The organism is Enterobacter cloacae complex sp. IR53041 (assembly GCF_049238285.1).
Classification (GTDB): Bacteria; Pseudomonadota; Gammaproteobacteria; order Enterobacterales; family Enterobacteriaceae; genus Enterobacter; species Enterobacter roggenkampii.
This window is the reverse complement of record NZ_JBMKHB010000024.1, coordinates 1-56,763: the sequence shown is the minus strand read 5'-3', so window position 1 is coordinate 56,763 and position 56,763 is coordinate 1. Positions and strand designations below refer to the sequence as shown.

The 56,763-nt window shown below is 57.2% G+C and carries 53 protein-coding genes and 1 pseudogene (1 of these 54 only partly in view); 27 read left to right on the top strand and 27 right to left on the bottom strand.

From position 1 onward, the window contains the following. The 4 genes in view from ACOTXF_RS16955 to yihU are tightly spaced (at most 17 nt apart) and all read right to left on the bottom strand, a layout consistent with a single transcriptional unit that may run on beyond the window. On the bottom strand, positions 1-575 hold the 5' portion of the coding sequence (locus tag ACOTXF_RS16955; RefSeq protein ID WP_232927038.1) for an alpha-glucosidase. Its footprint begins 1,450 nt before the window's first position; only the first 575 of its 2,025 coding nucleotides appear in the window; it begins with the start codon at positions 573-575; its stop codon lies beyond the left edge, outside the window. 16 nt (positions 576-591) lie between these two features. Then, the gene (gene yihS, locus ACOTXF_RS16950; RefSeq protein ID WP_421635288.1) at positions 592-1,833 is read right to left on the bottom strand and encodes a sulfoquinovose isomerase; all 1,242 of its coding nucleotides are present in this window, start codon (positions 1,831-1,833) and stop codon (positions 592-594) included. 14 nt (positions 1,834-1,847) lie between these two features. Next, positions 1,848-2,723, bottom strand: coding sequence for a sulfofructosephosphate aldolase (yihT, locus tag ACOTXF_RS16945; protein ID WP_047745785.1), 876 nt, complete (start codon positions 2,721-2,723; stop codon positions 1,848-1,850). 17 nt (positions 2,724-2,740) lie between these two features. After that, positions 2,741-3,631: a sulfolactaldehyde 3-reductase gene (gene yihU, locus ACOTXF_RS16940; RefSeq protein ID WP_047745783.1), complete on the bottom strand. Its 891-nt coding sequence runs from the start codon at positions 3,629-3,631 to the stop codon at positions 2,741-2,743. A 155-nt stretch (positions 3,632-3,786) separates the two neighbouring features. Between yihU and ACOTXF_RS16935 the strand changes: the two genes are divergently transcribed. The 6 genes from ACOTXF_RS16935 (at position 3,787) to fabY (ending at position 8,533) form a co-directional block, all read left to right on the top strand. Continuing rightward, positions 3,787-4,683 (top strand): sugar kinase, encoded by an 897-nt coding sequence (locus tag ACOTXF_RS16935; RefSeq protein ID WP_047745781.1) that lies wholly within the window; start codon positions 3,787-3,789, stop codon positions 4,681-4,683. A 34-nt stretch (positions 4,684-4,717) separates the two neighbouring features. Then, the gene (locus ACOTXF_RS16930; protein ID WP_047745780.1) at positions 4,718-5,518 is read left to right on the top strand and encodes a DeoR/GlpR family DNA-binding transcription regulator; all 801 of its coding nucleotides are present in this window, start codon (positions 4,718-4,720) and stop codon (positions 5,516-5,518) included. Positions 5,519-5,638: 120 nt separating this feature from the next. After that, the gene (gene yihX / locus ACOTXF_RS16925) at positions 5,639-6,238 is read left to right on the top strand and encodes a glucose-1-phosphatase (protein WP_047745778.1); all 600 of its coding nucleotides are present in this window, start codon (positions 5,639-5,641) and stop codon (positions 6,236-6,238) included. Continuing rightward, entirely contained in the window at positions 6,232-7,113 is an 882-nt protein-coding gene (locus ACOTXF_RS16920) for a virulence factor BrkB family protein (protein ID WP_047745777.1), read from the top strand. Before yihX ends, ACOTXF_RS16920 begins: the two co-directional genes overlap by 7 nt. Then, positions 7,110-7,547, top strand: a complete 438-nt coding sequence (gene dtd, locus ACOTXF_RS16915; RefSeq protein ID WP_008501836.1) for a D-aminoacyl-tRNA deacylase — start codon at positions 7,110-7,112, stop codon at positions 7,545-7,547. Before ACOTXF_RS16920 ends, dtd begins: the two co-directional genes overlap by 4 nt. A 44-nt stretch (positions 7,548-7,591) precedes the next feature. After that, on the top strand, positions 7,592-8,533 hold the full coding sequence (gene fabY, locus ACOTXF_RS16910) for a fatty acid biosynthesis protein FabY (RefSeq protein ID WP_008501835.1): 942 nt from the start codon (positions 7,592-7,594) through the stop codon (positions 8,531-8,533). An 8-nt stretch (positions 8,534-8,541) separates the two neighbouring features. Here the strand turns inward: fabY and ACOTXF_RS16905 are convergent. The 5 genes and pseudogenes from ACOTXF_RS16905 to fdnG form a co-directional block, all read right to left on the bottom strand. After that, positions 8,542-9,462: pseudogene (locus ACOTXF_RS16905) on the bottom strand (alpha/beta hydrolase). A 219-nt stretch (positions 9,463-9,681) separates the two neighbouring features. Continuing rightward, positions 9,682-10,611 carry a formate dehydrogenase accessory protein FdhE gene (gene fdhE / locus ACOTXF_RS16900; protein ID WP_047745775.1) on the bottom strand — a complete coding sequence of 310 codons (930 nt, stop codon included), beginning with the start codon at positions 10,609-10,611 and terminating at the stop codon, positions 9,682-9,684. Beyond that, positions 10,608-11,243: a formate dehydrogenase cytochrome b556 subunit gene (gene fdoI, locus ACOTXF_RS16895; RefSeq protein WP_008501832.1), complete on the bottom strand. Its 636-nt coding sequence runs from the start codon at positions 11,241-11,243 to the stop codon at positions 10,608-10,610. Before fdoI ends, fdhE begins: the two co-directional genes overlap by 4 nt. Continuing rightward, positions 11,240-12,142: a formate dehydrogenase subunit beta gene (gene fdxH, locus ACOTXF_RS16890; RefSeq protein WP_008501831.1), complete on the bottom strand. Its 903-nt coding sequence runs from the start codon at positions 12,140-12,142 to the stop codon at positions 11,240-11,242. Before fdxH ends, fdoI begins: the two co-directional genes overlap by 4 nt. A gap of 12 nt (positions 12,143-12,154) precedes the next feature. Continuing rightward, the gene (gene fdnG / locus ACOTXF_RS16885; protein ID WP_088728449.1) at positions 12,155-15,205 is read right to left on the bottom strand and encodes a formate dehydrogenase-N subunit alpha; all 3,051 of its coding nucleotides are present in this window, start codon (positions 15,203-15,205) and stop codon (positions 12,155-12,157) included. Positions 15,206-15,576: 371 nt separating this feature from the next. On the opposite strand from fdnG, the gene fdhD reads away from it, so the two are divergent. Both fdhD and ACOTXF_RS16875 read left to right on the top strand, forming a co-directional pair. Further along, entirely contained in the window at positions 15,577-16,413 is an 837-nt protein-coding gene (gene fdhD / locus ACOTXF_RS16880) for a formate dehydrogenase accessory sulfurtransferase FdhD (RefSeq protein WP_047745773.1), read from the top strand. A gap of 114 nt (positions 16,414-16,527) precedes the next feature. Beyond that, the gene (locus ACOTXF_RS16875) at positions 16,528-16,740 is read left to right on the top strand and encodes a DUF1471 domain-containing protein (protein WP_232927042.1); all 213 of its coding nucleotides are present in this window, start codon (positions 16,528-16,530) and stop codon (positions 16,738-16,740) included. Between the two features lie 40 nt (positions 16,741-16,780). Here ACOTXF_RS16875 and ACOTXF_RS16870 read toward each other — a convergent pair whose 3' ends face one another. After that, on the bottom strand, positions 16,781-17,104 hold the full coding sequence (locus tag ACOTXF_RS16870) for an AzlD domain-containing protein (RefSeq protein ID WP_045408705.1): 324 nt from the start codon (positions 17,102-17,104) through the stop codon (positions 16,781-16,783). Continuing rightward, positions 17,104-17,763, bottom strand: coding sequence for an AzlC family ABC transporter permease (locus ACOTXF_RS16865; RefSeq protein WP_023293608.1), 660 nt, complete (start codon positions 17,761-17,763; stop codon positions 17,104-17,106). Before ACOTXF_RS16865 ends, ACOTXF_RS16870 begins: the two co-directional genes overlap by 1 nt. A 102-nt stretch (positions 17,764-17,865) precedes the next feature. Here ACOTXF_RS16865 and ACOTXF_RS16860 point away from each other — a divergent pair, with 102 nt between their 5' ends. The 6 genes from ACOTXF_RS16860 (at position 17,866) to yiiM (ending at position 24,493) form a co-directional block, all read left to right on the top strand. Then, positions 17,866-18,414: a helix-turn-helix domain-containing protein gene (locus tag ACOTXF_RS16860; protein WP_021242797.1), complete on the top strand. Its 549-nt coding sequence runs from the start codon at positions 17,866-17,868 to the stop codon at positions 18,412-18,414. 17 nt (positions 18,415-18,431) lie between these two features. Then, positions 18,432-19,427 (top strand): LacI family DNA-binding transcriptional regulator, encoded by a 996-nt coding sequence (locus ACOTXF_RS16855; protein WP_023293607.1) that lies wholly within the window; start codon positions 18,432-18,434, stop codon positions 19,425-19,427. A 103-nt stretch (positions 19,428-19,530) separates the two neighbouring features. Next, positions 19,531-21,654, top strand: a complete 2,124-nt coding sequence (locus ACOTXF_RS16850) for an alpha-galactosidase (RefSeq protein ID WP_048962887.1) — start codon at positions 19,531-19,533, stop codon at positions 21,652-21,654. 44 nt (positions 21,655-21,698) lie between these two features. Then, positions 21,699-22,964, top strand: coding sequence for an MFS transporter (locus tag ACOTXF_RS16845; protein ID WP_126324927.1), 1,266 nt, complete (start codon positions 21,699-21,701; stop codon positions 22,962-22,964). A 162-nt stretch (positions 22,965-23,126) separates the two neighbouring features. Continuing rightward, positions 23,127-23,747: a superoxide dismutase [Mn] gene (sodA, locus tag ACOTXF_RS16840; protein WP_003861999.1), complete on the top strand. Its 621-nt coding sequence runs from the start codon at positions 23,127-23,129 to the stop codon at positions 23,745-23,747. A 71-nt stretch (positions 23,748-23,818) separates the two neighbouring features. Then, positions 23,819-24,493, top strand: a complete 675-nt coding sequence (gene yiiM, locus ACOTXF_RS16835; protein ID WP_008501820.1) for a 6-hydroxyaminopurine reductase — start codon at positions 23,819-23,821, stop codon at positions 24,491-24,493. 53 nt (positions 24,494-24,546) lie between these two features. On the opposite strand, the gene cpxA is transcribed toward yiiM, so the two are convergent. Then, the gene (gene cpxA, locus ACOTXF_RS16830) at positions 24,547-25,920 is read right to left on the bottom strand and encodes an envelope stress sensor histidine kinase CpxA (RefSeq protein ID WP_003862003.1); all 1,374 of its coding nucleotides are present in this window, start codon (positions 25,918-25,920) and stop codon (positions 24,547-24,549) included. Continuing rightward, a complete protein-coding gene (gene cpxR, locus ACOTXF_RS16825) occupies positions 25,917-26,615 on the bottom strand; it encodes an envelope stress response regulator transcription factor CpxR (protein ID WP_006179159.1) in 699 nt (232 codons plus the stop codon). The genes cpxA and cpxR overlap by 4 nt, the downstream gene beginning before the upstream one ends. Before the next feature lie 150 nt (positions 26,616-26,765). On the opposite strand from cpxR, the gene cpxP reads away from it, so the two are divergent. From cpxP to ACOTXF_RS16795, 6 genes are all read left to right on the top strand, one after another. Beyond that, entirely contained in the window at positions 26,766-27,272 is a 507-nt protein-coding gene (gene cpxP, locus ACOTXF_RS16820; RefSeq protein WP_047745768.1) for a cell-envelope stress modulator CpxP, read from the top strand. 152 nt (positions 27,273-27,424) lie between these two features. Next, positions 27,425-28,318, top strand: coding sequence for a CDF family cation-efflux transporter FieF (gene fieF, locus ACOTXF_RS16815; RefSeq protein WP_008501817.1), 894 nt, complete (start codon positions 27,425-27,427; stop codon positions 28,316-28,318). A gap of 174 nt (positions 28,319-28,492) precedes the next feature. Further along, entirely contained in the window at positions 28,493-29,455 is a 963-nt protein-coding gene (pfkA, locus tag ACOTXF_RS16810; protein ID WP_008501816.1) for a 6-phosphofructokinase, read from the top strand. A gap of 209 nt (positions 29,456-29,664) precedes the next feature. Next, on the top strand, positions 29,665-30,654 hold the full coding sequence (locus tag ACOTXF_RS16805) for a sulfate ABC transporter substrate-binding protein (protein WP_021242803.1): 990 nt from the start codon (positions 29,665-29,667) through the stop codon (positions 30,652-30,654). 107 nt (positions 30,655-30,761) lie between these two features. Beyond that, positions 30,762-31,505 carry a CDP-diacylglycerol diphosphatase gene (locus tag ACOTXF_RS16800; protein WP_047745765.1) on the top strand — a complete coding sequence of 248 codons (744 nt, stop codon included), beginning with the start codon at positions 30,762-30,764 and terminating at the stop codon, positions 31,503-31,505. Between the two features lie 73 nt (positions 31,506-31,578). Further along, the gene (locus tag ACOTXF_RS16795) at positions 31,579-32,883 is read left to right on the top strand and encodes an SLC13 family permease (RefSeq protein WP_047745763.1); all 1,305 of its coding nucleotides are present in this window, start codon (positions 31,579-31,581) and stop codon (positions 32,881-32,883) included. Between the two features lie 81 nt (positions 32,884-32,964). Here ACOTXF_RS16795 and tpiA read toward each other — a convergent pair whose 3' ends face one another. Both tpiA and ACOTXF_RS16785 read right to left on the bottom strand, forming a co-directional pair. Continuing rightward, complete coding sequence (gene tpiA, locus ACOTXF_RS16790; RefSeq protein WP_003862019.1) at positions 32,965-33,732, bottom strand: triose-phosphate isomerase; 768 nt, start codon at positions 33,730-33,732, stop codon at positions 32,965-32,967. 111 nt (positions 33,733-33,843) lie between these two features. Continuing rightward, a complete protein-coding gene (locus ACOTXF_RS16785; RefSeq protein WP_232927045.1) occupies positions 33,844-34,440 on the bottom strand; it encodes a DUF1454 family protein in 597 nt (198 codons plus the stop codon). Between the two features lie 112 nt (positions 34,441-34,552). Between ACOTXF_RS16785 and ACOTXF_RS16780 the strand changes: the two genes are divergently transcribed. Beyond that, positions 34,553-34,972 carry a DUF805 domain-containing protein gene (locus ACOTXF_RS16780; RefSeq protein WP_008501811.1) on the top strand — a complete coding sequence of 140 codons (420 nt, stop codon included), beginning with the start codon at positions 34,553-34,555 and terminating at the stop codon, positions 34,970-34,972. Here the strand turns inward: ACOTXF_RS16780 and fpr are convergent, their stop codons facing one another. The 4 genes from fpr to ACOTXF_RS16760 form a co-directional block, all read right to left on the bottom strand. Next, positions 34,973-35,719: a ferredoxin--NADP(+) reductase gene (gene fpr, locus ACOTXF_RS16775; RefSeq protein WP_021242807.1), complete on the bottom strand. Its 747-nt coding sequence runs from the start codon at positions 35,717-35,719 to the stop codon at positions 34,973-34,975. 96 nt (positions 35,720-35,815) lie between these two features. Next, complete coding sequence (gene glpX, locus ACOTXF_RS16770; protein ID WP_023293599.1) at positions 35,816-36,826, bottom strand: class II fructose-bisphosphatase; 1,011 nt, start codon at positions 36,824-36,826, stop codon at positions 35,816-35,818. A 118-nt stretch (positions 36,827-36,944) separates the two neighbouring features. After that, positions 36,945-38,453, bottom strand: a complete 1,509-nt coding sequence (glpK, locus tag ACOTXF_RS16765) for a glycerol kinase GlpK (RefSeq protein WP_032654106.1) — start codon at positions 38,451-38,453, stop codon at positions 36,945-36,947. A 21-nt stretch (positions 38,454-38,474) separates the two neighbouring features. Next, positions 38,475-39,320, bottom strand: a complete 846-nt coding sequence (locus tag ACOTXF_RS16760; RefSeq protein WP_014885705.1) for an MIP/aquaporin family protein — start codon at positions 39,318-39,320, stop codon at positions 38,475-38,477. A 410-nt stretch (positions 39,321-39,730) separates the two neighbouring features. On the opposite strand from ACOTXF_RS16760, the gene zapB reads away from it, so the two are divergent. Next, entirely contained in the window at positions 39,731-39,970 is a 240-nt protein-coding gene (zapB, locus tag ACOTXF_RS16755) for a septal ring assembly protein ZapB (RefSeq protein ID WP_023326318.1), read from the top strand. A 583-nt stretch (positions 39,971-40,553) separates the two neighbouring features. Here the strand turns inward: zapB and rraA are convergent. The 7 genes from rraA to priA all read right to left on the bottom strand — a co-directional run bounded on the left by rraA (position 40,554) and on the right by priA (position 48,513). Then, positions 40,554-41,039, bottom strand: coding sequence for a ribonuclease E activity regulator RraA (rraA, locus tag ACOTXF_RS16750; RefSeq protein ID WP_008501805.1), 486 nt, complete (start codon positions 41,037-41,039; stop codon positions 40,554-40,556). A gap of 92 nt (positions 41,040-41,131) precedes the next feature. Then, positions 41,132-42,052, bottom strand: a complete 921-nt coding sequence (gene menA / locus ACOTXF_RS16745; protein WP_008501804.1) for a 1,4-dihydroxy-2-naphthoate polyprenyltransferase — start codon at positions 42,050-42,052, stop codon at positions 41,132-41,134. A gap of 68 nt (positions 42,053-42,120) precedes the next feature. Beyond that, the gene (gene hslU, locus ACOTXF_RS16740) at positions 42,121-43,455 is read right to left on the bottom strand and encodes an HslU--HslV peptidase ATPase subunit (RefSeq protein WP_008501803.1); all 1,335 of its coding nucleotides are present in this window, start codon (positions 43,453-43,455) and stop codon (positions 42,121-42,123) included. A 9-nt stretch (positions 43,456-43,464) separates the two neighbouring features. Continuing rightward, positions 43,465-43,995, bottom strand: coding sequence for an ATP-dependent protease subunit HslV (gene hslV / locus ACOTXF_RS16735; protein ID WP_008501802.1), 531 nt, complete (start codon positions 43,993-43,995; stop codon positions 43,465-43,467). 94 nt (positions 43,996-44,089) lie between these two features. Then, positions 44,090-45,079, bottom strand: coding sequence for a cell division protein FtsN (ftsN, locus tag ACOTXF_RS16730; RefSeq protein ID WP_047745757.1), 990 nt, complete (start codon positions 45,077-45,079; stop codon positions 44,090-44,092). 93 nt (positions 45,080-45,172) lie between these two features. Beyond that, entirely contained in the window at positions 45,173-46,198 is a 1,026-nt protein-coding gene (gene cytR, locus ACOTXF_RS16725; RefSeq protein WP_047745756.1) for a DNA-binding transcriptional regulator CytR, read from the bottom strand. A 119-nt stretch (positions 46,199-46,317) separates the two neighbouring features. Continuing rightward, positions 46,318-48,513, bottom strand: a complete 2,196-nt coding sequence (gene priA / locus ACOTXF_RS16720; RefSeq protein WP_025912299.1) for a primosomal protein N' — start codon at positions 48,511-48,513, stop codon at positions 46,318-46,320. 200 nt (positions 48,514-48,713) lie between these two features. Here priA and rpmE point away from each other — a divergent pair, with 200 nt between their 5' ends. Continuing rightward, entirely contained in the window at positions 48,714-48,926 is a 213-nt protein-coding gene (gene rpmE, locus ACOTXF_RS16715) for a 50S ribosomal protein L31 (protein ID WP_003862040.1), read from the top strand. A gap of 48 nt (positions 48,927-48,974) precedes the next feature. Here the strand turns inward: rpmE and metJ are convergent, their stop codons facing one another. After that, entirely contained in the window at positions 48,975-49,292 is a 318-nt protein-coding gene (gene metJ / locus ACOTXF_RS16710) for a met regulon transcriptional regulator MetJ (protein ID WP_003862042.1), read from the bottom strand. A 276-nt stretch (positions 49,293-49,568) separates the two neighbouring features. Here metJ and metB point away from each other — a divergent pair, with 276 nt between their 5' ends. From metB to katG, 4 genes are all read left to right on the top strand, one after another. Continuing rightward, complete coding sequence (metB, locus tag ACOTXF_RS16705) at positions 49,569-50,729, top strand: cystathionine gamma-synthase (protein ID WP_021242813.1); 1,161 nt, start codon at positions 49,569-49,571, stop codon at positions 50,727-50,729. Positions 50,730-50,731: 2 nt separating this feature from the next. Next, positions 50,732-53,164, top strand: a complete 2,433-nt coding sequence (locus ACOTXF_RS16700; RefSeq protein ID WP_047745754.1) for a bifunctional aspartate kinase/homoserine dehydrogenase II — start codon at positions 50,732-50,734, stop codon at positions 53,162-53,164. Positions 53,165-53,390: 226 nt separating this feature from the next. Further along, on the top strand, positions 53,391-54,278 hold the full coding sequence (metF, locus tag ACOTXF_RS16695; RefSeq protein ID WP_047745752.1) for a methylenetetrahydrofolate reductase: 888 nt from the start codon (positions 53,391-53,393) through the stop codon (positions 54,276-54,278). A gap of 147 nt (positions 54,279-54,425) precedes the next feature. Further along, positions 54,426-56,606 carry a catalase/peroxidase HPI gene (katG, locus tag ACOTXF_RS16690; protein WP_232927049.1) on the top strand — a complete coding sequence of 727 codons (2,181 nt, stop codon included), beginning with the start codon at positions 54,426-54,428 and terminating at the stop codon, positions 56,604-56,606. The last annotated feature ends 157 nt before the right edge of the window (positions 56,607-56,763 follow it).

Below are 56,763 nucleotides of genomic sequence, written 5' to 3'. Positions count from 1 at the left end.
TGGCAGTAGTACTTCTGGGTGCTCACGAAGGTAGGCTGCGGGAAGAAGGTCCAGTAGTAGTCGCCGCCCGCGTTCTCTTTGCAGTCGGCCTGCCAGGTGACGTAGGTTTGCTTATTGCGGCCCACGCCCTGCTCGCTGGTCCACAGCGGGAACGGCTTGCCGCGCAAATCGAAATACGAGAACTGCTCGCCGCAGCCGTAAATATGATCGTCTGGCTGCGCCGCCAGCCGCAGCCAGATGCGGTTATGGCTGGCGGCGTCATTTTTCAGCTTCAGCTCCAGACGGCCTTCCGCATCCCCGCCCACCAGCAGCGTCGCGCTTACCGCATCGCCGCGGGTAAAGCGGATCGCCCAGCCCGCGTTTTGCTGCGTGACGGTCGCGTCCGTCAGGGCAATCTTTTCGTTGAGCTTGTCTTTGATGCTGAAGTTGCCGCGAAACATCTCGATATCCGCCTCGCCTGCGCCAATCCACAGGCAAGGGGCATCCGCGGCGTGGGATAAAATCAGACGGTCCTGCCAGCGCAGGGTGAAGCCACTTTCGTTATTTTTCAGGTCAATATTGTGTAGGGTACGCATAAAAACTCCGTCTTAATTATTTGGCCTGGCTATCCAGTAATCCGGCGGCGACGGCAGGCGCTAGGCCCGGCGCCAGCGGCAGGCGGGGGATCACCAGGCAGTGCAGCAGATGATAAATATCCTGCTTGCCGTCCCAGACTTTGGTGGTTACTTCGTTATTGGTGTCCAGCTCCTGCCACCAGGAACCGTTTTCGTAATCCATCAGGTACTTGATGCAGTAATCCCACCACTTCTGATACCAGGCTTCGTACTGCGCTTCGCCGGTCACGGTATATAGGGCATAGGCCGTACCCATCGCCTCGACGATTGGCCAGCGCACGCGTTCGCGGACGATTGGCTTGCCGTCCCAGCCCACGGAATAGACAAACCCGTCGGCGCCGTCGGGTGCCCAGGCGTCGCGGATGGTGGCGTGGAACAGGCCTTTCGCATCTTCCAGCAGCCATTCCGGCGGGGTTTCAAAGCGCGCTTCCAGGGCGGCGCGCAGGTGCAGCATCAGGCGGCCCCATTCAATCCAGTGTCCCGGCGTGCCGCCGTAGGCGCGGAAGCGGTGAGCAGGGTTATCGATGTTGTAATCGCGGATCGGGTTCCAGCTGGTGTCGAAATGCTCGTTAACGCGATACTCCCCTTTGCGCGCCACGTCATGAATAATTACCGACGCGATGCGCAGGGCGCGGTCGAGCCATTTACGGTCGTGGGTCACGTCATAGACGATCAGGAAGGCTTCCACGGCGTGCATGTTGGCGTTACCGCCGCGATAGTCTTCCGTTTTGCTGAAGGCTTCATCCCAGGACTCCAGGCACATCTGCTCCTGTTCGCTCCAGAAGTAGCGCTCAATCACCTCGATGGCATCGTCCAGCAGCTTACGTGCCTGCGGGTGACCCGTGGTCACGGCGCTCGCCGCGCCCAGCAGGACGAAGAAGTGCTGATAGCCCTGCTTGGACGCATCAATCACGCCTTCATCGTTAACGCAGGCGTACCAGCCGCCGTGCTGTTTGTCGCGCAGCGGGCCGTTCAGGGCGTTAATGCCGTGCTCAACCAGGGCATACGCGCCGGGGCGTCCCATGTTCGCCGCCACCGCGTAAACGTGCAGTATGCGGGCGGTGATCCACAGATGCGTGCCCATATCGCTACGCACCTGGCCGTTATTGCCCAGCCAGCCAAAGCCGGTCGGCACGGCGGCATTTTTGCCGAAATCGAGAATGCGGTCGGTCTCTTGTTCGAGCCAGCGGTTATGGCTCAGGGTGTTAAACCATTTCATGTTCGGGTCCTTTGTTAACGGCGAGCCATCATTTCGTCGACGATCTCACCCAGACGCTGAAGTTTGGGGACGGAAATATCACGCAGCATCAGCTCGGTGTCCGGCAGGCCAATCACAGAGGACCAGACGGCGCGACCGGCTAAAAAGCCCGATGCCCCCGCCTGCATCGCCACGCTCACCGCGCGCGGGAATAACTTATCGTCAACGCCGGACGAGAGGATCACCCACGGCATGGCGATGTTCTCGTTAAGCTTTTGCGAGGCCGCCAGCAGCGCCTGCTGCGTGCCCTTGCCAAACAGCGGCATCTCCACTTTGTAGAGGTCGGCACCGCTGTCGCCCAGCTCTTTGGCCGCGTCGATAATCGCCTGTTCGCGGTTAAACGCGGCACCGCGACGTGGCGGACGCACCACCGGCTCGATAATGCTCAGCAGCCCGTTGTCGTGGCAGAGCGTATTGAACGCTTTCACCATCTCCAGGCGCTGCTGCGGATCTTCATCGCTGCGCCACAGCACCAGCAGCTTCAGAGCCTTGCCGCCGTCGCGTTTGACCGCCTGCGCGTCGATGCTTTTGTCGATCACCACGCTGTCGACCGGAATACCGTTCCCAGGAATAAACTCGTCGGCGGCCACAATCATCGCGCAGCTGTTGGCTACGGCCTGCTGCTCCACAATCTGGCGATAGCAGAACTGCTGGTCGACGAGAATGGCCGAGGCGTACGGCGACAGAATCTTCGCCGCGTTGACCTTAAAATCCGTCAGGTGCTGGTCGGTTACCGGCACCGGCGCGCCTGCGGCGGCAAACATCAGGCGCATCGCTTCGCGCTGGTCCACGGCCAGCATCGCAAAACCGCCGGAAGGTCGGGTGATATCTTTCAGGGTGTACATCGTCATTCCTCAGTCCTTTCGTATCAGTGTGTTTTTTTCAGCCCGGCAGATGCGCGAACCTGTTCAAGAATGGCCGTCCAGTCTTCGCGCCCGCGCCCGGCGGCGCGTGCCTGGTTGTAAACTTCGCGGGAGGCCGCGCCCAGCGGCATCGGAACGTGGAGCTGGTTGGCCACGTCGAGGGCGATCCCCAGATCTTTATGCGCGAGGTCGATCATGAAGGCGGGTGAAAGATCCCCTTTCAGCACCTTGTTCGGCCATGAGGTGGTGAAGTGGCCTTTACCCGCTGGCGTGCCGTTCATCACCTTCAGCGCCACGTCAAAGGAGAGGCCAAGCGCTTCACACAGCACCGCCGCCTCGGCGGAAAGCGCGTTCAGGGCGATGCTCATGTAGTTATTGATGAGCTTTACGCGGATGCCCATGCCCGGCCCGCCGGCGTTAATCAGCTCATTGCCCATCGCCATTAAGACGGGGGTGGCACGTTCCACCTGCTGCGCCGTGCCGCCTGCCAGCAGAAGCAGCGTGCCGGCGATGGCATGGTCAGACGTGCGTCCCACGGGCACGTCCATCAGGCTGAAGCCGCGCTCAGCCATGTCGCGGATCAGCGCGTCGGTTTGCAGCGGGTGGATGGTGGACATATCAATCACCAGCGCGTCGCGGGATAACCCTTCGCACACGCCGTGCTCGCCGAACAGGACGCTGCGCACCAGGTCGCCGTTTGGCAGCATGGTGATGACGAATTCGGCGTCCGTGGCAGCCTGAGCGGGCGTAGCCGCCGCCCGTGCGCCGCTCTCCACCAGCGCCTGCACCGCCTGCGGGTTCACGTCAAAGACGTTAAGCTGGTGACCTTGCTTCAACAGATTCTTCGCCATTGGCGCGCCCATCTGCCCTAAACCGATAAATGCGATTGCTGACATGCCTCTCTCCTGTCACATCGTGTCAATTTCTGCGCGTTTGTGTTGTCTGTTTTTGATCGTATTTGTAATTTATAGTCAAAAAATTGACACGGGTCACTTTTTAAACATTTGGTGAAATTAAAATGAAGGCATCAGAAAACGCAGAAGGAATCACCATGACTCGCATCGTTTGTGTCGGCATTACCGTGCTGGATCGCATCTGGTATCTCGATGATTTACCGAAAGAAGGTGGGAAATATGTCGCAAAGGACTATACGGAAGTGGGGGGCGGCCCGGCGGCAACTGCGGCTGTGGCGGCGGCGAAACTGGGCGCGGAAGTGGATTTTATTGGCCGGGTGGGCGACGACGATACCGGCAGACGTCTGCTCGCGGAGCTGGAATCCCTGGGAGTGAAGACCCGTTACACCCGCGTATTTAAGGGTGCCCGATCGTCACAATCCGCGGTGCTGGTGGACGGCTGCGGGGAGCGCATTATAGCGAATTACCCCAGCCCCGATCTCCCCGCTTCGGCAGAGTGGCTGCACGAAATCGACTTCTCTCAGTGGGACATTGTCCTGGCCGACGTGCGCTGGCATGACGGAGCAAAACAGGCATTTACCCTGGCCCGTAAGCAAGGTGTGCCGACGTTGCTGGATGCGGATGTTACCCCGCAGGATATCGCGGAGCTGATTACCTTAAGCGATCACGCGGCCTTCTCCGCGCCGGGATTGCGGCGTTTAACGCAGCTGGATGAAACCGAAGACGCGCTGAGAAAAGCACAAACGCTCACAAATGGACATGTGTATGTCACGCAGGGGCGAGAGGGCTGCTTCTGGCTGGAAAACGGTGCATTGTGTCAACAGCCCGGCTTTGAGGTGAACGTGGTGGATACCACCGGCGCGGGCGACGTTTTCCACGGCGCGCTGGCGTTCAGCCTGGGGCAGCAATCCACCGCTGCAGACGCCGTGCGTTTTGCCAGCGCCGTCGCAGCCCTGAAATGCACAAAGCCCGGCGGGCGCGCGGGTATACCCGACTGTGATCAAACCCGCTCTTTTTTGTCACTTTTTGTATAAAATGCGGGGCGTGATGGTTTTCAGAGGACAGCCCATGAGCCTTACCGAACTGACCGGCAACCCGCGTCACGATCAGCTGCTGACGCTGATTGCCGATCGCGGCTATATGAACATTGATGAGCTGGCACAGCTGCTGGATGTCTCCACGCAAACGGTGCGCCGGGATATCCGTAAGCTCAGCGAGCAGGGGCTGATCACGCGTCATCACGGCGGCGCGGGCAGGGCATCCAGCGTGGTGAACACGGCCTTCGAACAGCGCGAAGTGTCGCTTACCGAAGAGAAGCGGGCGATTGCCGAGGCGATTGCGGACTATATTCCAGATGGCTCCACCATCTTCATCACCATCGGCACGACCGTGGAGCACGTTGCCCGGGCGCTGCTAAACCATAACCACCTGCGCATTATCACCAACAGCCTGCGGGTGGCGCATATTTTGTATAAGAACCCGCGCTTTGAAGTGATGGTGCCGGGCGGCACGCTGCGCCCGCACAACGGCGGCATTATCGGGCCTGCGGCGACGGCGTTTGTGTCTGGTTTTCGGGCGGACTATCTCGTGACCAGCGTCGGTGCGATTGAGCACGACGGCGCGATGATGGAGTTTGACGTGAATGAAGCCAGCGTGGTGAAAACCATGATGGCCCACTCTCGCCACATTTTGCTGGCGGCCGATCATACGAAATTTACTGCATCCGCCGCGGTGGAAATTGGCAACGTGGCGCAGGCCACGGCGCTCTTCACCGATCAGGTACCCGGCCCGGCGCTGCAAAATCATCTGAAATCCAGTCAGGTTGAAATTGTCGAAGTGAATTCAAACGACGAACAGCAGGCAGGTTAACCCTTCTTCTGGCCCGACGTTCACGTTCGGGCTATTCCTTTCTTGAAGCTGAATCTGGCGCATAGCCAAACCTTATCTTTCCCGCTAAAGTTAATTTTCCACGGCGAGCAGGAGATAAACATGCTTTATATCTTTGACTTAGGAAACGTAATCGTCGATATCGATTTTAACCGGGTGCTGGGTGCCTGGAGCGACTTTAGCCGTGTGCCGCTGGCGACGTTAAAGCAGGATTTCGCGATGGGTGAGACCTTCCATCAGCATGAACGCGGCGAGATTAGCGATGAAGAGTTTGCTGAACGCTTCTGCCAGGAGATGGGGCTTTCGTTAAGCTATGAACAATTTTCTCACGGCTGGCAGGCGGTATTCGTCGCGATCCGTCCGGAAGTGATCGACATTATGCACAAACTGCGCGAGCAGGGGCACCGGGTGGTCGTGCTGTCTAACACCAACCGTCTGCACACGACCTTCTGGCCAGAGGAATACCCCGAAGTTAAGGCGGCGGCAGATAAGATCTATCTTTCGCAAGAGATGGGTATGCGTAAGCCTGAAGCGCGAATTTATCAGGCTGTTTTGCAGGCAGAGGGATGCACCGCGGCCGATGCGGTCTTTTTCGATGACAACGCCGATAATATAGAGGGAGCTAACCAGTTGGGTATCACGTCAATTCTGGTGACCGGAAAAGAGACGATACCGAACTACTTTGCGAAGCAGTTATGCTAAAAACCGTTCATCAAAAAGCCACGCATCATACTCGCCCGCTGAGGGCCTGGCTGAAGTTGCTCTGGCACCGCATTGATGAGGACAACATGACCACGCTGGCGGGTAACCTCGCCTACGTGTCGTTGCTCTCATTAGTGCCGCTGGTGGCGGTTATCTTTGCGCTCTTTTCCGCTTTCCCGATGTTCGCGGACGTTAGCCTCCAGCTTCGCCATTTCGTCTTCGCGAACTTCATCCCGGCCACCGGGGATGTTATCCAGAACTACATCGAGCAGTTTGTTGCCAACTCCAGCAAAATGACGGCGGTGGGGGCGTGCGGCCTTATCGTCACCGCGCTGCTGCTGATGTACTCCATCGACAGCGCGCTTAACACCATCTGGCGAAGCAAAAAAATCCGTCCTAAGGTCTATTCCTTTGCCGTCTACTGGATGATTTTAACGCTGGGGCCGTTGCTGGCTGGGGCGAGTCTGGCAATCAGTTCGTATCTTCTCTCCTTGCGCTGGGCGAGTGATTTAAACAGCGTGATTGATAACGTGCTGCGTATTTTTCCGCTGATCCTGTCCTGGCTCTCGTTCTGGCTGCTCTATAGCGTTGTACCGACCACGCGCGTGCCTAACCGCGATGCGGTAGTTGGGGCGCTGGTGGCGGCAGTTCTTTTTGAACTGGGTAAAAAAGGGTTTGCCCTTTACATCACCATGTTCCCGTCTTATCAGCTGATTTACGGCGTGCTGGCGGTGATCCCCATTTTGTTTGTCTGGGTTTACTGGACCTGGTGTATCGTCTTGCTTGGTGCCGAAATAACTGTCACTCTCGGTGTATACCGCGAACTTAAAAAAGCAGCAGAAGCTGAAAAACAACAAGAAGCAGACCAACCATGATTGCATTGATACAGCGCGTAACCCGTGCCAGCGTCACCGTGGAGGGAGAGGTGACGGGTGAAATTGGCCCAGGACTTTTGGTGTTGTTAGGTGTCGAAAAGGATGATGACGAACAAAAAGCCAACCGCTTGTGTGAGCGCGTGCTGGGCTACCGTATTTTCAGCGATGCGGAAGGCAAGATGAACCTGAACGTCCAGCAGGCGGGCGGCAGCGTGCTGGTGGTTTCCCAGTTTACGCTGGCAGCGGATACCGAGCGCGGCATGCGCCCGAGTTTCTCGAAAGGCGCCGCGCCGGATCGTGCAGAAGCACTTTACGAGTACTTTGTTGAGCGTTGTCGCCAGCAGGAAATGAATACGCAAACCGGACGATTCGCTGCAGATATGCAGGTATCGCTGGTGAACGATGGCCCCGTCACATTCTGGCTCCAGGTATGAGCATACTTACGGCGTGGCCGCGGGTAACAAGAGAGAGTACAGCTATGTATCACCTTCGAGTACCGCAAACGGAAGAAGAGTTAGACGCTTATTACCAGTTCCGCTGGGAAATGCTACGCAAGCCATTACATCAGCCAAAAGGCTCTGAGCGCGACGCCTGGGACGCGATGGCCCACCATCAGATGGTGATGGACGAAGAGGGCAACCTTGTGGCCGTCGGGCGTTTGTATATCAACGCCGATAACGAAGCGTCTATTCGCTTTATGGCGGTTCATCCCTCCGTGCAGGACAAAGGTCTGGGGACGCTAATGGCGATGACCCTGGAATCCGTCGCTCGCCAGGAAGGCGTTAAGCGCGTCACCTGTAGCGCCCGCGAAGATGCCGTAGAATTCTTCGCTAAACTCGGTTTTGTGAATCAGGGTGAAATCACAACCCCGCAAACCACCCCGATTCGTCATTTTTTGATGATCAAACCCATCGCCACGCTGGACGATATTCTGCATCGCGCCGACTGGTGCGGACAGCTGCAGCAGGCCTGGTATCAGCACATTCCGCTCAGCGAAAAAATGGGCGTACGCATTCAGCAGTACACCGGACAAAAATTTATTACCACCATGCCGGAAACCGGCAACCAGAATCCGCACCACACCCTGTTTGCCGGAAGTCTTTTCTCACTGGCCACGCTCACCGGCTGGGGGCTTATCTGGCTGATGCTGCGCGAGCGCCATCTGGGCGGGACCATCATTCTGGCCGATGCCCACATTCGCTATAGCGCGCCGATAAGCGGCAAGCCGACCGCCGTGGCCGATCTGGGATCACTGGGTGGCGATCTTGACCGTCTGGCACGCGGTCGCAAGGCGCGCGTACAAATGCAGGTCGAACTGTTTGGCGATAAAACGCCGGGCGCGGTGTTTGAAGGCACCTACATTGTTCTTCCGGCGAAGCCTTTTGGCGCGTATGAAGAGGGCGGGAACGAGGAGGAGTAATCTCCTGTTTACGCTCCCCGGGCGTGCTGAATCCGCCCGGCGATATCCCGCATAACATCTCGCGCTGATTGGCTAATTCCACCAAGCTGGAAGAAGCCATGTATTACTCCCAGCCATCGCTGAGCGGTACACGTCACTCCTTGCTCCGTGAGGCGTTGAAACAGCGCCTCTCCTTCATCGCATAACGGATCGTACTCAGCGGTAACGATATGGACAGCTGGCAGGCCGCTGAAGTCTTCTCGCCACAGCGGGCTAACCTCAGGATGCTTACGGTCGGCTCCAGCCAGATATATTTCATAGCCGCTCAGCAGGGTATCGCGAGTAATTACGTAATCCATGCCGTTGAGGGTATAGCTTTCAAAACTGGCCGTGGCGTCGAGCATGGGGTAGATAAGAATAAGCTGTACAGGCTGCCAGAGCCCTTTAGCCTTAAGCCGCAGCGCCGTTACCAGCGCCAGATGTCCCCCCGCGCTGTCTCCGCAAAAGGTGATCCGGTTTTTATCCACGCCCAGTTTGTCCGCATATTGCCAGACCAGATCTGCACCTCTTTCCGCATCGTCATGTGCGGCGGGGAAGGTATGCTCCGGCGCCAGCCTGTATTGAATCGCAACCACCCGGCAATTGCCGTAGCAGGCTAACTGACGGAGCTGGTTGTCATGGGTATCAAAGCCGCCGCTGATAAAGCATCCGCCGTGGTAGTAGATGGCAGCAGGCAATAGTTAAGGCGCATTGAGAGGTGAAAATACCCGAATGGTAAGACCCTCAAGAACAAGCGTCTCCACCTGAACGCGCGTTTCGGTCTCCCCGGCAAGCCCTGTGCTGGCAATATAGCCTGCTCGTCGCACCTCAATGCTCTGGCGACGTGACGAGGGCCGCCCTGCAGCGATAAATCCCTGAACCAGCTGTGCAATACCCTTTTCCAGCGCCATGAATAATCCCTTTTACTGTATGGATAAACAGTTTTATAGCCTGGTTTGATTCAAAAGAAAACAAGAATAGTGTTGAGGGCAACAACCTGGAAAGCGGCTCGCAAAGGCGATAACGCGTCTCTCAACGAGAATGGAGAGTATCTGGCATGAAAGGCGGCGGGTATTGCTGTCGAATTACAGGCCGGGCAAGCACGCGCCGCCCGGCACTGTCACAGGGAATTACTCCCCTTCACCCGGGAACAGGAACGGGTTGATCGAGCTGCGGGCAAAGCCCTCCTGCTCCATCTTCGCGTCCAGAATCAGCGAGGCGAGATCGTCGGCCACCGCTTCGACTTTCGGGTCCTTTTCCTGATAGAGAATCTTCAGGTAGGTGCCGCAGTCGCCGCAGCTTTCGGCTTTCACCGCCGCGTCTTCATTTTCCAGCGACCAGTAGTTGAGATCGCGGGTCTGCTCGCAGTTGCTGCACTTGATGCGCACCACGTGCCACTCGGTTTCACACAGGTTGCAGTGCAGGTAGCGCAGCCCCTGAGTGGTGCCGATTTGCACCATGCTGGAGACCGGCATAGAGCCGCATACCGGGCAGAACTGGCGCGCCTCGCCGTATTCGGCGCGAGCTTTGCCCGGGATCAGGCTTGCCATTTGTGCCCAGTAGAGCGACAGGGCTGCCCAGATAAACGGCGCCTTATCGCTGCTGACCAGCGAGAAGTCGGACGCAAACAGCGCGCTCGCCATCTCTTCTAGCTCCAGATCGGACGCTTTTTCCAGATTCTCAATGACCGCCAGCGCGGTTCCGCTCATTTCCGGCTTCAGCTCGGCAATCAGCGAATGCAGCAGCTTTTGCCAGTGCTTGTCGCGCGGCAGGACGTGAATGTCCAGCGGCGGCTTACCCTGCGCGTTGGCTTCTTTGATGCGCGTGGTCAGGTCCATTTGCAGCGGGTGGTCGTACAGCACCACTTCCTGCGCGTGGGCGACCAGCGCGGCAAAGCGCAGAAAATCACCCAGCGGGTTGTTCTCTGCCAGCTCGCGCAGACGCTCTGCGCGGCGGTTGTAGAGGTTCTTGAGTCTGGGGAATAACAACGGCGGAATATAATCCGCCGTGCGTTTCTCGCTCGACCCCAGCTCATCTTGCGGGATTATGCGAATACTCATTCAGATGACTTTTCCTGTTTCTGGCGGACTTCACGGTACCAGCGCGGGTGATGTTTCTTCGCCCACGTGCTGGTGACCCATCCCTCCACCATCGCGGTAATGGTGCCTTTCACCCAGAGGGCGGCGTAGATATGCACCATGATAACCACAATTAACGCCACTGCGGCAAATGAATGCAGCATCAGCGCGAATCGGATCACCGGGATTGAGAAAGCAGGCGCAAAGTACGGACGCCAGATGATCACGCCGCTCACCAGCAACAGGACCAGGAAGATAATCGCCGCCCAGAATACGCATTTCTGGCCGAAGTTATAACGCCCGGTGTCACCCACTTCCTCGTTGACGACGATCTTACGAATATTCTTCGCCCAAAAGATATCATCCCGATTGATTAGGTTATGGTGCCAGTAGCGGAAAAACATGATGATGAACGACGCGAACATGATGACGCCCACAAACGGGTGCAGGATGCGCGCCAGCTGTGGTGTCCCCATGATCTGCATCAGCCAGTTGAAGGACGGGAAGAAGAACCCCAGCCCGCTTATCGCCGCCAGCATGAAGCAGAAGGCGGTGACCCAGTGGTTGATGCGTTCCGGCGCGGTGTAGCGCACGATGGTGTCACGTTTTCTCATTTGCGCACCTCGTCTTTCTCTTCATGCAGGTTGTCGTCTTCCTCTTCCGCGCGGTTCGGACCGACGCCGACGTAGTGGAAGATGCTCGCTGCGAAGGTGGCAGCAAAGCCCACCGCTGCCAGCGGTTTCCAGATGCCTTTCCAGAACTTCACGGTAGCGCTGATTTCCGGGTTCTCCGGCAGGCCGTGATACAGGTTCGGCTTGTCGGCGTGGTGCAGCACGTACATTACGTGCGTACCGCCTACCCCGGCCGGATCGTACAGGCCCGCGTTGTCGTAACCACGGGTTTTCAGCTCGCCCACGCGCTCTGCCGCCAGCGTTTTCATATCCTCTTTAGAACCAAAGTGGATGGCGCCGGTTGGGCAGGTCTTCACGCACGCTGGCTCCTGGCCGACGGTAACGCGGTCCACGCACAGGGTGCATTTGTAGACGCGGTTGTCTTCCGGGTTCAGGCGCGGTACGTCGAACGGACAGCCCGCGATGCAGTAGCCGCAGCCAATGCACTGCTCGGACTGGAAGTCGACGATGCCGTTGGCATACTGAATGATAGCCCCTTCTGACGGACATGCCTTCAGGCAGCCCGGATCCGCACAGTGCATACAGCCGTCTTTGCGGATAAGCCATTCCAGCTTGTCGTTCTGCTCCACTTCCGAGAAACGCATCACCGTCCAGGACTTGGCGGTCAGGTCCGCCGGGTTGTCGTACACCCCGACGTTGTGGCCCACTTCGTCACGCAGATCGTTCCACTCAGAGCAGGCCACCTGACAGGCTTTACAGCCGATACAGGTGGTCACGTCGATAAGCTTCGCCACTTCCTGCTGGTGGTCCCGCGCCTGAGGCGCGGGCGTGAAACCGTTAGTCGCGGAACGACGGATGATGTCTTGAGATTGATAAGCCATAAGTCGTCTCCGTTACACCTTTTCCACGTTCACGAGGAAGGCCTTAAACTCCGGCGTCTGCGTGTTCGCATCACCGACGAACGGCGTCAGGGTGTTCGCAATGAACCCTTTCTTCGCCACGCCCTCATAGCCCCAGTGAATTGGAATGCCGATGGTATCCACCTGCTGACCGTGAACGTTCAGCGTGCGAATACGCTTGGTCACCACCGCCTTGGCCTTGATGTAGCCGCGGTTAGAGGAGACCTTCACGGTATCGCCATGGGCAATGCCGAGCTTGTTCGCCAGCTTCTCGCCGATCTCCACAAACTGTTCCGGCTGCGCGATGGCGTTAAGCAGCGCGTGCTTGGTCCAGTAGTGGAAGTGCTCGGTCAGACGGTAAGTGGTGCCCACGTACGGGAACTTGTCCTTTTTACCCAGCGCTTCAAAATCGCTCTTGAAGATACGGGCTGCCGGGTTAGAAACCACGTTCGGGTGCAGCGGGTTGGTGCCCAGCGGCGTCTCAAACGGCTCATAGTGTTCCGGGAACGGACCTTCCGCCATCTTATCGATAGCGAACAGACGCCCCATCCCTTCAGGCTGCATGATAAACGGCCCGACGTCGCTGCCTGGTGCGGCAGTGCTGTAGTCCGGAATATCCACGCCGCCCCATTTCGCACCGTCCCACTTCAGCAGCTGACGCTTCGGATCCCACGGGTTGCCCTGCGGGTCAGCGGACGCGCGGTTATAGAGGATACGGCGGTTGAGCGGCCATGCCCATGCCCAACCCAGCGTATTGCCCAGACCCGACGGGTCGGCGTTATCGCGGTTGGCCATCTGGTTGCCTTTCGGCGTCCAGCTACCGGCAAAGATCCAGCAGCCGCTGGAGGTGGTGCCGTCGTCACGCAGGTGCGCGAAGGTACTGAGCTGATCGCCTTTCTTCGCCAGCACGGTGCCGGTGGCCGGGTCGATAACGTCCGCCAGCGCCTTACCGTTGCTCTCCATCGCCACTTCTTCCGGCGCTGGGTTTTCCGGCGTCGAGTAGTTCCAGGTCATGTTCAGCACAGGCTCAGGGTTCGCGCCGCCTTCAGCCGCATACATCTTACGCAGGCGTAAGAAGATACCGGCCAGGATCTCGCCGTCGTTCATGGCGATGCCCGGGGCGTCCGCGCCTTTCCAGTGCCACTGCAGCCAGCGCCCGGAGTTGACGATAGAGCCGTTCTCTTCCGCAAAGCAGGTCGATGGCAGACGGAACACTTCGGTCTGAATCTTCGACGGATCGACGTCGTTCGATTCACCGTGGTTCTGCCAGAAGGTTGAGGTTTCGGTATTGAGCGGGTCAATCGTCACCAGGAACTTCAGTTTCGACAGCGACTCAACAACCTTGTTCTTGTTCGGGAACGAGGCAACCGGGTTAAAGCCCTGGCACAGATAGCCGTTCACTTTGCCCTGATGCATCATCTCGAAATATTGCAGAACGTCGTAGCCTTTGTCCCACTTCGGCAGCCAGTCAAAGCCCCAGCTGTTTTCCGCCGTCGCTTTATCCCCGAAGAACGCTTTCATCATCGAGACGAAGAACTTCGGATAGTTGCCCCAGTAGTTCACCTGGCCTTCAAGCAGCGGTTTAGGCGTGCTGGCCGTCAGGTAGGTTTGCAGGTCGGTCTGTTTCTCGCTTGGCAGGTTCATATAGCCCGGCAGGCTCTGAGACAGCAGGCCGAGGTCGGTCAGACCCTGAATGTTGGAGTGACCGCGCAGGGCGTTCACGCCGCCGCCTGCCATCCCCATGTTGCCGAGCAGCAGCTGCACCATCGCCATGGTGCGGATGTTCTGCGCGCCGATGGAGTGTTGCGTCCAGCCGAGGGCGTACAGGAACGACGCGGTTTTGTCTTTCGCGCTGGTTTCGGCGATCAGCTCGCACACCTTCAGGAAGTCCGCCTTCGGCGTACCGCAGATGTTTTCGACAACCTCCGGCGTGTAGCGGGAGACGTGCTCTTTCAGCAGGTTCCACACGCAGCGCGGGTGTTGCAACGTGGTGTCACGCTTCGCAAAACCTTTCTCATCCAGCTCGTAGTTCCAGCTGGTTTTGTCGTACTTGCGTTTTTCGGCGTCGTAACCGCTAAACAGACCATCTTCGAAGTGGTAATCCTCACGCACGATCAGGCTGGCGTTGGTATAGGCTTCGGTGTATTCGCGGTTGTATTTTTCGTTGGTCATCAGGTACAGCAGTACGCCTGACAGGAAAGTAATGTCAGTACCTGAACGAATAGGGGTGTAGAAATCCGCCACTGACGCAGTACGCGTGAAGCGGGGATCGATCACAATCAGTTTCGCACCGTTGTGGATTTTGGCTTCCATCGCCCAGCGGAACCCGACCGGGTGCGCTTCAGCGGCGTTACCGCCCATCACCACAATGAGGTTGGCGTTCTTGATGTCGACCCAGTGGTTGGTCATCGCACCGCGACCAAATGTTGGAGCAAGACTTGCTACCGTTGGTCCGTGTCAGACACGCGCCTGGTTGTCGACCGCGAGCATACCGAGTGCGCGCGTAAATTTCTGGGTTAAATAACCGGTTTCGTTGCTGGAGGCAGAGGCACACAGCATCCCGGTGGAGAGCCAGCGGTTGACCGTGACGCCGTCGGCGTTTTTCTCAACAAAGTTGGCATCGCGGTCTTCTTTAATCAGTTTAGCGATGCGGTCAAACGCCTCTTCCCAGCTGATTTGCTGCCATTTGTCGGAACCCGGCGCGCGGTATTCAGGGAATTTCAGGCGGCTTTCGGAGTGGATAAAGTCCACCAGACCGGCCCCTTTCGGGCACAATGCGCCGCGGTTAACCGGGTGATCCGGGTCGCCTTCGATATGGAAAATAGACGCTTTGGCGTTTTTAGCACCGTCGCCGAGGCTATACATCAACAGCCCGCAACCGACAGAGCAGTACGTACAGGTATTACGGGTTTCACGGGTGCGCAGCAGTTTATACTGCCGCGTTTCCGCCAGCGCTACGCCGGGCGCAAAGCCCAGTGCCGCTGCCGTGGTGCCTGCCATACCGCCAGCGCAGATCTTAAAGAACTGCCTTCTGCTGACCTGCATGGGTCACTCCTTGTTTCGACATTGCTTATATATGTAGTTTTGACTTCGCGGTTGAAGAATGACCGCAAAGGAAAAAATTTGCGTTAATCCCTCAGTTCCACGAGGGATATCATCAGAATACCACATTGTCGGTACAGCTGTTCTAATGGTGTTAATACAAAGTGAACGTATTATCACCATGTTGATTATAAAGTGTGATATTGATCACGTTAACAGCTCTGCATGTTAAAGCGGTGTAGCCGGTGGCAGGTTGCACCCCTGCTAAATGAGTAGGAGAATGGTTGTCGAAAAGTTGATCCATACTATGCGTACAGCCTGTGGTTTATGCTGCAATAGCACGCTCGCTTCCGTGGTTGTTCAGGAATACCGCTGTGTCTAAACAAAACCGTGATCCCCACTCGTCACCCCTGCCTGCCGGCATTGTGGAACTGTCGGTACACCGACCGCCCCACATAACCGATGCCACGCCCGATTTTCTGGCCGAAGAAGTGCCCGTTGCGCTCGTTTACAACGGCATATCGCATGTGGTGATGATGGCGTCTCCGAAAGATCTTGAGCTGTTCGCCATCGGTTTTTCCCTCTCGGAAGGCATCATTGAGCATCCGCAAGATATCTATGGCATGGACGTGGTGCAGGCCTGCAACGGCCTGGAAGTGCAAATCGAGCTCTCCAGCCGCCGCTTTATGGGGCTGAAAGAGCGTCGTCGCGCGCTGGCCGGGCGTACCGGCTGCGGCGTGTGCGGCGTTGAGCAGCTCAACGATATTGGCAAACCTGTTTCACCACTGCCGTTTACTCAGACCTTTAATCTGGCGCACCTCGATCCTGCGCTTGAGCACCTCAACGATGTACAGCCTATCGGCCAGCTCAGCGGCTGCACGCACGCGGCGGCGTGGGTATTGCCGTCGGGAGAGATTGCCGGTGGGCATGAAGACGTGGGCCGCCACGTGGCGCTGGATAAGCTGCTCGGTCGTCGTGCACGTGAAAGTGAGGTTTGGCAGCAGGGCGCCGCGCTCGTTTCCAGCCGCGCCAGCTATGAGATGGTGCAAAAATCGGCGATGTGCGGGGTGGAGATCCTGTTTGCCGTGTCGGCGGCAACGACGCTGGCGGTGGAGGTGGCCGAGCGCTGCAACCTGACGCTGGTGGGCTTTTGCAAGCCGGGAAGGGCAACCATTTATACCCATCCACAGCGATTAATAGTTAATCAGTAATTTTGAATGATAATAGCAAATCCTTCCGCTTTTAGTTGTTCGCGATGAGGTCTAGTATTTATCTCATCAAGGCACGGTGCCTTACCTAAACAACTTAATGAAAGGGTTTATATTATGAAAAGCATCAAAACTTTTGTCGCTGTAATCGCTCTGGCTACTTCTTTTGGTTCTTTCGCTGCGCAGACCGTAACCGCAACCGCCTCTACCATTGATGGTGCAGAAGCGAAAATCGCGGCTCAGGCTCAGGAAGCGGGCGCGTCATCGTACAAAATTACCCAGGCATTCACCGGTAACCGCGTACACATGACTACTGAACTGAACAAATAAGCGAGTCACACCGTCGAAAGAGCGCCCCCGGGGCGCTTTTTTAGTTTATGCCCGCCACGCGCAGCAATGCCGTCACCACTGCCGCGGCCACAATGACCACGATTAACGGCATTTTCCGCCAGGCCAAAAACACCGCAAACGCCACGCCCAGCACGCGCGCCATGCCCGCGAAGTGGTCTCCCTCATAAAAGGTGGTCGCCAGCGCCACGGAGAACAGCAATACCGTTGCCGCATCTGACAGCAGCGCCTGAGAACGCTCCGACAGCGCCAGCCGGTTGCCGAGTTTGGCGCCGCCAAGGCGCATTAAATAGGTTCCGGCAGAAAGAATGGCGATGCCGAGAATAAAGATCGTCATGTTTTCCATTATTTTTTCCTCGCGGCAAGACCGAGTAAAGAGAGCAGTACCGGTAATCCCACCGGGGCAAACGGTACGGCGGCCAGAGATAACACGGCGCCGCTGCAGGCGCGGATCAGCGTGGTACGGTTTTTAAATGCGGGAACCACTAATGCCAGCAGAATGGCCGGAAATACCGCATCCAGCCCGATGGTCTCCGGGTCGGGCAACAGTTTGCCGACCATGGCCCCCAGCAGTGCGCCAAGCGGCCAGACGAGGGCGACGCCTAAGCCGCACAGCCAGTAGGCGGCTTTACGCTGCTCGGCGGTTTTTTGCGACAGGCCAAACACCACGCTTTCATCGTTCATGATGTGGCAGCCCAGCAGGCTCAGACCGCGCTTGCCCACCAGCTCTCGCACCGTCACGCCAAACGGCACGTGGCGCGCGTTGACCAGCAAACCTGCCGCCGCGGCCGCCAGCGGATTGCCGCCGCTCGCCACGATGCCGATAAACATGAACTCAGACGCGCCCGCCAGCACGGTAATGGAGAGCACAAACGGCACCCAGACCGGGAAACCGTAGGCCATCGCCAGCGAGCCGTAGGACATCCCGACCACGCCCACCGCGAGGCAGACCAGAATGATTGCTTTTATGGTGTCGCCTTTCAGACAAGAGAGATGATGCTTCATACAATTTTAGCCATATCGAACGTGTATCCATTATAATGAACGCAACGAAACTGATTTTCAAGACGAACGATTCGTTCGTTTTATAGAACAAGAGGCCGTTATATGACGCAGCCGATCAGCCTGATCGCCAAAAGTCTGGTGCGAGAACGCCTGCGAACCGGGCTTTCACTGGCGGAAATTGCCCGCCGTGCCGGGATCGCAAAATCCACGCTTTCCCAGCTGGAGTCCGGCAACGGTAACCCTAGCCTGGAAACGCTGTGGTCGCTCTGCGTGGCGCTGGATATTCCTTTCGCCCGCTTGCTTGAGCCGCAGCTACCGACCACGCAGGTGATCCGCCGTGGAGAAGGGACAAAAGTGGTGGCTGGAGAGGCTAACTATGAAGCCATTTTACTGGCAGCATGCCCTCCCGGCGCACGCCGCGATGTCTATCTTCTGATGACCCAACCGGGCGCAGACCGTCTTTCTCAGCCGCATCCACCGGGCTCGGTTGAACATATTATTGTGACGCAGGGGCGGGCGCTGGTCGGCCTGCTCGACGCGGCGGAAGAGCTCGGCGCAGGGGATTACATTTGTTATCCCGCCGACCAGCCGCACATCTTTAAGGCCCTGGAGCCAGACACTTACGCGCTGCTGGTGGCGGAACAAAACTAACAGAGATACGGAAACTCATGTCGCTTAAAGCCATTGCCAAAGAACTGGGGCTGTCGGTCACCACCGTCAGCCGCGCCCTCAACGGATATGACGACGTCTCCGCCGAGACGCGCGCTCGCGTAGAAGCGGAAGCCCAGCGACGCGGCTATCGGCCTAACACCTTCGCCCGCCGCCTGAAGATGGGCAAAATTGACGCCGTTGGGCTGGTGTTCCCGGTCCATCCTGTTCCGCTCAATAACAGCGTATTTATGGACATGGTCGGCGAAATTAGCCACGAACTGGCGCGACATGAAATCGATTTGTTGCTGATTGCCGATGACGATCTGGCCGATAAACACAGCTATATGCGCATGGTGCAAAGCCGCCGCGTGGATGCGCTGATTGTCGCACACACGCTGGATCGCGATCCGCGACTTGAGCAGCTGCAGGCCGCCGGATTCCCCTTTCTGGCGCTTGGTCGCAGCCAGCTGCCGCAGCCGTACGCGTGGTTCGACTTCGACAACTATGCCGGTACGTACAATGCGACCCGCTGGCTGATCGGGAAAGGCCATCAGCGCATTGCCCTGCTGGGCGAAAGCAACAATCAGGCATTCATCACCCAGCGCCGTCAGGGCTATCTGGACGCGTTGCGGGAAGCCGGGCTTTCCAGCGAATGGCTGCGCGCCATGCCCCCTTCACGCCGGGTGGGGTATGCCACCACGAAAGAGCTTCTCTCGCTGTCGCAGCCGCCCACGGCCATCATTACCGACTGCAACACTCACGGCGACGGCGCGGCGATGGCGCTGGCGGAGCTGGGCCGCCTGACCGGCGAGAACGCCGTTGCGCTGGTGGTTTATGACGGGCTTCCGCAGGACAGCATCGTCGATGCTGACGTGGCGGCAGTGATCCAGTCCACCCGTCAGGGCGTCGGGAAACAGATTGCCGATATGGTTCGCCAGCTGATCAACGGCGAGGCGATTGAGCAGCTCCAGGTACTCTGGCAGCCCGAATTCTCTCCCGGCCAGACGGCCTGAATCTCTCCATTTTCTAAACCCGATCACAAATCCGAAACGTTTTGGTTTGTATCCGAAACGTTTCGGATCAAAACTCAAGGCATCCCATGACAGGAGATGTCTGATGCAAGATTCCATTTTACGACTCGAAAGCGCGACGGTAGATGTGGTGATAAAAACGCACCCGTTCGCCGAAATTATCTACTGGGGGCCGCATCTTCAGAACTTTTCGCCGCAGAATGCTGAAACCCTTTCCCGGCCAGTTGCCAACGGCAGGCTGGATGTTGATTCTCCGGTCACGCTGATGGCCGAGCTGGGGCACGGCCTGTTTGGGTCACCCGGTATTGAAGGGCATCGTCTGGGCCTGGACGGTTCACCTGTCTTTGGCACCACAGACGTCCATCAGCAGGGGCAAACCCTGACGATTACGGCAGAAGATGAACATGCGGGCCTGCGGCTGACCAGCGAGCTGGCGCTGGACGCCAGCGGCGTGCTGGCGGTGCGTCACGGCTTAACCAACCTGAAAGCGCAGGCGTGGCAGGTGGACCGTTTTGCCATAACGCTACCCGTGGCCGAACGCGCGCGGGAGGTCCTCGCCTTCCACGGACGCTGGATCCGGGAATTTCAGCCGCACCGCGTGACGCTTGAGCACGACAGCTTTGTGATTGAAAACCGCCGGGGTAAAACCTCCCACGAGCACTTCCCGGCGCTGATTGCCGGTACGCCGTCATTCAGCGAAATGCACGGCGACGTCTGGGGCGTGCATCTGGGCTGGAGCGGCAACCACCGCCTGCGTGCGGAAGCCAAAACCGACGGCCGCCGCTATCTGCAGGCTGAAGCCCTCTACCTGCCGGGCGAAATGGCGATTGAGGTGGGCGACACGCTCTGGACGCCGCGCCTGTATGCAAGCTACTCCGCGCAGGGCCTGAACGGCATGAGCCAGCAGTTTCACCATTACCTTCGCGACAACGTTATCCGCTTCCCCGAAAACAAACCGCGCCCGGTCCACCTCAATACCTGGGAAGGCATCTACTTTAATCACGACCCGGACTACATCATGCGCATGGCCGACGAGGCGGCCGCGCTGGGCGTGGAGCGCTTTATCATCGACGACGGCTGGTTCAAAGGTCGCAACGACGACTACGCCGCGCTGGGTGACTGGTATCTGGACGAGAAGAAGTACCCGAACGGCCTCACGCCGGTCATCAGCCATGTGAAACAGCTCGGCATGGCGTTTGGCATCTGGGTTGAGCCGGAGATGATTAACCCGGATTCCGATCTTTATCGTGCGCATCCCGACTGGGTGCTGGCGTTGCCCGGCTACAGGCTACATACCGGGCGGCACCAGCTGGTGCTTAACCTGAACATTCCGCAGGCGTTTGATTACCTGGTGGAGCGCATGAGCTGGCTTCTGGGTGAACATGAGGTCGACTACGTGAAGTGGGACATGAACCGTGAGCTGGTGCAGCCGGGTCACGACGGGAAGGCCGCCGCTGACGCGCAAACCCGCCAGTTTTATCGTCTGCTGGACGTGCTGGGCAAGCGTTTCCCGCACGTCGAATTTGAATCCTGCTCCTCCGGTGGGGGGCGAATTGATTATGAGGTGCTGACGCGCTGCCACCGCTTCTGGGCCTCGGACAACAACGATGCGCTGGAGCGCAACGCTATCCAGCGCGGCATGAGCTACTTCTTCCCGCCGGAGGTGATGGGGGCGCATATCGGTCATCATAAATGCCACGCCACCTTCCGCCAGCACAGCATTGAATTCCGCGGTCTGACGGCCCTGTTTGGCCATATGGGGCTGGAACTGGATCCCCTCACCGTTGATGAGCAGGAGCGCGAAGGTTATCGCCGTTACGCCGCGCTGTATAAGCAGTGGCGCGAGGTTATCCATCAGGGCACCCACTGGCGCGTGGATATGCCGGATGCCACTACGCTGGCACAGGGTATTGTGAGCGAAGATAAAACGCAGGGACTGTTTATCGTCAGCCAGCTCGCCATGCCGGACTACACGTTGATGATGCCGCTGCGCATGCCGGGGCTTGAGGCCAGCGCGCAGTATCGTATTTCGCTGCTCGATCACCCTGAGATTCGCATCACCGGTGAGGGAGGCCATACCATGCGCAAGCTGCCGGCATGGATGGAAACGCCGCAAACGGCGAGCGGTGAGTGGCTGATGCAGGCGGGCATTGCGCTGCCGATTCTCGATCCGGAAAGCGCCATCCTGATTGGCGTGGAACGCGTGTAAAGGTGACGGGCCGGGAAACTGGCCCTCCGTTGAGGATAAAAATAATGAACACAACAACCTGTACCCACAAAGACAACCCTAATTTCTGGATTTTCGGGCTGTTCTTCTTTCTCTACTTTTTCATCATGGCCACCTGCTTTCCGTTCCTGCCGATCTGGCTGTCGGATATCATCGGCCTCAATAAAACCCATACCGGCATCGTCTTCTCCTGCATCTCACTCTCGGCCATTGCCTTCCAGCCGGTGCTTGGGGTGATCTCGGATAAACTGGGGCTGAAAAAACACCTGCTGTGGATCATCTCCGTGCTGCTGTTCCTGTTTGCCCCTTTCTTCCTCTACGTCTTTGCGCCGTTACTGAAAGCCAACATCTGGCTGGGCGCGCTGAGCGGCGGCATTTATATCGGCTTTGTCTTTTCGGCGGGCTCAGGAGCCATTGAGGCCTACATTGAACGCGTGAGCCGTAAAAGTTTCTTTGAGTACGGCAAGGCGCGCATGTTTGGCTGCCTCGGCTGGGGGCTGTGCGCCTCCACGGGCGGGATCCTGTTCGGCATCGATCCGTCGTATGTTTTCTGGATGGGTTCGGCGGCGGCGCTGCTGTTGATGCTGTTGCTGGTGGTCGCAAAGCCAAGACCCAATCAGACGGCGCAGGTGATGAATGCGCTGGGTGCCAACCAGCCGCAGATCACCGCGAAAACGGTCTTTAGCCTGTTCCGTCAGCGCAGAATGTGGATGTTTATTCTGTACGTGATTGGCGTGGCCTGCGTCTACGACGTCTTCGACCAGCAGTTTGCTACCTTCTTCAAAACGTTCTTCGCCACGCCGCAGGAGGGCACTCGCGCCTTTGGTTTTGCGACCACTGCCGGGGAAATCTGCAATGCGATCATCATGTTTTGTTCACCGTGGATCATTAACCGCATCGGCGCGAAAAACACGCTGCTCATCGCCGGGGTGATTATGGCGACGCGCATTATCGGCTCGTCGTTTGCCACCACCGCCGTAGAAGTGATTGCCCTGAAGATGCTGCACGCGCTGGAGGTGCCGTTCCTGCTGGTGGGGGCCTTCAAGTACATCACCGGGGTGTTTGATACGCGACTTTCGGCGACTATCTATCTGATTGGCTTCCAGTTCGCGAAACAGTCGGCGGCGATTTTTCTCTCCGCGTTTGCCGGAAATATGTATGACCGGATCGGTTTCCAGGAGACGTACCTGATGCTGGGCTGTTTCGTGCTGGCGATTACGGTGGTGTCGGCGTTTACGCTCAGCAGCAGGGAGGAGATAGCGGCGGGCAATAAGGCGCTAGAAGTCCATTAACACCCTGAACCCATTCACTATTCCGGCGTTGGTCAAAAAATGAATAACCTTATAAAAACTACGGCATTGATAATCATTTTCAATATCATTTAATTAACTATAATGAACCAACTGCTTACGCGGCATTAACAGCTGTGCCGCCCGACAATAATGGAGAGGATTATGAGTTATACACTGCCATCCCTGCCGTATGCCTACGACGCACTGGAACCGCATTTCGACAAGCAGACGATGGAAATCCATCACACTAAACACCACCAGACCTACGTGAACAACGCGAACGCCGCGCTGGAAAGCCTGCCTGAGTTCGCTAACCTGCCTGTTGAAGAGCTGATCACCAAGCTGGACCAGCTGCCAGCGGACAAGAAAACCGTGCTGCGCAACAACGCGGGCGGTCACGCTAACCACAGCCTGTTCTGGAAAGGCCTGAAAACCGGTACTACCCTGCAGGGCGACCTGAAAGCGGCTATCGAGCGCGACTTCGGTTCCGTTGACAACTTCAAAGCGGAATTCGAGAAAGCCGCTGCAACCCGCTTCGGCTCTGGCTGGGCGTGGCTGGTACTGAAAGGTGACAAACTGGCCGTGGTTTCTACCGCGAACCAGGACTCCCCGCTGATGGGTGAAGCGATCTCTGGCGCATCCGGCTTCCCAATCCTGGGTCTGGACGTGTGGGAACACGCTTACTACCTGAAATTCCAGAACCGTCGCCCGGACTACATCAAAGCCTTCTGGGACGTGGTGAACTGGGACGAAGCAGCAGCGCGTTTCGCCGCTAAAAAATAAGGTTGCATTGACGCCTGTGAGAAGCGAGTCTGATGGCTCGCTTTTTTTGTATCTGCGTAATGGAGGCAGCGATGCATTATCCGGTGAATGTATTTACAGGCAAGGTAAGGGAGTACGACGGCAGCCGCCCGAGCGCCATCGCCAAAATTCAGGTCGACGGTGAGCTGACGTTAACCGACCTCGGGCTTGCGGGCGACGAGCAGGCCGAAAAGAAGATCCACGGCGGGCCGGAGCGCGCGCTGTGCCACTATCCGCGCGAGCACTATCAGCACTGGAAGGCGGAGTTCCCCGAGCAGGCGGATCTCTTCGTTGCTCCCGCGTTTGGTGAAAACCTCTCCACCGAAGGGCTCACCGAAAAGAACGTGTTTATTGGTGATATCTACCGCTGGGGCGATGCCCTGATTCAGGTGACGCAGCCGCGCTCGCCGTGCTTCAAGCTCAACTACCATTTCGGCATTCATGACATGTCGGCTCAGATGCAAAGCGCGGGTAAAACCGGCTGGCTGTACCGGGTGGTGCTGGCTGGGCAGGTTTCAGCGGATGCGCCGCTTGAGCTGGTATCACGCCTGAGTGAGGTGTCTGTTTACGACGCCTGCGCCATTGCGTGGCATATGCCGTTTGATGACGAGCAGTATCATCGCCTGCTGTCGGCGGCGGGGCTGTCGACCAGCTGGACAAGAACGATGCAGAAACGGCGTTTAAGCAGCAAGATCGAGGATAATTCCCGGAGATTGTGGGGTAAATAGCCCTCCGTAAAAAGTAGGCCGGGTAAGGCGAAGCCGCCACCCGGCACTAACAGCTACGAACGCTTATACAACGGTAGCCACAGCGTTAACCGCAGCCCACCCAGCGGGCTGTCGTCGGCTTTCACCCAGCCGCGGTGCTGCTGCATGGCGGTTTCCACAATCGCCAGCCCCAGTCCCGTACCGCCCGATTCCCGGTCGCGCGCCTCGTCGGTGCGGTAGAACGGACGGAAGATCTGCTCGCGGTCTTCCGGGCTGACGCCAGGACCGTCGTCGTCGACGATGACGGTGATCCCGTCTTTATCCACCGAGAACGCCACCTCAATCTTCGTGTGCGAGTAGCGCAGGGCGTTACGCACGATATTTTCCAGCGCGCTTTCCAGCGCGTTGGGGTTACCGTACAGCGGCCATGGACCCGGCGGGAAGTTAACGGTGAAGGATTTGCCCATCTGCTCCGCTTCGAACGCCGCGTTATCCAGCACTTCATGCCACAGATGATTGGCTTTCACCGTTTCGCTCACCAGCGCGTTTTTCTGCTGATTGCGCGACATGACCAGCAGGTCGTTGATCATGCTGTCCAGACGATGCGCTTCGGTTTCGATGCGCTCCAGCTCTTTGCTTTCTCCGCTGCGGCGGCGCAGCAGGGCGGTGCCAAGCTGTAAGCGCGTGAGCGGGGTACGCAGTTCGTGCGAGATATCCGACAGCAGGCGCTGCTGGGCCGTCATCATGCGATCGAGCGCGCTCACCATCTGGTTAAAACTGGTCCCGGCGGCCAGGAACTCCTGCGGTCCGGACTCCAGTTCCGGGTGCTGCCTCAGGTTGCCCTGCGCCACTTCGTCGGCGGCGTTTTTCAGCTTACGTGCGGGTTTTGCCAGGCTCCACGCCAGCCATAACAGCAGCGGCGAGCTGACCAGCATCGTGACAATCAGCAGCAGGAGAGGGCGGTCAAACAGCAGGTTGATAAAATCGGACTGGGAGCTGCTCGCGGGGCGAATCAGGTAGAGCTGATAGTTATCCTCGCCATCTCTGACGGAGAACGGCCCCACCATCTCTACGCGGCCATATTTTTTCTTCTGGGGGTGATCGGCATTATCTGCCTGGCCAATGAAGTTGCGGATGATCTGCATTTCATTGCGATCGGCGCCAATCACGCGGCCTTCGCTGGTCACCAGCAGCAGGCGTTGTCCGGGCGGCGCCCACTTGTCGATAGCGCGAAATAGCCTGCGCCACCACATCAAATCGTTTGGCGGATCGTTTGCCAGCTCGGCTTCCACGTGCTGCTCGATCATCACGCCCTGACGTTGCTCGCTGTCGAGCAGCTCCGTCATCTGGCGTGAGTCGAGTTTTGGCAACATCAGTACGAGCATTAAAACCAGTGCCAGCGTCAACCAGAAGATGGCGAAGATGCGGGCGGTTAAGCTTCCTATCATGAAGCGGAAACCATCAGATAACCGCGACCACGCAGGGTTTTAAACCATGGGTGACCGTCTTTACGCTCCGGCAGCTTACGGCGCAGGTTAGAGATGTGCATGTCGATGGCGCGGTCAAACGGGGTAAGACGCTTGCCCAGCACTTCCTGACTTAAATGTTCACGCGATACCACTTGGCCGAGGTGCTGTGCCAGCAGATACAGCAGGGTGAACTCGGTGCCGGTGAGTTCGAGCGTCTGGCCATCAAAGCTCGCTTCCTGGCGGCCCGGGTTCAGGCTCAGGGAGTCCACTTCCAGCGTTGGCGAGCTGTTGTCGGTATTCTGCTGCTGCTCGCTCCAGTGGGAACGACGCAGGATCGCGCGAATACGGGCGACCAGTTCGCGGTCGTTAAACGGCTTCGGTAAATAGTCATCCGCGCCCAGCTCAAGGCCGAGTACGCGGTCGAGTTCGCTGCCGCGTGCGGTCAGCATGATAACGGGGGTCTGGTGTGTCTGGCGAAGCTCTTTCAGCGTATCAATGCCGTTTTTCTTCGGCATCATCACGTCGAGCAAAAGTAAATCGATGCTGTCGTCAAGGAGACTCAGCGCCTGCTCGCCATCATGGGCAACCAGGACGTTGAAACCTTCCATGTCGAGCAACTCCTTTAAAAGGGATGTGAGCTCTCGGTCATCATCAACTAACAGGATTTTATTCATTGTTTAAATACCTCCGAGGCAGAAATTACGACATCAAGGCTGTCTAATCCATGACTTTACGTTGTTTTACACCCCCTGACGCATGTTTGCAGCCTGAATCGTAGACTGTCTCTCGTTGAATCGCGACACGAAAGATTTTGGGAGCAAGTGATGCGCAAAGTTACCGCTGCCGTCATGGCCTCAACGCTGGCGTTCAGTGCGTTTAGCCAGGCTGCTGTAGCTATCATCAGCGATAACGGTTCCTCACAAGAGGGCGCAACGCAGCACAGTAGCCAAAGCCATATGTTTGACGGCATAAGTTTAACCGAACATCAGCGTCAACAGATGCGAGATCTGATGCAGAGGGCGAGACACGACCAGCCCCCTGTTAATGTTAGCGAAATGGAGACAATGCATCGCCTTGTCACCGCAGAAAATTTTGACGAAAGCGCTGTGCGCGCTCAGGCCGAAAAAATGGTACAGGAACAGGTTGCTCGCCAGGTAGAGATGGCGAAGGTCCGCAACCAGATGTTCCACCTGCTAACGCCGGAGCAGCAAGCGGTTTTGAACACCAAACATCAGCAGCGTATGGATCAGCTGCGTGAGGTTGCACGGATGCAGCGAAGCTCAGAAACCTCGTTTTTCAGTAGCAATAGCAGTACCCGTAGTAACCAGTAAACCCTGTTTTCCTTGCCATAGACACCATCCCTGTCTTCCCCCACATGATGTGGGGGTTTTTTTTGCCCCACATTCTGTTTGTTAACCGTTTATTCATCCTTCGACTCCACATGCTTCCGTTATACTAGCGGCATGACATGACAGGAGCGTTTATGAATCAATCCTATGGAAGACTGGTCAGCCGGGCCGCCATCGCGGCGACCGTCATGGCATCCAGCCTGTTACTGATTAAAATCTTTGCCTGGTGGTATACCGGCTCGGTCAGTATTCTGGCGGCGCTGGTGGATTCGCTGATGGACATTGCCGCCTCATTGACCAACCTGCTGGTCGTCCGTTACTCGCTGCAGCCAGCGGATGAAGAGCACACCTTTGGGCACGGTAAAGCGGAGTCGCTGGCCGCACTGGCGCAAAGCATGTTTATATCCGGTTCTGCGCTGTTCCTGTTTCTCACCGGCATTCAGCATCTCGTCTCGCCGACACCAATGAACGATCCCGGCGTCGGCGTCGTTGTAACGGTCGTTGCACTTATTTGCACACTTGTTCTGGTAACGTTCCAGCGCTGGGTGGTACGCAAAACGCAAAGTCAGGCCGTACGGGCGGATATGCTTCATTATCAATCTGATGTTATGATGAATGGGGCTATTCTTATTGCGCTCGGTCTGGCCTGGTATGGCTGGCATCGGGCCGATGCGTTGTTTGCGTTAGGGATTGGTATCTATATTTTATATAGCGCCCTGCGGATGGGGTATGAAGCAGTGCAATCGCTGCTTGACCGCGCCCTCCCGGACTCAGAACGTAATGAAATTTTTTCTATCGTGACCGCCTGGCCCGGCGTCAGCGGTGCACACGATCTTCGAACGCGGCAGTCAGGGCCGACCCGCTTTATTCAGATTCATATTGAAATGGAAGACAACCTGCCACTGGTTCAGGCTCACGTGATTGCTGAGCAGGTCGAGCAGGCGATTTTGCAGCGTTTTCCTGGTTCAGACGTCATCATTCACCAGGATCCCTGCTCGGTTGTACCCGGACATGTTGGGCTTTCGTAATTCGTTGTAAAAAAGTGAGCCAGGCCAGCATTTTGTGTATAAATTACCGCCATTTGGTCTGACCTGAATCAATTCAGCTGGAAGGGATTGATATACTATTTGCAGTATTCGTTGGTCGATAAGTTTCTTCCGGCAACAGATTTCAATTTTGCATTCCTAAGTTCAGAGGTAGTCATGATTAAGAAAATCGGTGTGTTGACAAGCGGCGGTGATGCGCCGGGCATGAACGCGGCAATTCGTGGGGTTGTCCGCGCGGCGCTGACGGAAGGTCTGGAAGTTTTTGGTATCTATGATGGTTACCTGGGTCTGTATGAAGACCGTATGGTTCAGCTCGACCGTTACAGCGTGTCTGACATGATCAACCGTGGCGGTACCTTCCTTGGGTCTGCGCGCTTCCCGGAATTCCGTGATGAACACGTTCGTGAAGTGGCTATCGAGAACATGAAAAAACGTGGACTGGACGCCCTGGTGGTTATCGGCGGTGACGGCTCGTACATGGGTGCAAAACGTCTGACTGAAATGGGCTTCCCGTGCATCGGCCTGCCGGGCACCATCGACAACGACATCAAAGGCACCGACTACACCATCGGTTACTTCACCGCGCTGGGCACCGTTGTGGAAGCGATTGACCGCCTGCGTGACACCTCTTCCTCCCACCAGCGTATCTCTATCGTTGAAGTGATGGGGCGTTACTGCGGTGACCTGACCCTGGCTGCGGCAATTGCGGGTGGTTGTGAGTTTGTCGTGGTTCCGGAAGTGGAGTTCAGCCGTGAAGATCTGGTAGCTGAAATCAAAGCGGGCATCGCGAAAGGCAAAAAACATGCGATCGTGGCTATCACCGAGCACATCTGTGACGTAGACGAGCTGGCGAAGTACATCGAAACCGAAACCAAGCGTGAAACCCGTGCAACCGTACTGGGGCACATCCAGCGTGGCGGTTCCCCTGGCCCGTACGACCGTATTCTGGCGTCCCGTATGGGCGCGTACGCAATCGAACTGCTGCTGCAGGGCCACGGCGGCCGCTGCGTCGGTATTCAGAACGAGAAACTGGTTCACCATGACATCATCGACGCGATTGAAAACATGAAGCGTCCGTTCAAAGGTGACTGGCTGGACTGCGCGAAAAAACTGTACTGATTGGCTCTGTTGCCCGGTGGCGCTGCGCTTACCGGGCCTACAAAAGCACGACTCGTAGGCCGGGTAAGGCGTAGCCGCCACCCGGCTTTTTTATGCGTGCACGCTTTTTTATTCCACTACGTTATAGCCAATCTTTTTTTATTCTTTAATCCTCGATTCGCTTTCTGGCACGCTGCATTCATCAAAACACTACACAAGAGAGCTGGGCGATGAATAAATGGGGCGTGGGTTTAACATTATTGCTGGCATCGACCAGCGTTCTGGCTAAGGATATCCAGTTACTGAACGTGTCATACGACCCGACGCGTGAACTGTATGAACAATACAACAAAGCGTTTGCGGCACACTGGAAGCAGGAAACCGGCGACAATGTCGTGGTTCGCCAGTCTCACGGTGGTTCTGGCAAGCAGGCGACCTCCGTCATCAACGGTATTGAAGCCGACGTGGTGACCCTGGCGCTGGCCTACGATGTTGACGCGATCGCCGAGCGTGGCCGTATCGACAAAAACTGGATCAAACGCCTGCCGGATAACTCCGCGCCCTACACCTCGACCATCGTTTTCCTGGTACGTAAAGGCAACCCGAAACAGATCCATGACTGGAATGACCTGATTAAGCCGGGCGTGTCAGTTATTACCCCTAACCCGAAAAGCTCCGGCGGCGCACGCTGGAACTATCTGGCCGCCTGGGGCTATGCACTGCACCACAACAACGGTGACCAGGCTAAAGCCCAGGAGTTCGTGAAAGCGCTGTACAAAAACGTGGAAGTGCTGGACTCCGGCGCGCGCGGTGCAACCAACACCTTCGTGGAGCGCGGCATTGGTGACGTGCTGATTGCGTGGGAAAACGAAGCCCTGCTGGCGACCAACGAACTGGGTAAAGATAAGTTTGAGATCGTGACCCCAAGCGAATCTATTCTGGCTGAGCCGACCGTTTCCGTGGTCGATAAAGTGGTGGAAAAGAAAGACACCAAAGCGGTGGCGGAAGCCTACCTGAAGTACCTCTACTCGCCGGAAGGTCAGGAGATTGCAGCGAAGAACTTCTATCGTCCACGCGATGCGGCTGTGGCGAAGAAATATGACGGCGAATTCCCGAAACTGAAGCTCTTCACCATTGATGATGTTTTCGGTGGCTGGACGAAAGCGCAGAAAGAGCACTTCTCTAACGGCGGCACCTTTGACCAGATCAGCCAGCGCTGAACATAAATAAACGACACGGTGACCCGGCGTGAGAAATCCGCCGGGTTTTTTATTTGGTCATCATTTTGCGTTACTCTTTTGCCTCTATTGAAAACAGGGAACGCGTTGTGAAAAAAATTATCTTATTGATCCTCATTGTCATCGCCCTTGCCGCTGGCGGCTGGTACTGGGTGAAAGCGGGTAATCCGAATGCGTTGCGACATATCGTTCTCGACCAGTGCCTGCCGAATCAACTGCAACACCGTAACCCGGCACCGTGTGCGCAGGTGAAGCCTGACGCAGGCTATGTAGTCTTTAAAGACCGCAACGGGCCGCTGCAATACCTGCTGATGCCGACATATCGCATCAACGGCACCGAAAGCCCGCTGTTGACCGAAGCGCATACGCCGAACTTTTTCTGGCTGGCCTGGCAGTCGCGTAGCTTTATGACCCTGAAGCGTGGAAGCGAGGTGCCCGACAGCGCCATTTCACTGACGATTAACTCGCCGACAGGGCGCACGCAGAACCATTTTCACATTCATATCTCCTGCCTGCGCCCGGACGTGCGCGAGAAGCTCAACGCCGCACAGGGAGAAATCAGCACCCAGTGGCTGCCCCTTCCTGGCGGCCTGGAAGGGCATGAGTATCTTGCTCGTCGGGTGACGGAGAATGAACTGGTGCAGCGCAGCCCGTTCATGATGCTGGCTGAAGAGCTGCCGGAAGCGCGCGACCATATGGGACGCTTCGCGCTGGCAATGGCGCAGCAGTCAGATGGTTCGTTTGTGTTACTGGCCACCGAGCGCAACCTGCTGATGCTTAACCGCGCGTCTGCTGAGGAACTGCAGGATCATCAATGCGCTATCCTGAATTGACCCCACCATAAATAGCGTTTACTCGCCCTGCCTGTCGCCGTAGACTTGCTGAAAAATTCTACAGGAGACAGGTATGTCGCTCTGGTCAACGTATCCTCTGTTGCTGCCTTCACTGATTGTGGGCGTCACCATCGTACTATGGGCGACGTCGCTATTGCCTGAGTTCATTACCGCGCTGCTGTTCTTCACGGCGGCAATGACCGCGAAGATCGCCCCGCCGGAGACGATCTTCGGTGGTTTTGCCTCGTCGGCTTTCTGGCTGGTCTTCAGCGGATTCGTGCTCGGCGTGGCGATACGTAAAACCGGGCTGGCGGACCGGGCCGCCCGGGCGCTGTCAGCAAAGCTCACCGACTCCTGGGTATTAATGGTTGCTAGCGTGGTGCTGCTGAGCTATGCGCTGGCGTTTGTGATGCCATCGAATATGGGGCGTATTGCGCTGCTGATGCCGATTGTCGCCGCAATGGCGAAACGCGCCGGTATCGCAGACGGCTCCCGCGCCTGGTTTGGTCTGGCGCTGGCGGTAGGGTTCGGGACGTTCCAGCTTTCGGCGACGATTCTGCCCGCTAACGTGCCTAACCTGGTGATGAGCGGTGCGGCGGAAGGCTCGTACGGCATCCATCTGAACTATGTCCCGTATCTGCTGCTGCACACGCCGGTGCTGGGCATTCTCAAAGGCCTGATCCTGATTGGCCTGATCTGCTGGCTTTTTCCCGGCAGCCCAAAACCGCCGAAGGAACAGGCGCCGTCTGAACCCATGGGCCGGGATGAAAAGCGTCTTGCCTGGCTGCTGGCGATAGTGCTGGGGATGTGGGTGACGGAGAGCTGGCACGGCGTGGGGCCCGCCTGGACCGGGCTGGCGGCGTCGGTCATCGTTATGCTGCCGCGCATCGGTTTTATCACCGGGGAGGAGTTTTCTGCGGGGGTGAATATGCGCACCTGTATCTACGTTGCCGGTATACTGGGGCTGGCAATCGTCGTGACGCAAACCGGTATCGGAACGGCGGTGGGCGAGGCGTTGCTCCGTATTATGCCGCTCGATGCAGACCGACCGTTCACCAGCTTCCTGGCGCTGACCGGTATTACCACCGCACTCAACTTCATCATGACCGCCAACGGCGTTCCGGCGCTGTATACCACCCTGGCGCAGAGCTTCTCGGATGCGACCGGCTTCCCGCTGCTGTCGGTGATCATGATTCAGGTGCTGGGCTATTCCACGCCGCTGCTGCCCTATCAGGCGTCGCCGATCGTGGTGGCGATGGGGTTAGGGAAAGTGCCTGCCAGGGCGGGGATGGTGTTCTGTCTGGCGCTGGCGGTGGCAACGTATATGGTGCTGCTGCCGCTGGATTATCTGTGGTTTAGCCTGCTGGGACGGCTGTAAAAAAGCCCGGTGGCGCTGACGCTTACCGGGCCTACAGAACCGTAGGGCGGGTTAGCAAAGCGCCACCCGCCACAAAGGCAATTACGCCTGTTTAGCCGCTTCTGCCGCTTTAACGATCACCGCAAAAGCGTCCGCTTTCAGGGATGCACCGCCAACCAGCGCGCCATCGATGTCTGGCTGGGTGAACAGCTCAGCAGCGTTAGACGCGTTAACGGAACCGCCGTACTGGATGATCACTTGCTCAGCCACTTTGGCGTCAGCTTTCGCAATGTGGTCACGGATGAATTTGTGAACCGCCTGAGCCTGCGCAGGGGTGGCTGATTTGCCGGTACCGATCGCCCAGACTGGCTCGTAAGCGATAACCGCGCCTTCGAACGCTGCTGCGCCCTGCGTTTTCAGCACTGCGTCGATCTGACGTGCGCACACTTCTTCAGTTTTGCCCGCTTCGTTTTCTGCTTCGGTTTCACCGATGCACAGAACCGGGATCAGACCCTGCTCTTTCAGCACGGCGAATTTCTTCGCGATGAACTCGTCGGATTCTTTGTGATAGGTGCGACGCTCGGAGTGGCCGATGATGATGTATTTCGCGCCGATATCTTTCAGCATTTCAGCGGACGTTTCACCGGTGAACGCGCCAGACAGGTTAACGTCAACGTTCTGCGCGCCCAGAATGATGTGGCTGCCGTCAGCGGCACGTTTAGCCAGATCCAGGTACATATCCGGCGGAGCGATAGCAACCGCGCAGCCGGTCACGCCAGCCAGCTCTTTACGCAGGTTCGCAACCAGTTCGTTTACCATGTGGCGGCTGCCGTTCAGTTTCCAGTTACCCATCACTAAAGGATGTCGCATTTCAATTCTCCACGCTCAATAAGCGAATTAAGGAATATGGCCACCCTGTCGGGCAGCATGGTCTGTGAATCAGTATAGAGATTTTCCCTCGAAAGGCTTTGCTTTTTGTCATTAATTCGCCCCGCCGAGGGTGTCAGATAGTGCCAGCTTAATCGGTTCAACAGCGAAGGTCAGTCCTTTTTCGCCGTTGTCCGCCACAACATAGCGGATCGCGCCTTCGGTATCGGCGTAGTAACGCTTATTTTTACCGGCGGTGAGGAGTTTTTGCAGCTTTTGCTGGCTTTGCTTTTTCGTCAGCGCAGGGGTAAACGCCTGCAATACCGCGCTCATGTACTCCAGCGCTTTCGCCTTCGCGGCTTTCTGTTCTGGGCCCTGTATTGGCAGCCAGGTGATTTGCATGCTTTTGATTTTTAACGTCCCGCGCTCCAGCGCCGTGGAGGCATACAAATTCTCGTTAATCTTGCTTGCCGCACGGGTCAGGGTAGGCGTGTCGCGGGGGCCATCAATGGCACGAAACTCATCCAGTTGCAGCGTGGGATTGGCCTGATTGAAGGCTTCACGAAACTGGCTGATGGACTGATCGAACGACGGTGCGCCCGCCAGCAGGTACGGTGCTCTGGTCGGGGCTGTGGTTTCGGCGGCGTGCAGGGTAAAACCCGCGCTGAGCAGCGCTAAACACAGGAATAGAGAATGTGCCGAACTTTTCATCAACATTGCCCCTGGCCGTAAGTGCTCATGATTAAAACGATATCTGGTCGGCTTGTCAAAAGGTCACAACTCCAGGGTAAAATGCGGGCTAAACGATAATAAGGAACCTTACATGACCATACAGCAGTGGCTGTTTTCATTCAAAGGGCGTATTGGACGCCGTGATTTCTGGATCTGGATGGTGACGTGGGTTGTCGCCATGCTGCTTCTGTTTTTCGTCGCCTATAACGCGTGGCTGAGCACGCAAACGGCGGCATTTGCGCTGGTCTGCCTGCTCTGGCCAACGGCGGCTGTCGTGGTGAAACGCCTGCACGATCGCGGTCGTTCCGGCGCGTGGGCATTTCTGATTATTCTGGCGTGGATGCTGGTGGCGGGAAACTGGGCGATGCTTCCGTCCATCCTGCCGTGGGTGGTGGGCAGGCTGCTGCCGTCGGTCATCTTCGTGATGATGGTTGTCGATCTGGGCGCGTTTATTGGCACCCAGAGCGAAAACAAATACGGTAAAGACACCGTTGAGGTGAAATACCGCTGATCACCAGTAGTGTTCGGCGGTCATATGGCCCGGTCGGCGGCGAAGATGTTTCGTCATCTGCCGGGTATCCTTCAGAAGCTGCTGCGTGTCGCGTACCATCTGCGGGTTGCCACACAGCATGACGTGGCTGGTTTCAGCCGTCATCGGTAAACCCACCGCCTCTTCCAGGGCACCATTCTCAATTAACGCCGGCACGCGACCGGTCAGCGTTCCTGCTACGGTTTCGCGGCTGACCACCGTCTGAATCTTTAACTTTCCGCCGTACTGCTGTTCCAGCGCCTGCATCTGCGGCAGGTAGCTCAGGTCTGCGGCGTAGCGCGCAGCGTGAACCAGCACGATGTTTTTAAAACGCTCCAGGTCTTTGCCGTACTGCAAAATAGAGAGATAAGGGCCGATGGCCGTACCGGTTGCCAGCATCCAGAGCGTGTCACAATCCGGGATCTCTTCGAGCACAAAGAAGCCTGCTGCTTCACTCACGATTTGCACGTCGTCGCCGGGCTTGAGGGCGGCAAGGCGCGGGCTGAGTTTACCGTCAGGAACGGTGACCAGATAGAACTCGAGATCCGGGTTATCAGGCGCGTTAACGTAAGAGTAGGCGCGCTGCACGCGCTCGCCGTCGACATCCAGCCCCAGCTTCGCAAATTGCCCGGCTTTAAACGGGTGGACGGGAGCATGCAGGGTGAGACTAAATAGCGCATCGGTCCAGAACTGTATCTTTGTGACTTTACCTGTTACCCAGTCCGCCATGATCTTCTCCTGTGCTGTTTCTCTGTTCTATCTTCCGTACTTAACGGGGAGATTTCCAGCCCATTTGGGCCGGAAAGCTCTATCGATCAAACGGTTTTACAGAATGTGCGTCTGTACGTCCGGGTCTTTGCGGTCGAGATAGTGGATAGACTGGATGCGGCGAATGGTGCGTGATTTTCCGCGGATCAGCAGCGTTTCAGTGGTGGCCATATTGCCCTTGCGGCTGATGCCGTCCAGCAGATCGCCTTTGGTGATACCTGTCGCCGAGAAGACCACGTTATCGCTGCGCGCCATATCATGCAGCGCCAGCACTTTGTTGGCCTCGATGCCCATCGCTTCGCAGCGTGCCAGCTCGTTTTCCCCGATACGGCGGTTCTCTTCGCTGTCGCCTTTCACCTCGTGGCGGGGCAGCAGACGAGCCTGCATATCGCCGTCCAGCGCGCGGATCACTGCCGCAGAGACTACGCCTTCCGGCGCGCCGCCGATGCCGTACAGCACGTCTACTTCGCTGTCCGGCATGCAGGTCAGGATCGAGGCGGCAACGTCACCATCCGGAATGGCAAACACGCGCACGCCGAGCTTTTGCATCTGCGCGATGGTGGCGTCGTGGCGCGGTTTGGCCAGAATGGTGACGGTGAGTTCGCTCAGCGGTTTGTTCAGCGCGCTGGCGACGTTACGCAGGTTCTCTTCCAGCGGCAGGCTGAGGTCGATTGCGCCTTTCGCACCGGGACCGACAATCAGCTTTTCCATGTACATATCCGGCGCGTTAAGGAAGCAGCCCTTATCGCCCACGGCCAGCACCGCCAGGGCGTTGGCCTGACCCATTGCGGTCATGCGCGTACCTTCGATCGGGTCGACGGCGATATCCACGGCATCACCTTTGCCGGTACCGACTTTTTCACCGATGTAGAGCATTGGCGCTTCGTCGATCTCGCCTTCGCCGATCACGATGGTGCCGTCGATGTTGACCTGGTTAAGCACAATGCGCATGGCATGGACGGCTGCGCCGTCTGCGGTATTTTTGTCACCACGACCCAGCCACTTATAGCCTGCAAGGGCAGCCGCTTCGGTGACGCGGGAAAACTCGATAGCAAGTTCACGTTTCATGAGGTACTCGTACAATCAAAAGGAATTGCACGAAGTTTATCACAGAGTGGGGAGGGGCGAGGGGACCGGTGCGGTCCCCTCGCCCTGACCCTCTCCCTAGGGGAGAGGGAATATATGATTACTCGTCGTGCTCTTCCCACGCCAGGGCGCGTTTCACCGCTTTCTTCCAGCCGCTGTAGCGGAAGTTACGCTCGGTGGTTTCGATGCCAGGGCGGAATTCGCGTTCGATCACCGCTTTTTCCTGCAGCTCGTCCAGGTTCTGCCAGAAGCCTACCGCCAGACCGGCAAGGTATGCCGCGCCCAGCGCCGTGACTTCACGCACTTCAGGACGCTCAACGCGGGTGCCCAGAATGTCGGACTGGAACTGCATCAGGAAGTTATTCGCTACCGCACCGCCGTCCACGCGCAGGGCGTGCAGACGAATGCCGGAGTCCGCCTGCATCGCTTCCAGCACGTCGCGCGTCTGGTAGGCGATGGATTCCAGGGTGGCGCGAATAATGTGGTTAGAGTTAACACCACGCGTCAGGCCAAAAATTGCGCCGCGTGCATACGGATCCCAGTACGGCGCGCCCAGACCGGTGAACGCAGGCACCACGTACACGCCGTTGGTGTCTTTCACTTTGGTCGCGAAGTACTCGGAGTCGAACGCATCGCTGATCAGCTTCATCTCGTCGCGCAGCCACTGGATAGACGCACCGGCCATGAACACCGCACCTTCCAGGGCATAGTTCACTTCGCCGCGTGGTCCACAGGCGATGGTGGTCAGCAGGCCGTTTTCTGATTTCACCGCTTTCTCGCCGGTGTTCATCAGCATAAAGCAGCCGGTGCCGTAGGTGTTCTTCGCCATCCCTTCTTTGACGCACAGCTGGCCGAACAGCGCCGCCTGCTGGTCACCGGCAATACCGGCGATAGGAATACGGGTGCCGCCTTTACCGCCGATGTTGGTCTGGCCGTAAACCTCAGAAGACTTGCGCACGTCAGGCAGCATCGCACGTGGGATATCCAGCGCGTCCAGCATCTTGTCATCCCACTCCAGGGTGTTGATGTTGAACAGCATGGTACGCGAGGCGTTGGTGTAGTCGGTGACGTGGACGCGTCCCTGGGTCATCTTCCAGATAAGCCAGGTGTCGACGGTGCCGAACAGCAGCTCGCCGCGTTTTGCACGTTCGCGTGAACCTTCCACGTGGTCGAGGATCCACTTCACTTTGGTGCCAGAGAAATACGGGTCAACCACCAGACCGGTGGCGCTGCGCACGTACTCTTCCATGCCGTCGCGCTTCAGCTGCTCGCAGATCTCAGAGGTACGGCGGCACTGCCAGACGATGGCGTTGTAAATAGGCTTACCGGTTTCACGTTCCCAGACAATCGTCGTTTCACGCTGGTTAGTGATACCAATCGCGGCAATCTCGTCGGAACTGATATCGGCTTTTGCCAGCACTTCGACCAGCGTGGAGCTTTGTGACGCCCAGATCTCCATTGGGTCGTGTTCGACCCAGCCTGGACGAGGATAAATTTGCTCAAATTCGCGCTGTGACACGCTGACGATGTTCGCGTCATGATCCATTACGACAGCGCGGGAGCTGGTAGTGCCCTGGTCGAGCGCAACGATATATTTTTTTTCGGTCATGGTATGTGTCCCGTAGTCAGATTACAGCGAAGCTTTTTGTTGTGCGGTAGAAGTCGTTTCCTTCTCCTCTTCCACACAGGTGTCGCACGGTAAATGGCGACCAATTAATTTGCGGTAGCTGAACGCACCCAGCGCAGCCCCGACAACTGGCGCAAACAGCGGTACCAGGAAGTAAGGAATGTCTTTGCCACCGGTGAAGGCGACGTCGCCCCAGCCTGCGATAAAGGCGAACGCTTTAGGTCCGATATCACGCGCCGGGTTCATCGCGAAGCCGGTCAGCGGGCCCATGGAGGCACCAATCACCGCAATCAGCAGGCCAATCAGCAGTGGGGCCAGCGGGCCGCGCGGAATGCCGTTTCCGTCGTCGGTCAGCGCCAGGATAACGCCCATCAGAATAGCGGTAATCACCATTTCAACTGCGAACGCCTGCACAAAATTGATATGCGGGTTTGGATAGGTTGAGAAGATGCCTGCCAGATCCAGACTTTCGACGCTGCCGCGCACCATATGATGCGTCTGTTCGAAGTCGATGAAAAGATTGTAATAAAGCCCGTAAACTAACGCCGCTGCGCAAAACGCGCCGGCAAACTGAGAAAGAATGAAAGGAACTACTTTGCGTCCGTCGAAGCACGCGAACAGCCACAGTGCGATAGTCACCGCCGGGTTAAGATGTGCACCAGACACCCCTGCAGTCAGGTAGATGGCCATCGCCACGCCCAGACCCCAGATGATACTGATTTCCCACTGACCAAAACTGGCACCCGCCACTTTCAGTGCAGCGACACAGCCCACTCCGAAGAATATCAACAACCCGGTACCAAGGAACTCGGCAATGCACTGGCCTTTTAAGGTTGATGTCTGACTCATAATCGGAATCCTGAAGAAATTGATGTTTATTGTTAGCATGGCCGCCCGTGACAGCCACGATGCCCTGTAGACATAGTGTTAATTTATCGTTAACGAGCAAAAACGAGAAATATCGAAATCGAAATGTGTGGTCTGCGTCAATAAAATGAGCGTTTTCGCGCCATAAAGCACATTTTTGCTGCAGTACAGGATCAGTACAGGAATGTGAGCTGAATCATTTCATTAACGAATCAGTTAACAATTTAGGGGTATATGACGCGAACGCACCAGGACCAGACCTAAAAGTGTTGCAAACCGCGATCTGCGCGGTGTGTCGCTGGACACAGAGCGCCGCGCTCCATACAATCGACGGTATATGTCGTGCGCGTTTATGTTAAAGCGTCGCCTTGCAATTCAGGAGAGGTAGCATCATGTCTTTAGAAGTGTTTGAGAAACTGGAATCGAAAGTACAGCAGGCGATTGACACCATCACCCTGCTGCAGATGGAAATTGAAGAGCTGAAAGAGAAGAACAGCAGCCTCGCGCAGGAAGTACAGAACGCGCAGCACAGCCGCGAAGAACTGGAGCGCGAAAACAACCAGCTGCGCGAACAGCAGAACGGCTGGCAGGATCGCCTGCAGGCGCTGCTGGGACGTATGGAAGAGGTTTAATTCCCATTGGGATTAATGAGTAGGCCGGGTAAGGCGAAGCCGCCACCCGGCTTTTTTTATGGTTTGATGTCAGTCGGCGATCACCATAAAAAAGGCCGCCAGAGGCGGCCTTAACGCTACTTGTCCTGCGCTATCATAGTAAAAGCAACGAACACATTCGGTTCATCACTCTTTACAACGAGTACGCTGGCGACAATGAACGCGATACATAAATAGCGTTTCATTATGCGGTCCCTGCAGCTAACCGCTCCACCGTTCACCACCGGTGATAAGTCGGTGGACACAAGCCTGATCAAGGGTTGCTTTACGGTTGTGAAGACACCTTTCCCTGGACCGATGCCCATGTGCGAGATGGCGGAAAGGGACGCAGCATCATAGTCAGCAACAGTAGCGTAGTTAAGGTCTGTATAGATAATTAGGAATTTATAAAGGGTCGAGGGGATTACCTGAGATTTGAATCAGGGTAAGATAAAAACCCTGGTCAAAGGTTGCAAGCCTTCCCAACGGACCGCGAATCCCGAGGGACAAAAAAACCGCCACATTGCTGTTGGCGGTTTTTTTATGGTTCACGCTTACGGTTTTATTACTCGATATCCAGCGGATCTTCGGAAAGGATAATGCCGGTATTATCGGCGTAGAGATGGTCGCCGGAGAAGAAGGTCACGCCGCCGAAGTTAACGCGCACGTCGCTTTCGCCGATGCCGTCACCTGCCGCCCCTACCGGTATGGCTGCGATGGCCTGAATCCCGATATCCAGGTCTTCCAGATCGTCCACCTGGCGCACGGAACCGTACACCACAATGCCTTCCCACTCGTTTTGTGCGGCAATACCGGCCAGCTCAGCATCAATCAATGCGCGGCGTACGGAACCACCGCCATCGACCACCAGTACGCGGCCACGGCCGTTCTGTTCGAGCAGATCGTACAACAACCCGTTATCCTCGAAACATTTCACCGTGACGATCTGTCCGCCAAACGACGACCGCCCACCAAAGTTGGAGAACAGCGGTTCAACGACGTTGACATCTTCCTGGTAGATGTCACAAAGCTCGGAGGTATCGTATTTCATAGGTTTAACGCTCAGTTGCTGCGAATGTGTTCAGTATATCGTGCGAAATGCGTTGTTGGCAAAATCATCAATTGTTAATTGATATTTGTCAGCTAACTGAGCGTCTGGCTTAAGACAATCCCGATGACGAACAACAGGTTAGTCAGCAGCGCGCCTTTTACCGTGCGTTCCAGCATTGGCGGCATGGCGGCCGGGCTGCGTTCGCGCATTACAAAACGGGCCTGCTTAATCAGCAGCGGCGCGGCAAGCACAAACAGCCAGCCCCACAGACTGTGCAGGGAAATAAGGTTAAACAGCGCCAGGCAGACCAGGGCACCCATCAGCAGGCAGGCATGGTAGCGACGCGCATTCACCGGCCCCAGACGGACCGCCAGGGTGTTTTTGCCGTTCTCCCGGTCGCTGTCGATATCGCGCAGGTTGTTGATGTTGAGCACCGCGGTCGCCAGCAGACCGCAGGCGGTCGCAGGCAGGAACAGCGCAGGGATCACCGTATGCGCCTGTAAGTACCAGCTTCCCATCACGCTCAGCCAGCCGAAGAACACCAGTACGGAGATATCCCCGAGCCCAATGTAGCCGTAAGGACGCGTGCCGACGGTGTAGGTGATGGCTGCGATAATGGCCAATAAACCCAGCACCAGGAAGCCAATAAAATCGCTGGGGGTCTTAGACGCCACTGTCACCAGCGCCAGACCCGATAAACAGATCAGCACCACGGTGATAATCAGCGCGCGCTTCATCTGCGCCTGGGTAATCACCCCTTTTTGCATCCCACGCAGCGGCCCGATGCGGTCAGGTTTGTCGCTGCCTTTCACCGCGTCGCCATAGTCGTTGGCGAGGTTGGAGAGAATTTGCAGCAGGCCGGCGGTAATCAATGCCAGCGCGGCAACCAGCGGATCGAAATAACCCTGCCACCAGGCAAGCGCCGTACCGACGATAATCGCGGCAAAGGCCAGAGGGAGTGTTTTAGGGCGCAGACTTTCGAGCCACGCCTGAGTACGGCTGATGTCAGTCATAAGTATTTAGCCAATAAAAATGGGGGCATTAGCCCCCATTAAACGTGATGAGAATCCAGTAACCGCGATTATAGGATAAAACGGCTCAGATCTTCATCTGCCACTAACGCATCCAGATGTTTACTCACATATTCTGCGTCAATGGTAACGGTTTGACCGTTCAGATCGCTCGCGTCGTAAGAGATATCTTCCACCAGGCGTTCCAGCACGGTATGCAGACGACGCGCACCGATGTTTTCGGTGGTTTCGTTCACCTGCCATGCAGCCTGGGCAATACGTTTGATACCGTCTTCAGTGAACTCAAGGTTCACGCCTTCGGTTGCCATCAGCGCTTTGTACTGAACGGTTGCAGAGGCGTTTGGCTCGGTCAGGATACGTTCGAAGTCTTCGGTCGTCAGCGCCTGCAGCTCAACGCGGATAGGCAGACGGCCCTGCAGTTCCGGGATCAGATCCGACGGGCTGGCAACCTGGAAGGCACCTGATGCGATAAACAGGATGTGGTCCGTTTTCACCATGCCGTGCTTGGTGGAGACGGTGCAGCCTTCTACCAGCGGCAGCAGGTCGCGCTGAACGCCTTCGCGGGACACGTCCGGGCCGGAGCTGTTGCCGCCGCGCTTACAAATTTTGTCGATTTCGTCGATAAACACGATACCGTGCTGCTCAACCGCGTCGATAGCGTCCTGCTTCAGCTCTTCCGGATTCACCAGCTTCGCCGCTTCTTCTTCAATTAGCAGCTTCATCGCGTCTTTGATTTTCAGCTTACGCGTTTTTTGCTTCTGACCGCCCAGGTTCTGGAACATGGACTGCAGCTGGCTGGTCATCTCTTCCATGCCCGGAGGTGCCATGATTTCCACACCCATTGGCGCGGCAGCGAGATCGATCTCAATCTCTTTATCATCCAGCTGGCCTTCACGCAGCTTTTTGCGGAACGCCTGACGCGCCGCGGACGGTTCCGCCTGCTGTTCAGCCTGACCCCAGTTGTTTTTTGCCGGTGGGATCAGCACGTCGAGAATGCGCTCTTCGGCCATCTCTTCCGCACGGTAGCGGTTTTTCTCAATCGCCTGGACGCGCACCATTTTGATCGCCGAGTCGGTCAGATCGCGGATGATGGAGTCCACTTCTTTACCCACGTAGCCCACTTCGGTGAACTTGGTGGCTTCAACTTTGATGAACGGTGCGTTGGCCAGCTTCGCCAGACGACGGGCGATTTCGGTTTTACCGACGCCGGTCGGGCCGATCATCAGAATGTTTTTCGGCGTCACTTCGTGGCGCAGCTCTTCGTCAAGCTGCATACGACGCCAGCGGTTACGCAGGGCGATAGCCACGGAACGCTTGGCGTTATCCTGGCCGATAATGTGTTTGTTCAGTTCGCTGACAATTTCGCGTGGGGTCATTTCAGACATGGGAGATCCTTACGCTTTGGAGGTCAATTCTTCGATGGTGTGGTTGTGGTTGGTATAGATGCAGATATCACCTGCAATATCCAACGCCTTCACCGCGATATCACGCGCGTTCATGTCGGTATTTTCCAACAGTGCGCGGGCAGCAGCCTGGGCATAAGGGCCGCCAGAGCCGATGGCAATCAGGTCATTTTCCGGCTGAATCACGTCACCGTTACCGGTGATGATAAGCGATGCGGTCTCATCGGCTACCGCCAGCAGCGCTTCGAGCTTGCGCAGCATGCGGTCGGTACGCCAGTCTTTTGCCAGCTCAACGGCGGCTTTCACCAGATGACCCTGGTGCATTTCCAGTTTACGTTCAAACAGTTCAAACAGCGTGAAGGCATCCGCCGTGCCGCCTGCAAAACCGGCGATCACTTTGTCGTTGTAGAGACGACGCACTTTCTTCACGTTGCCTTTCATGACGGTATTACCCAGCGTGGCCTGGCCATCACCGGCGATTACCACATGGCCGTTACGGCGTACACTTACTATTGTTGTCACGAGCAGACCCCCTGGTTACAGAATCGGGAAACAGAAGCCCTGAGCCTGTGCCCAGGGCTGAATTAAATGATAGATGGGGGGGATTTTGGGGGTTTCAACCCCCGGAGGCGAGTCGAATGCAGTTTGTGTGACCGGCGATTTTCAAACGAGAAAGGGTGCCATCGGCATTTTCTTTGCCTTTGACCGGACCTATCACCACGCGATTCCAGCCGTTATTGGTGGTAATACGCGAATCAAACCCTTCAAAGGCCAGCTGCGCGCGCACCGTTTCCGCCTGCTCCGCACCTTTGAACGAACCGCACTGTACCATCCAGCGACGTTCGTCTTTTTTCTCCGCCGTCTGCTTCGGCGCTTCGGTCTCTTTCGTGACCGGCGCGGCCTGCTGCGTTTTCGGCTGCTGCGCAGTGGTATGCGCTGGCGTCTGGAGCAGATCCTGATACGGCTGAGCCGCCTGCTTCTGCTGCTGCGCTTTAGGCTGCTGCTGGACAGGCTGAGACTGCACCGTACGCGTCGGCTGCTGATACGGCTGTTCCGTTACCCGCGACTGTGCCTTAGGCTGCTGTACCGGCTGGGTTTGCGCCCACTGCTGTTGCTGCTGAATCTGCTGTTGTGCCTGGCGACGCTGCAGCGTTTGCTGACGCTGTTCCGGCGTCTGCTCATTCCACGGCACTTCGTTCAGCTGCGTAGGCTGCTGGCGCATATCGGCCTGCATTTGTGCCAGCAGCTGACGCTGTTCATCCGTCAGCTGATTCGCATTCTGCACTTCACCACCCGCAGAAGGTTCCGTTGGCGCACGTACCCCAGGCTGACGGCTTTCCAGCTCTTTGATATAGCGCCAGCGCTCTTCAGGCTTCGGAGGGAGGCCATTTCCGGCGACTTTACTGGCCTGAAGCGCCTCAGACTCTTCTTTTTTATGGTGCGTGATAAAGTACAGGCCACCAATAAAGGCGACGACTACAGCCGCAGCAATAGCGACCATTGCTGGCGAGACAGCAGGCAGGTTACGTTGCTTTTTTCTTGAGCTACTCTTTTTGCGTCGCGAAGGTGCCGGCTGGCCGCGACGTACATAATCTCGTTGTGCCACTATCGTTTCGCTGTATTTATTCGTTCGTCAGTCCGCCATGTTACTTAAGCGGCGGGGCTTTGACCAGATAAGGGTATCCGAAAGACGTTTACTTTAAGTCAATGCCTGGGTCGTGCCGCGGACGATCAGTTCGCAGTCCAGCAACCGTGAGCCGCTGCTAACTGTTTGACCGTGAAGCTGATCCAGCAGAAGCAGCATCGCTTCGCGGCCGATTTGGTAGCGCGGCTGAGCGACCGTTGAGAGCGGCGGATCGCAAAATTCCGAAAGCGAAATATTATCGAATCCGATGATGGATAAATCTTTCGGTATGCGAAGACCGCGGCGTTTGGCATACGATAATGCGCCCAGCGCCATCACGTCGCTGTGGCAAAATACGGCGGTTGGCGGCTCAGGCAGGTCCAGAAGTTTCTCCAGCGCCTGTCCACCGGCTGCGAAGGTAAAATCACCGCGCGCAATGTAGTGCGGATCGACCGTAGCGCCGGTACGGCGCAGCGCCTGAACGTATCCCTGCAGGCGGTAGTGACACAGCGGCATCTCTTCCGGTCCGGCGATGCAGCCAATACGCTTATGCCCCAGCTCCTGGAGATAGTTTACGGCGTTGAACGCGGCGGTAAGGTTATCGATATGGACCGTCGGCAGCTCCAGCTCTGGCGCAAACTCGTTGGCCATCACCATCGGCGGTAAATTACGCTGCTCTTCGATGCTGGCATCAAACGGCAGGCGAGAGCCAAGCAGCAGCATGCCGTCGATCTGCTTGGTGATAATGAGGTCGATGAAGGTTTTTTCCTGCTGGTTCTGATGGGCGCAGTCGCCAATCAGCACCAGGTACCCCTGCTCCGCCGCCGTGACTTCAATACCGCGGATGATCTCGCTAAAGAAAGGGTCACAGATGTCCGGCACAATCACCAGGATGGTGCGCGACTCGTTGCGTTTGACGTTACGTCCCATTGCCTGCGGAAAATAGCCCACTTCAAGCGCAGCCTGCTCCACCCGGTTACGGGTCGCCTGGGAGACTTTATCCGGGTTCATTAATGCGCGGGATACTGTTGCCGTAGAGACCTGTGCTTTCTGGGCAACGTCTTTCATGGTCGCAGCCGCAACCTCTTTCCTGGACTTCAACGTCTTCTCCTCGCCTGAACACCGAACTTCTGACATCACCATTTTTACAGATAGTTAATGGAATCGGTTACAGAATTTTCATAAAAAGTGTGAGGAGCGTTAAATTTTTCGATCCAGCTTCAGCCTTCGATAGGGTCGACGTCCAGGACCCACTTCACTTTTCGCGCTTCGGGCAGGGTGTTAATCAGCACCAGCGCGCCGCTAACAATATGCTGAAGACGAATACGCGAGGGGTGCTGGAGCAAGATCTGCCAGCGGAAACGGCCGCCGCGTTTTGGCGCGAGGGCAGGCACCGGGCCCAAAATCCACAGCTGACTATCCACCAGCGGGCTGGCCTGCAGGAGGTTTCTCAGCTGCTGCAGGAAAAGTGGCGCCTGCTGATTGTTATGATCTTCCGCGCGGATGATGACGTGGCTGGTCCACGGCGGTAGCTGCATGGTCTGGCGTTCGGCCAGCGCCTGCTCGGCAAAGGCGTCATAGCCTTTGTGCAGCAGGGTTTGCAGCAGCGGGTGCTCCGGGTGGTGCGTTTGCAGCACCACTTCGCCCTGTTTACCGGCGCGTCCTGCACGTCCGGCAACCTGGGTGTAAAGCTGGGCGAAGCGCTCGGCGGAGCGGAAATCTGCCGAGAACAGCGCGCCGTCCACGTCCAGCAGGGCGACCAGCGTCACGTCCGGGAAGTGGTGGCCTTTGGCCAGCATCTGGGTGCCAATCAGGATGCGCGCGCCACCGCGATGCACTTCCGCCAGCTGCTGTTCGAGTGCGCCTTTGCGGCTGGTGGTGTCCCGGTCGATACGCGAAATCGGCACGTCCGGGAAAAAGGGCCCAAGCGCCTGCTCCAGCTGTTCCGTCCCCAGACCGACCGGCACAATATGCGTTGAGCCACACGACGGGCACTGGCGCGGCACCGGACGCTGGCTGTCGCAGTGGTGGCAGCGCAGATGACGCTGGGCCTGATGGAAGGTGTAGTAGTGATCGCAGCGCGGGCATTCGGCAATCCAGCCGCAGTCGTGGCACAGCAGGGCAGGTGCAAATCCGCGACGGTTGAGGAACAGAATGACCTGATTCCCCGCCTGCAAATGCTGGCGCATGCGGGTAATCAGCGCGGGCGCTAGCCCCGCCTGGACCTGCTGGCCTTTCAAATCCAGCACGTGCTGAATGGCCGGACGGGCATTCCCCGCGCGACGCGTCAGGCGCAGCATGTGGTATTTACGCTGGCGCACATTGTGCAGCGTTTCGAGCGCAGGCGTGGCGGATCCCAGAACAATAGGAATTTGCTCGCTGTGCGCGCGGTAGACGGCCAGATCGCGGGCGTGATAGCGCCAGCCTTCCTGCTGTTTATAGGAGCTGTCGTGCTCTTCGTCGATCACGATAACGCCAAGATTTTTAAACGGCGTGAACAGCGACGAGCGGGTGCCGATCACAATCGCTGCTTCGCCGTTTTTCGCTTTCAGCCAGGCGCTGAGCCGCTCGCTGTCGTTCAGGCCGGAGTGCAGAACCTCAACCGGCGCGTTAAAGCGCTCGCGGAATCGGGCGATGGTTTGCGGCGTCAGGCCAATTTCCGGCACCATCACCAGCGCCTGTTTGCCCTGCGCGAGCACGTTTTCCAGCACGCTCAGGTAAACTTCGGTCTTGCCGGAACCGGTGACCCCCGCCAGCAGCCAGGCAGAGAAACGATCGGAGGCGCTATGAATTGCGCCTACCGCGGTGGCCTGCTCGGTATTCAGACGCAGGCGATCCCCTGAAACGGAGAAACTCTCCCGCCAGTCGTTAAGGGCAGGCGCCTCGCTTGCCAGGTCGCTCAGCCCTTTTTTTCTTAATGCCTGTAGCGCCGTTTCGCTGACCTCAAGCTCGTCGACCTGATGCCGCCAGATTTTCCCCTGACGCAGCGCCGCCAGCGCCTGCTGCTGTTTCTGCGAGCGCTTCAGGCTGTTGATGTCGACGGCCTGGCCTTCCTCCGTGGCAAACCAGTACCACATTGGCGCATGGCTGGCGCTCTTGCCCTGACGCAGCATAATTGGCAGGGCGTGGAACAGGACGTCGCCGATGGGGTGATGATAATAATCCGCCGCCCACAGCAGCAGTCGCCAGGTGCTGGTGGAGTAGACGGGCTCGCTGTCCAGCACCTCAACGACCGATTTCAGTTCATTAAGCGGCAGTTCGCTCTTATCGCTGACGGAGACGACGATCCCCACGCGCTGCTGTTTGCCAAACGGCACGGTCACGCGACAGCCCGCTTTGGCGCTCATGCTGTCGGGCAGCAGATAGTCAAAGGTGCGGGGAAGCGGAACGGGCAGGGCAACGTGAGCGACGGGCATCGAATCTTCCTGACTTGAAAAGTGGCGCGTTAGTATACACATTAGTAAAAGCGGCGTGCGGATCAGTTTGCATACGTTGGTCAAATTCTGTATGATTCGCCGCCTTTGGTGTACTTTACGCCAAAGAACTTACAATCAACATCGCGTGGTGTCTGGCGTTAGGGCTGGAAGAGCGACGCGGCCTTAACTGAGGTTCTCCCATGAAAAAAGATATTCACCCGAAATACGAAATGATTACTGCAAACTGTTCTTGCGGTAACTCTATCCAGATCCGCTCTACCGTGGGTCACGATCTGAACCTGGACGTGTGCGGCAAATGCCACCCGTTCTACACTGGTAAGCAGCGTGATGTTGCAACCGGTGGCCGTGTTGACCGCTTCAACAAGCGTTTCAGCATCCCGGGCGCTAAATAAGTTTCCCGAAAAAAAGGCACCGCAAGGTGCCTTTTTTGTATCCGCTTCTCAGTATTCCCACGTCTCCGGGTCAATACCCAGTTCACGCATGATCACCTTCGCCTCTTCCGGGATTTCGTCACTACGCTCTTTGCGCAGATCGTCATCGTTCGGCAACGGTTGACCGGTAAACGCATGCAGAAACGCTTCGCACAGCAGTTCGCTGTTGGTTGCGTGGCGCAGGTTGTTCACCTGACGACGCGTACGTTCATCGGTGAGGATCTTCAACACCTTCAGAGGAATGGAAACCGTAATTTTCTTTACTTGCTCACTCTTCTTACCGTGCTCAGCGTATGGGCTGATATATTCGCCGCTCCATTCAGCCATGAGATACCTTTAATCCTCTCAGTCATTTATCTAAAGGTGCAAAACCGGTAACCACCCGTTTTGAACCGCAATCTTGCCTAGTTTACCGTAGAGACGATACCGTGGCACGGATATTGCCGCTGCAGCGTGCACTAAAGCATATAATTTTAACGGCTATTTTCGCATTGCTCAATCTATACGCAAAGAAGTTTAGATGTCCAGATGTATTGACGTCCATACTTTCAATGTTTACTCTGGTGCCTGACTTTTCACCTCATTCGCCAGGAAGCCCTCACCATGACGCGTAAACAGGCCACTATCGCAGTGCGTAGCGGATTAAATGATGACGAGCAGTACGGCTGCGTTGTCCCGCCCATTCATCTTTCCAGTACCTACAACTTCACCGGATTTAATGAACCCCGCGCGCATGACTACTCGCGTCGTGGCAACCCTACGCGTGACGTGACCCAGCGCGCGCTGGCCGAGCTGGAAGGTGGCGCAGGGGCAGTATTAACCAATACCGGCATGTCTGCCATTCATCTGGTGACCACGGTGTTCCTGAAGCCTGGCGACCTGCTGGTTGCGCCGCACGACTGTTACGGCGGCAGCTATCGTCTGTTTGACAGCCTGGCAAAGCGCGGCTGCTATCGCGTGCTGTTTGTCGATCAAAACGATGAACAGGCGCTGAAACAGGCGCTGGCAGAGAAACCGAAGCTGGTTCTGGTAGAAAGTCCAAGCAATCCATTGTTGCGCGTTGTCGATATTGCGAAAATTTGTCAACTCGCAAGGGATGCGGGAGCGATAAGTGTAGTGGATAATACGTTCCTCAGTCCGGCCCTTCAGAACCCACTCGCACTGGGTGCCGATCTGGTATTGCATTCATGCACTAAATATCTGAACGGCCATTCTGACGTGGTGGCAGGCGTGGTGATTGCCAAAGATCCGGATGTTGTCACCGAACTGGCATGGTGGGCCAATAATATTGGCGTCACCGCAGGCGCCTTCGACAGCTACCTGCTGTTGCGCGGTATCCGCACGCTGTCGCCGCGCATGGACGTGGCGCAGCGCAATGCTCAGGCGATTGTCGACTTCCTGAAAACCCAGCCGCTGGTGAAGAAGCTGTATCACCCGTCGCTGCCGGAAAATCAGGGGCACGAGATTGCCGCGCGCCAGCAGAAAGGGTTTGGCGCGATGTTAAGTTTTGAACTGGACGGTGACGAGCAAACGCTGCGTCGCTTCCTGAGCGGGCTGTCATTGTTTACGCTGGCGGAATCCTTAGGTGGGGTTGAAAGCTTGATCTCCCACGCCGCGACCATGACGCACGCAGGTATGGCACCCGAAGCACGTGCCGCCGCCGGGATTTCTGAGACGTTGCTGCGGATCTCAACCGGTATCGAAGATTCTGAAGATTTAATTGCCGATCTGGAAAATGGCTTCCGGGTCGCAGCCAAGGGGTAATCATGAGTGTGATAGCGCAGGCAGGGGCGAAGGGTCGTCAGCTGCACAAGTTTGGTGGTAGTAGTCTTGCTGATGTGAAATGTTACCTGCGCGTCGCAGGGATCATGACGGAATATTCACAGCCGGGTGACATGATGGTTGTCTCGGCGGCGGGCAGCACCACCAACCAGTTGATTAGCTGGCTGAAACTGAGCCAGACCGATCGCCTTTCTGCGCATCAGGTGCAACAGTCATTACGTCGCTATCAGAGCGAATTGATTGCCGGCCTGCTGCCTGCGGACGTGGCGGACGGGCTGATCAGCGCCTTCACGCACGATCTTGAGCGTCTGGCTGCCCTGCTGGACAGCGGCATTACCGATGCGGTGTATGCCGAAGTGGTGGGCCACGGTGAAGTATGGTCCGCGCGCCTGATGGCTGCGGTTCTGCAACACCTGGGCGTGGAAGCGGCCTGGCTCGACGCGCGTGATTTCCTGCGCGCGGAACGCGCCGCGCAGCCGCAGGTGGATGAAGGGTTGTCCTACCCGTTGCTACAGCAGCTGCTGGTGCAGCATCCGGGCAAACGTATTGTCGTCACCGGCTTTATCAGCCGCAGCAACGCGGGTGAAACCGTGCTGCTGGGCCGTAACGGCTCCGACTACTCGGCGACGCAAATCGGTGCTTTGGCGGGCGTGTCCCGCGTCACCATCTGGAGCGACGTGGCCGGTGTTTACAGCGCGGACCCGCGCAAAGTAAAAGATGCCTGCCTGCTGCCGCTGCTGCGCCTGGATGAAGCCAGCGAGCTGGCGCGTCTGGCGGCACCGGTGCTGCACGCCCGTACGCTGCAGCCGGTTTCCGGTAGCGATATCGACCTGCAGCTGCGCTGCAGCTACACCCCGGATCAAGGCTCCACGCGCATTGAGCGCGTGCTGGCCTCCGGTACCGGGGCGCGTATTGTCACCAGCCACGACGACATCTGCCTGATTGAGTTCCAGGTTCCTGCGGGCCAGGACTTCAGGCTGGCACATAAAGAGATCGACACGATCCTGAAACGCGCCCAGGTGCGTCCGCTGGCCGTGGGTGTTCATAATGACCGCCAGCTGCTGCAGTTCTGCTATACCGCAGAAGTGGCGGACAGCGCGCTGAAAATTCTGGATGAAGCGGGCCTGCCGGGCGAGCTTCGCCTGCGTCAGGGGCTGGCGCTGGTGGCGATGGTGGGCGCGGGCGTCACCCGTAACCCGCTGCACTGCCACCGCTTCTGGCAGCAGCTGAAAGGCCAGCCGGTGGAGTTCACCTGGCAGTCGGAAGAGGGCATCAGCCTGGTTGCCGTTCTGCGCAAAGGGCCAACCGAAAGCCTGATTCAGGGTCTGCATACCTCTCTGTTTCGCGCGGAAAAACGCATCGGCCTGGTGCTGTTTGGTAAAGGCAACATCGGTTCCCGCTGGCTGGAGCTGTTCGCCCGCGAACAGGTCACGCTCTCGGCGCGTACCGGGTTTGAATTTATTCTCGCAGGCGTGGTGGACAGCCGCCGCAGCCTGCTGAACTACGAAGGGCTGGATGCCAGCCGCGCGCTTGCCTTCTTTAATGATGAAGCCGTCGAGCAGGATGAAGAGTCGCTGTTCCTGTGGATGCGCGCGCACCCGTATGACGATCTGGTGGTGCTGGACGTGACCGCCAGCGAACAGCTTGCCGATCAGTATCTTGATTTCGCCAGCCACGGTTTCCACGTCATCAGTGCGAACAAACTGGCGGGGGCAAGCAGCACCGATAAATACCGCCAGATCCACGACGCGTTTGAAAAAACCGGCCGTCACTGGCTGTATAACGCCACCGTGGGCGCGGGCCTGCCGGTAAACCACACCGTGCGCGACCTGATTGAAAGCGGCGACAGCATTCTGGCGCTGAGCGGTATCTTCTCCGGTACGCTCTCCTGGCTGTTCCTGCAGTTTGACGGCACCGTGCCGTTCACTGACCTGGTGGATCAGGCGTGGCAGCAGGGCTTAACGGAACCCGATCCGCGCGTTGACCTCTCCGGTAAAGACGTGATGCGTAAGCTGGTGATCCTGGCGCGCGAAGCCGGTTATGACATCGAGCCGGATTCCGTCCGCGTCGAGTCGCTGGTGCCTGCCGGCTGTGAAGAGGGTTCTGTGGATCATTTCTTTGAAAATGGTGAAGAGCTTAACGAGCAGATGGTGCAGCGTCTGGAAGCGGCGAACGAGATGGGGCTGGTGCTGCGCTACGTGGCACGTTTTGAGGCCAACGGAAAAGCGCGCGTCGGTGTCGAGGCGGTGCGTCCTGAACATCCGCTGGCGGCGCTGTTGCCGTGCGATAACGTCTTCGCCATCGAAAGCCGCTGGTACCGCGATAACCCGCTGGTGATCCGCGGCCCGGGCGCCGGGCGCGACGTCACCGCCGGGGCGATCCAGTCCGACATCAACCGTCTGGCTAAGCTGCTGTAAAAACTCAATTACCCTCTCCCTGTGGGAGAGGGTTAGGGTGAGTGCAGTCTGATGCACTCACCCCCATCATGAATTTCCCTCATCTTCCCTGAGCAAACCTCACCGTTATTGTTGATTATTTCTATTGACGTCCCTCCGCTTTTCCGTCATTTTTACATCTGGACGTCTAAACGTATAGAAGTTCACAAAACAACAGACAATGACACGCGATTGATAGGGGTAGGGTATGAGCTTTTTTCACGCCAACCAGCGGGAAGCACTGAACCAGAGCCTGGCCGAAGTAAACGGTCAGATTAACGTCTCTTTTGAATTTTTCCCGCCGCGCACCAGTGAAATGGAGCAAACCCTGTGGAGCTCTATCGATCGTCTCAGCAGCCTGAAACCAAAGTTTGTCTCCGTGACCTACGGTGCGAACTCTGGCGAGCGTGACCGTACGCACAGCATCATTAAAGGCATCAAAGATCGTACCGGTCTGGAAGCGGCGCCGCACCTCACCTGTATCGACGCTACCCGCGACGAGCTGCGTTCCATCGCCCAGGACTACTGGAATAACGGCATCCGTCATATTGTCGCACTGCGCGGCGACCTCCCGCCCGGCAGCGGCAAGCCAGAGATGTATGCGGCCGACCTGGTCGGGCTGCTGAAAGAGGTGGCAGATTTCGATATCTCCGTGGCTGCTTACCCTGAAGTTCACCCGGAAGCGAAAAGCGCCCAGGCGGATCTGCTTAACCTCAAGCGTAAAGTGGAGGCCGGTGCCAACCGCGCCATTACCCAGTTCTTCTTTGATGTCGAAAGCTACCTGCGCTTCCGTGACCGCTGCGTCTCCGCGGGCATCGACGTTGAAATTATCCCGGGCATTCTGCCGGTCTCTAACTTCAAACAGGCGAAGAAATTCGCCGATATGACCAACGTGCGCATCCCGCTGTGGATGTCCAAAATGTACGAAGGTCTGGATGATGACCCGGAAACCCGCAAGCTGGTGGGGGCCAATATCGCGATGGACATGGTGAAAATCTTAAGCCGTGAAGGGGTGAAAGACTTCCACTTCTACACGCTAAACCGCGCGGAGATGAGCTATGCCATATGCCATACTCTGGGCGTTCGCCCCGCGTAAAACACCAAAAGCCCTCTTAAATAGAGGGCTTTTTAACAGGGTAAAAAGTTAAAAGGTATCAGCTATCGAATCTGTGGATTAATTCAACTATAACTTATTGCTAGTGGTGTATATCGTAACGGTAACACTGTAAAAGGGAGCATAGCGATGAGCACGTCAGACGAGACCAATAAAGCGGCATCAGTCGGCAAATGCCCGTTCCATCAGGGCGGCGTCGATCACAGCGCGGGCGCAGGTACAGGCAGCCGCGACTGGTGGCCAAAACAACTCCGCATCGATCTTCTTAACCAACATTCCAATCGTTCGAACCCGCTGGGTGAAGACTTCGACTACCGCAAAGAATTCAGCAAGCTTGATTACTCTGCCCTTAAAGGCGACCTCAAAGCACTTTTAACCGACTCTCAACCGTGGTGGCCTGCCGACTGGGGCAGCTATGCGGGCCTGTTTATCCGTATGGCGTGGCACGGTGCGGGTACCTATCGCTCCGTGGACGGGCGCGGTGGGGCAGGACGCGGTCAACAGCGCTTTGCGCCACTGAACTCCTGGCCGGATAACGTAAGCCTGGATAAAGCGCGCCGTCTGCTGTGGCCTATCAAGAAAAAATACGGACAAAAAATCTCCTGGGCCGACCTGTTTATCCTCGCGGGTAACGTGGCGCTGGAGAACTCCGGCTTCCGTACCTTTGGTTTTGGTGCCGGGCGTGAAGACGTCTGGGAACCGGATCTGGACGTGAACTGGGGTGATGAAAAAGCCTGGCTGACCCACCGTGACCCGGAAGCGCTGGCTAAGCGTCCTCTGGCAGCCACCGAAATGGGCCTGATCTACGTGAACCCGGAAGGGCCGAACGCCAGCGGTGAACCTCTGTCAGCGGCGGCTGCGATTCGCGCAACCTTCGGCAACATGGGCATGAACGACGAAGAGACCGTCGCGCTGATTGCAGGCGGCCACACCCTCGGCAAGACTCACGGCGCGGGTGAAGCCACCCACGTGGGTACCGACCCCGAAGCCTCACCGATTGAAGCACAGGGCCTGGGCTGGGCCAGCACGTACGGCACGGGGGTTGGTGCTGATGCCATTACCTCCGGGCTGGAGGTCATCTGGTCACAAACCCCGACCCAGTGGAGCAACTACTTCTTCGAGAACCTGTTCAAATACGAATGGGTACAGACCCGCAGCCCGGCAGGGGCGATTCAGTTTGAAGCCGTGGATGCGCCGGAAATCATGCCCGATCCGTTCGACCCGTCGAAAAAACGCAAGCCTACCATGCTGGTCACCGACCTGACGCTGCGCTTCGACCCGGAATTCGAGAAGATTTCCCGCCGCTTCCTGAACGACCCGCAGGCTTTCAACGAAGCCTTCGCGCGTGCCTGGTTCAAGCTGACCCACCGTGATATGGGGCCAAAATCGCGTTACCTTGGCCCGGAAGTGCCGAAAGAAGATCTGATTTGGCAGGACCCGCTGCCGCAGGCGGTGTTCAATCCGACGAAAGAAGACATTGAAAGCCTGAAGGCGGAAATCGCTGCCTCTGGTCTCTCCGTGAGCGAACTGGTTTCCGTTGCCTGGGCGTCAGCCTCGACCTTCCGCGGTGGCGATAAGCGTGGCGGTGCCAACGGCGCGCGTCTGGCGCTGGCGCCTCAGCGCGACTGGGACGTGAACGCTGCGGCGGTTCGCGCGCTGCCAGCCCTGGAAGCTATCCAGCGCACCACCAACAAAGCCTCTCTGGCCGATATCATCGTGCTGGCGGGTGTGGTAGGCGTTGAGCAGGCCGCAAAAGCGGCAGGTGTGTATGTCACCGTACCGTTCACGCCGGGCCGCGTTGATGCGCGTCAGGATCAGACGGATATCGAGATGTTTAACCTGCTCGAACCGATTGCCGATGGTTTCCGCAACTACCGTGCGCAGGTAGATGTGTCCACCACGGAGTCTCTGCTGATTGATAAAGCCCAACAGCTGACGCTGACTGCGCCAGAACTGACGGTGCTGATCGGCGGCCTGCGCGTACTGGGTGCCAACTTTGATGGCAGCAAGAACGGCGTGTTTACCAACCGTGAGGGCGTGCTGAGCACTGATTTCTTCGTGAACCTGCTGGATATGAACACGCAGTGGAAGGCGACCGATGAGTCCAATGAGCTGTTTGCCGGAAGCGATCGCACCAGCGGTGAAGTGAAATATACCGCCACCCGCGCCGATCTGGTCTTCGGCTCTAACGCCGTCCTGCGCGCGCTGGCCGAGGTTTACGCCAGCGATGATGCGCATGAGAAGTTTGTCCGCGACTTCGTTGCCGCCTGGGCGAAGGTCATGGATCTGGATCGGTTTGACGTGAAGTAGCCAGTGTGCCGGGTGGCGGCTACGCCTTACCCGGCCTACAAATTAAAGTGCCATGTAGGCCGGGTAAGCGTAGGGTATGAACCGGAAACATGGGTAACACTTTAGACCGGATACATGGGTAACAGTTATAACTGGCATAGAAGAGGAGACTCGCTAT

What these genes read in the sequence shown, in the direction of transcription:
- yihS (WP_421635288.1), bottom strand. Translation starts at nt 1,833, where the DNA reads ATGAAATGGTTTAACACCCTGAGCCATAACCGCTGGCTCGAACAAGAG.
- yihT (WP_047745785.1), bottom strand. Translation starts at nt 2,723, where the DNA reads ATGACGATGTACACCCTGAAAGATATCACCCGACCTTCCGGCGGTTTT.
- yihU (WP_047745783.1), bottom strand. Translation starts at nt 3,631, where the DNA reads ATGTCAGCAATCGCATTTATCGGTTTAGGGCAGATGGGCGCGCCAATG.
- ACOTXF_RS16935 (WP_047745781.1), top strand. Translation starts at nt 3,787, where the DNA reads ATGACTCGCATCGTTTGTGTCGGCATTACCGTGCTGGATCGCATCTGG.
- ACOTXF_RS16930 (WP_047745780.1), top strand. Translation starts at nt 4,718, where the DNA reads ATGAGCCTTACCGAACTGACCGGCAACCCGCGTCACGATCAGCTGCTG.
- yihX (WP_047745778.1), top strand. Translation starts at nt 5,639, where the DNA reads ATGCTTTATATCTTTGACTTAGGAAACGTAATCGTCGATATCGATTTT.
- ACOTXF_RS16920 (WP_047745777.1), top strand. Translation starts at nt 6,232, where the DNA reads ATGCTAAAAACCGTTCATCAAAAAGCCACGCATCATACTCGCCCGCTG.
- dtd (WP_008501836.1), top strand. Translation starts at nt 7,110, where the DNA reads ATGATTGCATTGATACAGCGCGTAACCCGTGCCAGCGTCACCGTGGAG.
- fabY (WP_008501835.1), top strand. Translation starts at nt 7,592, where the DNA reads ATGTATCACCTTCGAGTACCGCAAACGGAAGAAGAGTTAGACGCTTAT.
- fdhE (WP_047745775.1), bottom strand. Translation starts at nt 10,611, where the DNA reads ATGAGTATTCGCATAATCCCGCAAGATGAGCTGGGGTCGAGCGAGAAA.
- fdoI (WP_008501832.1), bottom strand. Translation starts at nt 11,243, where the DNA reads ATGAGAAAACGTGACACCATCGTGCGCTACACCGCGCCGGAACGCATC.
- fdxH (WP_008501831.1), bottom strand. Translation starts at nt 12,142, where the DNA reads ATGGCTTATCAATCTCAAGACATCATCCGTCGTTCCGCGACTAACGGT.
- ACOTXF_RS16875 (WP_232927042.1), top strand. Translation starts at nt 16,528, where the DNA reads ATGAAAAGCATCAAAACTTTTGTCGCTGTAATCGCTCTGGCTACTTCT.
- ACOTXF_RS16870 (WP_045408705.1), bottom strand. Translation starts at nt 17,104, where the DNA reads ATGGAAAACATGACGATCTTTATTCTCGGCATCGCCATTCTTTCTGCC.
- ACOTXF_RS16865 (WP_023293608.1), bottom strand. Translation starts at nt 17,763, where the DNA reads ATGAAGCATCATCTCTCTTGTCTGAAAGGCGACACCATAAAAGCAATC.
- ACOTXF_RS16860 (WP_021242797.1), top strand. Translation starts at nt 17,866, where the DNA reads ATGACGCAGCCGATCAGCCTGATCGCCAAAAGTCTGGTGCGAGAACGC.
- ACOTXF_RS16855 (WP_023293607.1), top strand. Translation starts at nt 18,432, where the DNA reads ATGTCGCTTAAAGCCATTGCCAAAGAACTGGGGCTGTCGGTCACCACC.
- ACOTXF_RS16850 (WP_048962887.1), top strand. Translation starts at nt 19,531, where the DNA reads ATGCAAGATTCCATTTTACGACTCGAAAGCGCGACGGTAGATGTGGTG.
- ACOTXF_RS16845 (WP_126324927.1), top strand. Translation starts at nt 21,699, where the DNA reads ATGAACACAACAACCTGTACCCACAAAGACAACCCTAATTTCTGGATT.
- sodA (WP_003861999.1), top strand. Translation starts at nt 23,127, where the DNA reads ATGAGTTATACACTGCCATCCCTGCCGTATGCCTACGACGCACTGGAA.
- yiiM (WP_008501820.1), top strand. Translation starts at nt 23,819, where the DNA reads ATGCATTATCCGGTGAATGTATTTACAGGCAAGGTAAGGGAGTACGAC.
- cpxA (WP_003862003.1), bottom strand. Translation starts at nt 25,920, where the DNA reads ATGATAGGAAGCTTAACCGCCCGCATCTTCGCCATCTTCTGGTTGACG.
- cpxR (WP_006179159.1), bottom strand. Translation starts at nt 26,615, where the DNA reads ATGAATAAAATCCTGTTAGTTGATGATGACCGAGAGCTCACATCCCTT.
- cpxP (WP_047745768.1), top strand. Translation starts at nt 26,766, where the DNA reads ATGCGCAAAGTTACCGCTGCCGTCATGGCCTCAACGCTGGCGTTCAGT.
- fieF (WP_008501817.1), top strand. Translation starts at nt 27,425, where the DNA reads ATGAATCAATCCTATGGAAGACTGGTCAGCCGGGCCGCCATCGCGGCG.
- pfkA (WP_008501816.1), top strand. Translation starts at nt 28,493, where the DNA reads ATGATTAAGAAAATCGGTGTGTTGACAAGCGGCGGTGATGCGCCGGGC.
- ACOTXF_RS16805 (WP_021242803.1), top strand. Translation starts at nt 29,665, where the DNA reads ATGAATAAATGGGGCGTGGGTTTAACATTATTGCTGGCATCGACCAGC.
- ACOTXF_RS16795 (WP_047745763.1), top strand. Translation starts at nt 31,579, where the DNA reads ATGTCGCTCTGGTCAACGTATCCTCTGTTGCTGCCTTCACTGATTGTG.
- tpiA (WP_003862019.1), bottom strand. Translation starts at nt 33,732, where the DNA reads ATGCGACATCCTTTAGTGATGGGTAACTGGAAACTGAACGGCAGCCGC.
- ACOTXF_RS16785 (WP_232927045.1), bottom strand. Translation starts at nt 34,440, where the DNA reads ATGAAAAGTTCGGCACATTCTCTATTCCTGTGTTTAGCGCTGCTCAGC.
- ACOTXF_RS16780 (WP_008501811.1), top strand. Translation starts at nt 34,553, where the DNA reads ATGACCATACAGCAGTGGCTGTTTTCATTCAAAGGGCGTATTGGACGC.
- fpr (WP_021242807.1), bottom strand. Translation starts at nt 35,719, where the DNA reads ATGGCGGACTGGGTAACAGGTAAAGTCACAAAGATACAGTTCTGGACC.
- glpX (WP_023293599.1), bottom strand. Translation starts at nt 36,826, where the DNA reads ATGAAACGTGAACTTGCTATCGAGTTTTCCCGCGTCACCGAAGCGGCT.
- glpK (WP_032654106.1), bottom strand. Translation starts at nt 38,453, where the DNA reads ATGACCGAAAAAAAATATATCGTTGCGCTCGACCAGGGCACTACCAGC.
- ACOTXF_RS16760 (WP_014885705.1), bottom strand. Translation starts at nt 39,320, where the DNA reads ATGAGTCAGACATCAACCTTAAAAGGCCAGTGCATTGCCGAGTTCCTT.
- zapB (WP_023326318.1), top strand. Translation starts at nt 39,731, where the DNA reads ATGTCTTTAGAAGTGTTTGAGAAACTGGAATCGAAAGTACAGCAGGCG.
- rraA (WP_008501805.1), bottom strand. Translation starts at nt 41,039, where the DNA reads ATGAAATACGATACCTCCGAGCTTTGTGACATCTACCAGGAAGATGTC.
- menA (WP_008501804.1), bottom strand. Translation starts at nt 42,052, where the DNA reads ATGACTGACATCAGCCGTACTCAGGCGTGGCTCGAAAGTCTGCGCCCT.
- hslU (WP_008501803.1), bottom strand. Translation starts at nt 43,455, where the DNA reads ATGTCTGAAATGACCCCACGCGAAATTGTCAGCGAACTGAACAAACAC.
- priA (WP_025912299.1), bottom strand. Translation starts at nt 48,513, where the DNA reads ATGCCCGTCGCTCACGTTGCCCTGCCCGTTCCGCTTCCCCGCACCTTT.
- rpmE (WP_003862040.1), top strand. Translation starts at nt 48,714, where the DNA reads ATGAAAAAAGATATTCACCCGAAATACGAAATGATTACTGCAAACTGT.
- metJ (WP_003862042.1), bottom strand. Translation starts at nt 49,292, where the DNA reads ATGGCTGAATGGAGCGGCGAATATATCAGCCCATACGCTGAGCACGGT.
- metB (WP_021242813.1), top strand. Translation starts at nt 49,569, where the DNA reads ATGACGCGTAAACAGGCCACTATCGCAGTGCGTAGCGGATTAAATGAT.
- ACOTXF_RS16700 (WP_047745754.1), top strand. Translation starts at nt 50,732, where the DNA reads ATGAGTGTGATAGCGCAGGCAGGGGCGAAGGGTCGTCAGCTGCACAAG.
- metF (WP_047745752.1), top strand. Translation starts at nt 53,391, where the DNA reads ATGAGCTTTTTTCACGCCAACCAGCGGGAAGCACTGAACCAGAGCCTG.
- katG (WP_232927049.1), top strand. Translation starts at nt 54,426, where the DNA reads ATGAGCACGTCAGACGAGACCAATAAAGCGGCATCAGTCGGCAAATGC.